The sequence below is a fragment of the Granulicella sibirica genome (assembly GCF_004115155.1).
GTDB classification, from domain to species: domain Bacteria; phylum Acidobacteriota; class Terriglobia; order Terriglobales; family Acidobacteriaceae; genus Edaphobacter; species Edaphobacter sibiricus.
In genome coordinates, this window is the sequence record NZ_RDSM01000005.1 from 1 (window position 1) to 57671 (window position 57671).

Sequence of the window (57671 nt, forward strand, 5' to 3'; positions counted from 1 at the left end):
GCTGCGACTCAGCCACTTAATGCAACAGAGCCAACTCAACTGCATAAGAAGGAAGATCCGAGTGACACGCACGATGTGCCAGGATACCTGAAGAAGTTGAAATGAGATTTGCGACGGCGTTACCTGCAGTTTTTGCAAATCCAGCCTCAATGGCACCTCTTTTCATGCACGCCCAAAGCTTCCGCTTCTCATCGTGAAGAATTACGTCATCGTTCGCGCTGTTGGCGATGCCATGGGTATTCCAAGTCTTCTGGATGCAATTTGACCTCGAAAGCCGTGATGCCCACCCCACCCTGCACTTTGTGCAAGCCTGACGAAGAAATTTATGCTCCAATGGTCCTCTTCCAGTGCGGAGCAGGTAGGAGGGGAGATGAGCGACAAGGCAACAGCACAAGCGGAGTTCGAATATGTCGTAGTGGGCTCGGGAGCGGGTGGCGGAACGGTCGCCGCTCGGCTAGCAGAGGCCGGACACAGCGTCTGCCTGCTTGAAGCTGGCGGCGATCCTCGAACTCTCCAGGGCAGCAATCCAAATACTCCTGGGGTCAACTCTCTGCCTGAAGACTATGACGTCCCAGTCTTCCACGGTCTTTCCACCGAAAACAATGCCTTGAGTTGGGACTTCTTCGTCAGGCACTACGCAGATCTCGATCAGCAGCAGAAAGACGACAAGTTCGTCGCGCGGCAGGATGGTGTCTTCTATCCTCGGGCCGGCACCTTGGGCGGGTGTACCGCTCACAACGCGCAGATCGTCGTTTACCCAAGCAACGAAGATTGGGATGCGATCGCGGAAGTGACCGGGGACGCCTCCTGGAGTTCCGACAAGATGCGTGGCTTTTTCGAGAAGCTGGAAGACTGCCATCACCGTCCGCTCGATCGCGCTCTGGACCACACCACCGGGTTGAATCCTTCGCGCCATGGGTTCAAGGGCTGGTTACAGACAGAGAAAGCAATTCCGGCAGAGGCGCTCGGTGATAGCGAGTTGATCCACACCCTCGCGGCCTCCGCTTTTCGGGCCTTCAGCGAGACAGGACACCCGCTTGAAGAAGTCGCCGAGTTGATCGAGAGCCAGTTGGATCCGAACGATTGGCGTGTGGTCACCAGGAACGCGGCCGGCATCCGCTACACCCCGCTCATGACGCGGAACCATCAGCGTTCCGGCACGCGGGAACGTGTACTTGACGTCGCCACACAGCATCCGTTGCACATCGAGATGGACGCGCTGGCCACCGAAGTGCTCTTCGAGGAGGGAACAACCCGGGCGGTAGGGGTTCGCTATCTAAAAGGGACACGGCTCTATCGTGCGTTCAATCCTCCGGCCACCGCCAAAGGCGAGATTCGCGAGGTAATGGCGACCCGCGAGGTCATCCTTGCCGGGGGCGCGTTCAATACACCACAACTCTTGATGCTCTCTGGTATTGGACCGAGCGCGCATCTGCAGGAGATGAGCATTCCGGTTCGCGTCTCTCTCGAAGGCGTTGGTAGAAATCTGCAGGATCGTTACGAAGTCGGCGTCGTGAACCGCATGAGCAAGCAGTGGGCGGTCCTGAACGGCGCCAAGTTTGCAAGAGGCGATTCTCAGTTCAACGAGTGGGAGCAAAACCGTGAGGGCGTCTACACCACGAATGGTGCCGTGCTTGGAGTCGTCAGAAAGTCGGAGGACCAGCAACCTGTCCCGGACCTGCTGTGCTTTGCCCTCCTCGGATTCTTCAAGGGGTATGTTCCCGGGTACTCTGCCTGGTTCGCACAGAAACTGAACTATCTCACTTGGGCCGTGCTGAAGGGCCATACCGTGAACCGCGCAGGAGAAGTGAAGTTACGATCACGAGATCCCTTGGACATGCCGCAGGTCAACTTTCACTACTTCCAGGAGGGCACGGATCACCTCGGGAAGGACCTGGACGCGGTCGTCGATGGAATCAAGTTCGTACGAACCATGACGCGCTCCCTCATCGAATGCGGATTGATCGCCGAGGAAGAAATCCCCGGCCCCGCCGTACAGACCGACGACCAGCTCCGGGAGTTTGTTCGCAACAACGCCTGGGGACACCACGCCTCGTGTACCTGCATGATTGGACCGCCGGAAAACAAAGGTGTGCTGACCAGCGACTTCCGCGTCCATGGCGTCGAGAACCTGCGCGTCGTCGACGCCTCGATCTTCCCCCGCATTCCTGGGCTTTTTATCCTGAGCGCCGTCTACATGATCGGCGAGAAGGCCGCGGATGTCATTCTGAGCCAGCTTCGTTAACGCGAGCGAGGAGTTCGCATGCACGAAATATCGATCGCTATCAGCATCGTCGACCAGGTAGTCGAAGAATCCGAGAGCTTGGGCGGCCTCCTGGTTACGGCTGTCCACCTTAGCCTCGGCCTGCTTGCCGGGGTCGACGAACAGGCACTGCAGTTCTGCTTCAAGGCTGCGTGTGAGGGAACTCTGCTGGAAGGATCGACTCTCATCATTCAACTCATCCCGGTCACGATCTTCTGCCCGACATGCGGCATGGAACGCATGGCGGACTCTGTTCAGCAACCTGTCTGCACGGTATGCCGATCTGCAACCAGGATCATCAAAGGACATGAATTGGAAGTCGCGGCTTTGGAGGTCGCAGCATGAGCTCATCTCCCCGTTTGATCGAAGTCAGGGCCAGAGTACTCAAGCAGAACGACCTGCTTGCACAAAGTCTCCGCGAGCAGTTTCTGGAATTCGGAGTGTACGTCGTAAGCTTCGTCTCGAGTCCCGGCTCTGGCAAGACGAAGTTCCTCGAGGAGTTGATGAAGTTACTCGGCACAAATCTCCGCGTAGCCGCGCTCGTAGGAGACCTTGCTACCGACAATGACGCAGATAGACTCAGACGTGCTACTCCGCAGGTCAAGCAGATCACGACCGGCACGGTCTGCCATCTCGATGCCTCCATGATTGAGCGAGCGATCGCATCCTGGGACCTCGCCGAGATCGACCTCTTATGCATCGAGAACGTCGGCAACCTCGTCTGTCCTTCGAGTTACGATCTCGGGGAGAATCTTCGCTTCGTCCTGCTCTCTACAACCGAAGGCGAAGACAAACCGCTGAAGTATCCGACGATCTTCAACACCGCGGATCTCGCGATCATCACGAAGCTGGATATGGCGGAAGCAGCAGATTTCGACTGTGTTGCCGCCTGTGCAAACATCAACGCCGTAAGGCCGGGGATGCGGATCGTTCAGGTCTCTGCGAAGACCGGGTTCGGCATGGAGGCAGTCGCTTCCCAGCTCCGCGAGTATGTTCTCGCTAACAGGAAGGCAGCACCCTTAGGCTCCGCTGCAGCGGACTGACTCCACCAGTAGACTCTGGGAAAACTCGTATTTTCATCTTGCTAGAGCGTTCTGTGAGAAAAGCCTTCGCCGGGACCGCATTGAAGGTTCTGGCGAGTTGAAAGTACCTTTGACTCGCATCAACCCGCCCCGCGGCCGCGAAGATGCAGGCTGCCTGTAGATAGAGCCGGCCACACACCGCAGGGGAGTCCAACGCTTTCTCGATCCATTGCTCAGCCTCGGGAAGGCACCCGCTGCGATAGAGCGACCACGCCAGGTTACCCCGCGTCTGATAGTTGCTGCGAAGCGCCTCATCCATGCCGGCCCATCGCACAGCCTCCTCGGCTTGGCCCGGCATCTCGCAGCAGAGGTCGACGAGAGCATGCAGGTAATGCACTCCACCATCTTCGATCGACACCCTATAGCCGGCGTGCGCCATGAGCTTCCAGCCGTGCGCGCTACTAAGATCGGCCCTCAAGGAATACAGGTCGCCCATCGCATGAGCCCACTCGGGACGAGTCTGCGATTCGTGGAGCCGTGCGTACGCCCCGGCAGCCTCATCGAATGCTCCTCGCGCTCCATCGACCTCTGCAATCCGTTCTTCGACAAGCCAGTAGCCCGAATAAGCCTTCGAGGCGCGACGATAGTGAGATTCCGCCGCCGTGTACCGACCTCGCTGAAAGTCCAGGACACCGCGCTGCACCTCAACCCAGGCATAGGCATGCATCTCTTTCGCGGTAAGTTCATCCTGCGCTAAGAGATAAAGCCGGTCTGCTTCGTCGACATCACCAAGCAGGCCCTCGAGATATGCCAACCGGGCGAGCGCATCCCAGGTCACGTCCTGCTCAAGCGCGCGCACAATGTGTTCCCGCGCATACGAGTAATCTCCCGCCTGCACATCGAGATCAGCTTGGATCAAGCAGGCTTGTGGACACCGGCTGTGGCTCGGGTCAGCCTCAAGAAGATCCCGCGCATCCTGAAATCGGTGAAGCTTCAAAGCAATGCATGCCTGCACCAGCCACAAATCGGAGGGCGTCAGAGATAACTCGTCAAATCTCCCGATCTCCCTTGAGAGCCCTTGAAGCTTCCGAAGGTCACCCGTAAGCGAGAGTAATTGGAACCTGCGGGAAAACAGTCTGGCTTGCAAATCGACCGCGGAATGAGGAGTCGAACCTGCCTCAACCTGCACACGCAGCTCGATTAAGTCCGATTCAAGCCGCTGCACATGCGCCTGGTAGTCCGTCAACCCATCCCGCATCGGCATCACCAGGGTGCTGCGATATACGGAAAGTCCGGCAGGAACGCCTTGTCATTCTGCAAAGGATTCGGTGGCGTCTTTGGCTGAATAGGCACCGCATCCCAAAGCGCCTGGTTGTTCATGATATCGACGTGGTACCGGATACCCTTGAAGCTCGCGGTCATGTCAAGAAACAGCGACAGAAAGCGCGTCGCGACTTGGTCCTCCGGCCTTCTTCCGAAGGGCCATGTCCCGGTCGTGTCCATATCGATCGAGCAGACATTCGGGATGAAGATCTCGACCGGCCGACGGAGTGGAATGTTGAGCTTCTTCGGATTCCACGAATCATCGGGCATATTCAGCTCCTGGAAGAGAAGCTTCTGCACACGTGGAAACGCCTCAACAACTAAGTCATACGTCTTATAAACCGATACGGGTGAGTTATCGTGATCGAAGGCGGTCGCAACCCCAAGCGCGCTGATCGATGGCCCGAAGCCCCAGCCGAGATGGCCGAGTCTCTTGACGAAGTGCGGAGCGAGCCAAAAATTATTTGCTCCCATCTGACGGCTGTTCTCGCGCTCACTGAGAGCTGCGTCCGCAAAGGCTTGGCCATCCGTGTCAACCAGCTTGTACGCCTTAAGCTCTTCATCCAGCTTCGCCTGCTCCACAAAGGACCATGGATGCTCGAGCAGAAGAGGATGATCTGGAATATCTTCCACCTTGCCAGCAGCCTTCCGAACCCAGCTCTCACCCCACACGTTCACGATGCGGTGAACCTCCGGCGTCGCCGTGAGGTAGGTGAGGGGCACTTCCAGAATAATCGCGTTGATATTCTTCCCGGCCTGGGCATCCTTGCCTGAATAGACAAACTGGTAGTTGCCTTCCGCATCTTTCTTGAAGCGATCGCCGCTCCAAGTCAACGGGGTGACTGGCAGGTCTTTCTTGAACCCGTGACCCCAATCAGGAAAAGCTGGGTCAGAGTTGAAAAGATCATTCCCCTCAAGCTCAAGCAGGGTCTTGGGAATCTTCAGTTCGCGGGCGTCCGTCATCGTATGCGGAACGTGGTAAAACTGCGGCGCATAGTTGATGGACCGGAAGAATCCCGGCAGGTCGTTGAAGAAGGCATCGTCGCGCCCGCCGATATAGACCTTGATCGTCTGCCCCCCTGGCGCGGTCAATTCCGTCACTTGGTTGGTATCGATCGTCTGCGAAAAGCTTCCGCCAGGAAAGTTGATGAACCGTATTGAAGCCTTCTGATTCACATCGACGGACACACGAACTTCGAACGGATGCAAAATACTCTCGTACTTATCCTTCACTCCGTCGACGTAGGTGAGCAGCCCTTCCAGGCTGTGATCCTCTTTCGGCGTGCGCTGAATTCTAGTATCCGGGGCCATCCGCATGCGGTAGAGCATGTCAGCGTCCAGTTCACCTGCCTTGGGCACAGCCGCGAAGGTAAGCGCCATTACGACGCTCTCTCCATGGGTATGGTCCGCTGAAGGAAAGCCAAAGATGTCATAAAGATCAGCAGCGCTGACGTCGACATCGGAGAAGATCGTATTCACTGCATTCGGATCATTGTGGTCTGCCAAGGCTTCCTCCTCAACGGCGCTTCACGGACAGAGATACCACTCAGTCATCGATCCTCAACCGTGATTCAGGCAATCTCTGGCGACCGCTGCGAGCGGTTCAGAATCGTGCGTGAAAGTTAGCACCTGCCCTGAAGCTCGTCAACCTGTATGGTCTATAAAAACTCGCCCTTCCAGGCGAGCCTGAGAGCCGTCGCGATCGAAGTTACGCTGAAATCCGCTTGACAAACGTTCGGGCGGCTGTTGTATTTTCCGAACGGCTGAAGTCGTCTTTGACAGTGACGCCTACGAATCTACTGGGCCCTTCTCCCCACGTCTTGTGAAGATGCAATCTTCCGTGTTCGAGGTATCTCATGAACCCCGCGCCTAACGAGCCTGGACTGGCTTCCCGTGTCGCTCGTGTATCGCTTGTTCTCCTCGCCATCGCATTCATTGCGGTTGTGCTCCTCGTGATAGCTATCCTGGTCTTCCCTCTTTCGCAGTCCGGGAAGGTCAAGGATGAGGCAATGCTTGCGGGCCGATTGGCAGAGAGCTTCCCTGCCGCCGACGAAGACTACTTCCATGACATGGATGGCGGCATCCCACTCAGCGCGGACGAAGCAAAGGGCCGTAATAACTGGATCGTCTGGACTGCGGGCAACGATCGATTCTGGGATCTTCTCTCGGTCAAGAGCGTAGGTACGCTCGACTTTATCAAAACCCTCTCCTCTCGACCGGGTCTTCCTGCGAGCCGCGACAATCGCTGGGAATACCTCGGGCTCGTCAACGAGCCATGCTACGAGAAAGCCACGCAACCAGACCCGGTTTACGGTCTCTGGCTCGATAAGCGCAAACCCGAGTGTGGTCCCGATCCCTTCGCGAACGAAGTCAAGTATCCCGGCGTCAAGATCGGCGCCCGAGTCTCGCAGACCGGCTCCTTTTACGGTTACGGCACAGGCGTGATCGGTCTTCGGCTTTTCCCCAATCCCGACTTCGACGCCGCCGCCAAAGCGAAGTGGGACCCTGTCCGCTATTACACCGATCCTGCCTACTACAACGACCGCAACCTCGTGAAGCCATACAGGGTCGGCATGTCGTGCGGCTTTTGCCACGTCGGCCCCAACCCCCTCAAGCCACCGGTCGATCCCAACAACCCCAAGTTTGAAAATCTCAGTTCCATGGTCGGCGCGCAATACTTCTGGATCGACCGTATCTTCGGCTGGGAACACGATCAGTCGAGCTTCGCCTTTCAACTCTTCCACACCTCACGCCCCGGATCCCTCGATACCTCCCTCGTATCGACCGACAACATAGTCAATCCGCGAACCATGAACGCGGTATACGGTCTTCCTGCACGTCTCGCGATGGCCTCGAAATGGGGTCAGGAAAAATTAGCCGACGGCAATTTGAACAACAAGCAGTTCAACGACTTTGTCCCGGCAGGTAGTCCGCTGGCGCAGTACTACCAGGCCCCTGACCATGTGGAGGCGGCGCACATCCTCAAGGATGGATCAGACTCCGTCGGCGCTCTCGGCGCCCTCAACCGTGTCTTTATCAATATCGGCCTGTTCAGCGAGGAGTGGCTGCAACACTTCAATGCGCTCGTCGGCGGCAAGAAAGTAACACCCATCGAGATTGCCGTTGCGGAGAAAAACTCGAGTTATTGGAAGGCCACGGAAAATCAGACTCCATATCTCGCACAGTTCATCCTGAAAGCAACCGGCGCTCATCATCTTGCCGACGCTCCCAATGGCTCGTCCTATCTCACCAAAGACCAGGAGCAGCTCAAAAGAGGGAAGATCGTCTTCGCCGAACGCTGCGCTCGCTGCCACTCGAGCAAGCTCCCAGATCTCGCTTTCGGAGAAGGTCTCGCGAACTGCGCAGGCAAAGACTATCTCAACTGCTTCGATCGATACTGGAAGCTCACCGAGACCGACGACTTCAAAGCGAAGATGCGTGACATCGTCCTTAAGGACGACTTCCTGAAAGATAACTACCTCTCGACCGATGCGCGCATTCCGGTGACGCTCCTGCAGACCAACGCATGCAGTCCACTCGCGACCAACGCGCTCGAAGGCAACATCTGGGATAACTTCTCCTCGCGCTCCTACAAGGACCTTCCCTCGGTCGGCGAGATCACCGTCCGCGACCCATACACCGGCAAGCCGAGCCAATATGCAATGCCGGCAGGCGGCCGCGGATACACGCGCGTCCCAAGTCTCATCAGCGTCTGGTCAACCGCTCCTCTCCTGCAGAACAACTCGCTTGGACACTTCGAAGCCAGTCCATCGATCGACGCAAGGGTGCGCAGCTTCAACGACGCCATCGAGCAGCTTCTATGGCCCGAGAAGCGCGCAAAGGACGCCGATCAGAAACAGAACCTCCCGGATGGAGTTGCACTGCTCGATGGACCAGGTCCGACGTTGGTGGATAGAACCACACAACGCAGCTATCTGAGAGTCGCAAGCGGCTATCTCCCCGCGCCGCTCTCAAGTCCCACCGCCGCAACCATCGAACATGCGCTCATTCCCTGGCTCTTCGGCAAAGACGGCATCCAGATCGGTCCCATCCCAGCTGGAACGCCTGTCAATCTGCTCGCCACGGTTGACCTGATGAGCGACAGCACCAACCGCCTCGAGCGCATCGAGCACAACACGAAAGTCGTCGCGCTTCTTCTTAAGTTGAAATGGGATCTCCAAAGGCTTCCGGCGAACCCAACCGACGAGGAGGTGCGAAAGATCTTCGCAAATGTGGAACCCGACCTCGTCCACTTCGACAAGTGCCCCGACTTCGTCGTCAACCGCGGTCATTACTTCGGTACCGACCTTCTTCCCGGTGAACCAGGCTTGAGCGATCAGGATAAGATGGCGCTGATCGAGTTCCTCAAAACGTTCTAAAGTGACATCGCGATATGGGTCGAGTACCGGCAGACCTCCGACACCAATCATCGCGGGTGGGATATCGGTGGCCTACTCTGCTCGGAGCGCAACCATGGGGTCGATACGCATGGCTCGACCCGCTGGGAACAGACACGCCGACAGTGCGACAACGAGCAGGAGACTCAACACCGAGAGAAACGTAAACGGATCCGTGGGCGTCACATCGAAGAGCAGGCTGCTCATCATCCGGGTCAGCCCGAAAGCGCCCACGAGGCCGACGACGGCGCCTGCAAGAGCCAATCTCATCCCCTGTTGGAAGACCAGCGAAAGAATGCTTGCGCGACGTGCACCGAGCGCCATACGGATAGCAATGTCGCCGGTGCCTTGCGTGACCAGAAATGACATCACACCGTAAATGCCAATGACGGCGAGAATCATGGCAAAGCCTGCAAAGCCGGACAGCATGGTCATGGCAAAGCGCTGGCGCGCCATGGAGTCCTGGACTCGCTGTTCCATTGTTACGACGTCGTACACCGGTACATCCGGATCGATGGCGTTAACTAGATGAATGATGGCGGCGGTCGTGGCGCCAGGATCCGATGTGGTCCGTGCGACGACGTACAAGGATCCATTCCTGACCTGTGCGTGCGGGTAATAGACAACCATGCGTGAATCGGTGTCGAGTCCATACTCTTTTACAACGCCAACAACGCCGACAACCGTTATCCACAGAGAATCCTCACTTCGACGGATCCGCTTGCCGATTGCATCGCCATGCGTCCAGAAGCGATCAGCCATCTTTTGATCGATAATCGCGACTGGTGGCATCTTGTCCGTGTCGGTTTCAGCAAACATGCGCCCGCGGATCAGCGGAATCTGCATTGTGCTGAAATAGGGTGGCGTAGACGATCGCTGATCAACCTGCAACTCGGGCTCATTGGCAGGCGGAACATAGCCCTCGATGTGCATACCGCCCCACCCGACGGTTGATGTAAGCGGGAGCGCTGAGACTGCACCTGTCGCTGTGACCCCTGGAAGGCGGCTGACACGCTTTGCCAACTGTTGATAGAACTGAACGCGCGTGATGGGATCTTTGAATTTCGGCCCATAGGCACCGACGTTCATCGAAACCACATGTTGCGGGTTGAATCCAGGTGGCACGTTTGCAAGACGCACGAAGCTGCGCACCAGCAAGCCTGCCCCGACCAAGAGCGGCAGCGAGATGGCGAGTTCAGCAATGACCAGGGTTCCACGCACTTTGTCATGCCGGATACTCAATCCCCCACTGAGCGATCCCTTGCCGCCGGCCTTGAGATTTGCCGTCAGATCGACACGCGAGGCTCGCAGAGCTGGCACAAGACCAAAGAGGACTCCGGTAAGAAGTGAAATGACAAGCGTGAAGCCTAGCACTCGGAAATCCATGCCGAGTTCCTCGAGCCGCGGAATGTTGCCCGGATGCATCTTGCGTGCGATGAAGATGCTCAGTGCAGAGATGGCGAGTCCAGCGACGCCACCCATCAGGCTCAGCAAAATGCTCTCAGTCAAGAGCTGGCGCACCATCCGCACACGCCCTGCTCCGAGCGCCGCGCGGATGGCGATCTCACGCTGCCGCACTGCTGCCCGTGACAACAACAGATTTGCCACGTTGGTGCATGCGATCAGCAGCACCAGTGCGACTGCGCCGAAAAGAATCAGCACTGCGGCGCGTACGTTGCCAACAACCTGCTCTATGAGAGGAACGACACTGATCGTAAAAGAGCGATCGCGATGTTTCTCCTGGCGAAGCCGTCCGGCGATCACGTCGATGTCGGACTGCGCCTGTTGCATCGTGACGCCGGGCTTGACCCTCGCCAGGATGTTGTAGTTCTCCGAGCCGTAGTTGCTGGGATTCTTCCCATCATCATCCAGCGGCATAAAGAACTCAGGCTTTTCGATGCCGGAGATGGTCGGAAGGGCCTCGTGATTCAAACGAAAACCTGACGAGAGAACACCAACGACCGTATGCGGTTCCCCGTCAAGTGTGATTGCGCGCCCCACAATGCTGGGGTCGCCTGCGAACTCACGCTGCCAGAAGCCATACGTAAGCACCACGGTTGCCGGTTTGCCGGGCTGGTCTTCCTCCGGAAGGAAGATGCGGCCGAGCATTGGTTTTGCACCCAGCATCGGTAACAAGCTCGACATTGCCTGGATACCGTCGACCTTCATCGCCTTGGTGCGCTCCGTGAGCGTAAAGTTGCCTCCGATAGCGAGAGCCGTGTCCTGGAAGACGTGATTCTGAGTAGCGATGTCGTGATACTGTCCGGGCGAAGGCCAATCTTGCGGAATACCAATGCCCGGCGAGCGGAGCCACAGGATCGCAATTCGATCCGGAGCGGGATAGGGCAACGGCTTGAGCAACAGCGTGCTGGTGACACTGAAGATTGCCGTGTTGGCGCCGATGCCGATGGCCAGGGAAAGCACAATCAACGCCGTGAAGCCGGGCGTCCTTGCAAAGGATCGCATCGCATAGCGAAGATCTTGTAGGATCTCTTCGAAGAACTTCGTGCCGCGCGAATCGCGAGATTGCTGCTTGATCTGCTCATGTCCGCCCAACGCCACACGTGCTCGTCGCACCGCCTCATTGGAATGAAAGCCTGCGCGGCGATACTTCTCCGCTTCGCGCTCAAGGTGGTAGCGCAGCTCGTCATCGACTTCGGTATCCATCTGCTTGCCGCGGAACAGCGCACGGAGACGGTACAGCAGATCACTGAGCATCAGGATTCTCCTTATGCCATGTCCAGAACATGGCCTACCGCGGACGTCAGTTTGCGCCAGGCGTTGATTTCAATACCCAATTGTTTCCGGCCATGCGGAGTCAGCGCGTAGTACTTCGCACGACGGTTGTTTTCACTCATCGCCCACTGCGCCTTGATCCAGGCACGACGCTGCAGTCGATGCAAAGCCGGATAAAGCGAGCCCTGCTGCACCTGCAGCGCCTCCCTGGAGATCTGCTGTAGCCGCTCGGAAATCGCCCAGCCGTGCATCGACTCCAACGCCAACGCCTTCAAAATCAACAAGTCCAACGTCCCCTGTGGAAGTTCGATCCGTTCTTCAGCCATAAATGATTTACCCCTGTCACTTCGACACGAGAAGACTACGCCTTTATGTTGTCGAAGTGCAAGGGGGAGACTAATGAGCAACTTCCGTGCGACACCTTGCACTCCTACGCATCAAGAATGTATGGGTAGAAGCCGGAAATATCGATAGCCTTGGACTGTTCCGGGGACGCGTACTCCGGAACTGCGGGCAAGCGCTGAAGCGTCGTAGTTAAAGACATCGGTATGCCTGGCTCCGTCGACTCAAGCTGGCCACACGATGGCTTCCTATCCTCGCGTGCTCCATCCCTGGCCCTTGGACCGCTTCGCCGTCACTTATCCAAGATAGGAGTCGCATGCGCTAAGGAGCGCTTGTGCGGATCTGCGCGGGGGGCGATCAATATGATCGTCCCTTCCGCGACCTCATTGAAAGAAATGTCATGGCTTGGCTCGTTAGAACTGTCAGATTCTAAGGATGGCACGGGGTTTTTATGAGAGCGCGCAATTTGAGGGATCGAAGTATTGAGCGATGTGCGGGTCCGTGTCGGCGAAGGGCCGCGTTGGTTTGCCTATCACGTTCCCAGGCTCAGCAATGCATTACGGCACCTACGAGAGAGTTCACTCCGCATTTTCAACTCGAGCAATTGTGGCAAGTAATTTGGCATATTGGGCAAGTCCGTGGATACCATCCAGTTCAGTAACGAAATCATTACGCACTGCCAAAGGAATGGCGCCGTAGCTCGTATTGGTCGATCCAGCCGAGACGCGGTGGCTTTTGAGTTGCGACGGTCGTTTCTCCAATAAAGGGCACGCAAACCCCTGCGGTTCAGGACCACTAACGCAATCGCTCTAATGCTATTCCTGCTCCTCCCGATGGTCGGGACCTGCGGAGTTCAAGATTTCGGGCGTCATGGCAAACAGACCATACAGGGAAGCTGGCGCCTCTGCTTCAGCACTAATTGGGCAGGTCAGTTTTTGCACTGATATCCACGTAACGCTCCCATAGAGAGACCATGCAGCCATCCGTTTGGTCGGATCCGATTCCCACTCTGCCTTTCCGATGCCGAAGGAGAGACTGAAAGAGACTTTCTTCAACAGAGCCGTATCCAAACAACATCCTATTTGATGGAGTATGTTGCGTTATCGAGATCACTGTCCCTCAGGTAGCGTCATCTCTCAGCGCGCAGAAGCCTGTCCTTGAGCACGTTTGCGTCAATAATTGGTGAAGAGCACGCGGTAGCGGTACAAAGAAAGGCTGCCGCATGTGCCAGCTTGGGATACTGCACGTCAGCCCTCGGCAATGGACCCTCGGCAGGATCCCACCATTCGAGGCGCTTATAGATGGGGCCGGCTGACAACGCAGTCTGAAAGAGGGCCTTCGCTGCGCCATCGTCTTTGCGACCCACCACCGTGACATGTACCGGAGGCTGGGTGTACTCCCTCTCCGCCAGGAGAGCCGGAGCAGAGAGCCAGGCGATCGCCACCTCACGCGTGGCCAGGTACTTCATGGCACGGGCTGCGGTTTTCGTGTCGTCCTGATTGCCACAGTAGTGAGAGAGCAGCGTTGCGAATCTGGCGACCTGAGAGTTCTCATCGCGCTCGGGTTGTGGATGGTAGCCGTGGCCGGTCTTTGATTTGGAGGTGACGAAGCCAGCGCCTGAGGCAGCGGCGAAGCTTGTTGAGAGGAACTGCCTCGCCTCCTCGGCGCGGTTGAGCCATTCGGGAGTGCCAGTAACCTCATAGAGCGCGAGAAAGGCCTGTCCCATCCCCAGCGTGTCACCCAGGAAGGGCCCGGCGGCATCGTGCTCGCTATGGGCAAAGCCACCGTGTGCGATTGCGCGGTGCGACAGCACCCATCGTGCCGCCTGTGTGGCTTCGCGGAGCGTAGCTTCGTCGTCTGTCACAGCGTAGAGCGAGCATAGTGCTCGGATCATCCAGCCGTTCTCACGCGCATAGAGGTTTGTGTCAACTCTTGGCACACCAATCGCTCTCCGTTTTCTGTCGTTCGAGGCAAAATAAGCAGCGCTGTGCTCCCCTTCGATTACGTCCGCGTCCTGGCTGACGTAGAAGGCGCCTTCGGGGCTCGTCAGGAAGGACCTGACATAGCGATGGACATTTTCAGCTGCGGCAAGCCAGGCGGGATCATGCCACTGCCCATAGGCCTGTGCGTAGGTGCGCATGGTCTGCGCCTGGATATACGTAAGCTTCTCAAAGTGCGGCTCGTTCCATTTGCCCCCGGTCGAATACTGGTAGGCGCCGCCCCATACGGGGTCGAGCAGTTTTTGCGCTTCGTACAGCGTGTCGCCGACACGTTGCTGCTGCACCTTGTCACCGTGGGCCGCGAGGACTTCCGCGTACTCGACCGAGTCCGCATCGAGATACTTATGCCCGAAGGCCCAGCCTTTTCCCTGCTGGTCGTACTGCTTCTCGAACTCTTTCTGCACATCGCGCAGCAAGGCGGCGGAGAGGACCGGGGTCGCGGAGTACGTGATGACTTTTTCCGCTTCGACGGATGGCCCGGGGGATGGATCTTTGATGACGGCGCGCAGGATGGAGGCCATCTGCACGGGCGGCAGATAGCCCTGGCGCTTGACGATCTCGCCACCCTTCGCGTTGAAGATGACGGTTGCAGGCCAGCCATAGTCTTCGTAGCGGTTTGAGATATCCGGACGGGAGTCCTGATCGACCTTTACGGCGATGTAGCTCTTCGTCATCAGGCGGCGGACGGCTGGATCGCGGTAGGTCTCCTGGTCCATCACATGGCACCAGTGGCACCACACTGCCTCAAGATCGAGCAGGACGAACTTGTGTTCGCGTGCGGCCTGGGCGAAGATCTCGTCCGACCAGGGATGCCAGACGATAGGCGCCCCCGCGGGCTGAGCCCAGGCTCCGGCTGCGACGAGAAGCGAGAGGCACACGAGAACGGATCGTACGGTTGAGCGACGCACTATTGCACACCGATAGCATCGGCCGGGCGATGGCAGAACCAGCCTAACTCGGCCGCGTGCGCGAAGTACTCGCGAATCTTTTCGACCTGTTCTTCGGGGGAATGTGCGCTTCCCGCAAAGGCGATCTCCAGCGACTCCCCTAGGGGCTTGCGTTCCTGGAGGGCGCGAAGAAGCAGATAAGCCCCGGGGTCGATGCGGCGGTAGTAGACCGAGTTATCGAAGCGATGAACCGCAAGATGGATTGGGGTGCGGCGCATGGCCGGGAGCTTCGGCTGGGTCTTCTTCGTCAGCTCGGAGGCGGCGTTACTCGACATCTCCGACGCGGGGGTCTGCTCTCTGACGGCGAGAACGAGTTCATCGACGGGATAGCGCAGGGTGAGTAACTGCAGGTGCGGCTGAAGCGAGAGCGTCGAATCGACGTCAAGGCCGGAGAAATCTTCAAGCGTCAGAGGAGTGACCTCGGCGCGGTCGTAGGCTTCCACGTAGGCCCACTCGAGTCTCGCCACGTCGACGACGAGGTCGTGCCTGTTCTTTGGTTCGAACTCCGGATGGTCGACAAGCCAGACCGGGAGACGCGATCCGAGGTTTCGCAGCGTGAAGGACACGGAGGGGTTTTCTCTCAAGTAGGCAAGGACCAGAGCATCGAAGCCCTTCGAGCCGATAAGCGCGGCGAGGGCGGGAAAGTCCTCTGAGACTGCGCTGATTACCCGGAACCAATACTGACGGTTATAGATCTCCAGCCGCTGGAAGGAGGATAACTCCGGGTTTGGCCGGATGTAACTCGCGGCAACCTCGCTCATCGACCGACCGTCTTCGCGCATCTGCTGCATATCGAAGTTCGCATCGAGCGAGCGACGTACATCATCGGACATTTGTCGCTGTAGCTCAAGCAGGGTCATGCGCGGGTCTCTTCACGGGAGCTTTGCGGAATGGGCAAAGGGGTTGTCGCGGCGTTCAGGTAGCGATTTGCCTTGAGAGCTTCCGCGTGGACCTCGTCAAAGGAGGGGATGTTATCGTCCCACTCGAGCAGCGTGGCGGTAACTCCAACGCGCTGGATCGCGTGCTCGTACATCGCCCAGACGGGATCGAGAACGGGGTGATCGTGGGTGTCGAGAGTGTACTTCTCGAACTTTGAATGGCCTGCAATATGGATCTGGGCTACACGATCTGCCGCGACTGCATTCACGTAGTCCATTGGATTGAAGTGGTGATTCTGCGAGGAGACGTAAATGTTGTTGACGTCGAGCAGGATACCGCAGTCGGCCGCGTGGACCACCTCGTTGAGGAACTCCCACTCGGTCATTTGGGACTCGTGGAACTCGGCGTAGCTGCTTACGTTTTCGACTGCGATGGGAATCTCGAGGAAATCCTGCACCTCTCGAATTCTCGACGCCGTGATGCGCACAGCCTCGAAGGTGTACGGCAGCGGAAGGAGATCGTGCGTGTAGCGTCCGTCCACGCTTCCCCAGCAGAGATGATCGGAGAGCCACGGCGTTTTGGTTCGTCTGGTCAACTCTTTGAGGCGCTTCAGGTGCTCGCGATCGAGAGCCTGGGAGGAGCCAAAGTACATGGAGACGCCGTGCTGCACGACGCGGTACTGATCGAGGATCTGGTCGAGGACCTGAAGTGGCCTTCCACCATCGACCATGTAGTTTTCAGAGATAATCTCGAACCAGTCCACCACTGGCTTTTCCGCAAAAATGTGTTGATAGTGCGGAACACGCAGCCCAATCCCTACGCCGTAGTCCGTGAATCCATTGAAGCGATTGGCCGGCATGAAAAGCGCTCCCCATTGCTAACGTTCGTTCTGTAAACGATGGATGAAGTGGAGGTCTGAGATCGCCTCAGACCTCCATCACAGACTAAGCCTTGCTGGGCTTAGACCCGTCGGTGGCGCAGGCGCCCTTGCCCTTGCAGCTATTCTTGCCGGCATGCTTGGCATCGCCGCCGCCCTGTCCCTTACAGTCGTTCTTTCCCTTGCAGGAGTGTTTGGTCGCGTCAGGCGTCTGGGCGAGCAACACACCCGCGCTAGCGGCCGGCGTTCCGTTGGTTGGCTGCGCATTCAGGCGGACAGCGGTGCCACCGAGTAAGCCAGAGACTGCGGCGGCCAAGACAAGCGACTTTGTGGAGTTCGTCATGAGAGGAACCTTTCTATGGTTGGCCGAGCGGAGTCCGCTGGACGTTGACGGATGACTGCTGAGGATCTGTACGAGGAACGCGACCGCGATGCCGGCGGATTGGAGACCTTCGAAACCCGCACTCCCCGTTGGAGTGCCACGGCCCGGAATGGTTACGAAGATAATTTCCGTTCAGCGCGCATAGTCCCTGGGCTTCTCGCACGGCGAAGTTTACCTTAGCGATACATCCATTGGTATGACGGAAGTCATCGCTTTTCGAATATTTGCGAGTGGCGCGGACGGATCGAAACTAACGCCTTCCGATCCTTTTCTCACTCCAAGCTGTTTCCAAAGCTCTGTAAGATCGACACTTACCGGCGTTGTGCTCCATTTGGCGTACATCTTCTCGAGTACATGCGTTCCCGTGGCGCGATCTCCGGTCGTCAGGATTCGCTCAAGAGGCCAGTTCTGATCGATCGATCCTCCGCCTGAGACGAGCGCGCGCAGTGCGTCCTGCAGGCCTTTGCGATTTTTGGTTTCCTTGCGAATCTCGATATCAGCCATGAGGCAGAAGAGGCTTCCGCCCCAGTACGTTCGTCCCCAGGTGTGGGTGACGTCCAGGCCACGATCACCCGAGGCCGGCTCACCGTGGGGCATGCCGCTCATCATATCCGCCCAGATTCCTTCAGCGGGAAGCTGTCCTGCCTGCACGCGCGCGATCGGCTCGACGTAGCTGGCAAGACCTTCCTCGAGCCATTCCTGATCGGCCGGTAATGAAGGCAATGCAGTGTGGATGAATTCGTGCGTGATGACCCAGTCGGAGGCGAGTTCTTCGGGGGTTGTCGTCTGCCCGATCCGGACGCGTACGTAAGCCGGGAAGCCAGACCGGTCGCCCCACGTCGTGCCCTGTAGGACACCGTGCGCCCCGGCAACCGGGATGATCAACAGCCTTACACGCGGAACCGGAAAGCGGCCGTAGTAACGAGCTACGGCGATCGCTGCGAGGCGGATGCGCTGCGCGATCTGGTTCCGCGAAACATTGAGGGCGCCTCCCGCGAAGTCGACCTGAAGCTTAGTGCCCGGAAATAAAACAGATTGCGTGAAGGCAACCGCGTCAACCCGTCGCCCAATATCACGTTGGCATAGCGCCTGCTGTCCGGGAGCCACAACAAGAAGCAGAAAGCAGAGCGCATGTGCCCTCCGCGTGATTCCGCTCATCGTAGACTCCTTGTCGATTGGCATAGACACGTTGCCTCAGATTATTAACGCACACCGATGTAACGGCTGAAACTGGATGCACCCGAATGATCGCCAGCGCGCATGGGAGTGAGTGCTCGACTGGAAACGAGGCTTCATAACGATGCTGATGCCATGGTACTCGCGCTTTCCACGGCAGCTTCCTGGCTGCAATCGCCCTTCCTGCTGGTGGTAAGACTGTATTGGGGCTGGCAGTTCGCGCAGACCGGGTGGGGCAAGCTGCACAACCTGCAGAAGACTATGGACTTCTTCGACAGTCCGGACATCCGTTTCCCTCGACGAACGCGCATTTTGTCACGGGCCTTGAACTGGTTGGCGGCACCCTTCTGATTGGGTTCGCGATTGATCGGCTTCCTGCTCGTAGGGAATATGCGGCTCGCATACTGGACGGCCGATCACGAGGCGCTGACGTCGATCTTCTCCGACCCGGACAAATTCTCGCCCGGTTAGAGAAGCGGAGATGGCGTGCCGAATGGACACTGTCGTCTTCGCGACGCTCACCGCTCTCTTCGCGCCCAGAAAAAAAGCCTTCGAGGCGGAAGCCCAAGCAACAGAAATAACACGCCGACTCCGGCATCGATCCAGTGCGCCGCCGGTGCCTGCGCCAGCGCCCCCGACGATATTAGAAGCAATCCCACCGCGAGCGTTGCAAGCCGGATGATGTGGTCCGAGGAATTCGATTTCCCCTTCGATATACCGCTCTCCTCCGCCGAGATCGGCGTGTCGATCATGCGGAAGAAAGCGACCGAACGCTCCTGCTCTTCGGCCGAAACCTTCAAAAGCACACTTCCCAGATACATCCCGAGACAGGTCATACCGATGTTTGTAAAGATCGAGATTCCTTCTAACTGGAAGTCCAGCGTCTGGGTCGACGCACCGCCCGTCTTCGCCGCGAAGATCGCCTTCGCCGTAAGTGTCGCCACTCCGGAGATCATCCCAAACGCAAAGCCCCCAATCACTCCCTTAGAGGTAAGGCCGCGAAAGACCAGTGTGCAAAGCAGAGGAAGAAGCGTAGGCGCGAGCAGGACCCCGAATGCCGTTACCATGATGTGAAATAGCGAGTCTCGGCCGCTCCTTCCGATCCAGATGCTTATCCCTATGATGATCGTCCCCAACAGAAGCGTCATCGCGCGCCCGGCAGCCACCAGCCCGCGCTCGCTTGAAGCAGGCCGAAAGATCCTCTGGTAGACGTCTTTGGTCAGAACGCCCGCAATCGCGTTCAGATCCGCACTGACGGTCGCCATCGTCGCCGAGAAGAGCGCCGCTACAATGATCCCGATCATCCCTGCGGGAAGCAGCGTGAAGATCAGATGTACATACACGTCCTGAGGCTTCTGTGACGTCGCGAACTCCGGCGTCAAGCGCCGCGCCATGAAGGCTGGCAGAAGCATGATCGGCGTGCCAGCAAAGTTTAGCGCAGCCGCAAGATACGCCGCTTTCTTACCAGACCGCTCATCCGGTACCGAGTAGTACTTCTGCGCAAATGACCAATTCCCGTTATAGCTGATGATGACGATGAGGCAGTAGCTTAGCATGTAAGTCCAGCGATACGGCCCGTTTGTTGCGTGCATCAGGTTCGCCGGAATGCTGGTGAGCGCCACATGGACGCCGCCGAGGCGCCATACCGCAAGCGGCAGAAGCAGAAGTATCGCCAGTGCCTTCATGATGAACTGCAGATAGTCCGTCACCACGAGCGCAAGCAGACCGCCAAGCAGCGTGTAAACGATCACGATGACGCCGCACACCAAAATCGATATCTTGATCTCGATTCCCATGCCGGCCGAGAGGAAGACCGCCGTTGTGAAGATCTTCAGCGCATCGTCAAACACTTTTGCCGGAATCGCCGACCAGGCGAACAACTGGCGCACCGGCAAGCTGCAGCGAGCCTCCAGAAACTCCACCGGAGTAATGATCCGGGCACGCCGCCAGCGTTTCGCAAACAGCATGCCACCAAGCAGGCATGCGGGTACGCTCGTCCACGAGAGCAGAATCGCGGGCAAGCCATAGCGGTACGCCATCTCCGAGTACACGATGAACGTGAACGCGCTGAAGCCCGACATGTAGAGCGAGATTCCCGCCAACCACCACGAGATCTGATGTCCGCCCGCGAAAAAATCGCTCGCCGTCTTTTGCTGCCTGCGAAAGTAGAGCCCGATCAGGAGGACCAGGGCAAAGTAGCCAAGGATGACCACATAGTCCGACATCAGAAGGTGCGTCGAGTTCATAGCCGTCCGCTTTCGGCGATGGGGAACACCTCATCCACCACACGCCGAACCCTCCACACCTGCTCGCGGTAGATCTCCTCCCAGCGCGCTGTCTCCTCCGGCGTATACGAGTGAAACCCCTGACCGCACTTCACACCGGTCAGCCCGTCCCGCATCATCGTCGCCATTGGCTCCGGCACCTCGGCGGTATTCGAAAGCGTCGGCAATACGCCGCTCATTGCTTTGCCATACAGGGCAGGGCCGCCGGTCAGATCTATCCAGCGAAACGGCCCGCATACACTTGCCCACAGTCCGAAGGTGTTGCTGAATGCCTTATCGATCGTCTCCGCATCGCCAACGCCGAGCGCAAGCAGATTGCATGCCTCGCGATACATGGCATAGCCCATGCGGTTGGCGATAAACCCCGGCAGGTCCTGCTGCACCACGCATGGATCCTTGCCAAGGCGCTTCGCCAGCACCGTCGCCGTCTCCATCGTGAAATCGTCGGTGAGATCTCCGCGAATCAGCTCCAGAAAGCGCGTCGCATGTGCGGGCTCCGCCCAGTGCATGCCAAGGAAACGCTCCGGATGTCGGTGGCCCTTCTGTAGCAGGGAGATCGGCAGCGCGGATGTGTTGCTTGCGATCGGCACACTCGCGCCCAGCACAGACTCCAGATCCGCAAACAACGAGTTCTTTGCCTCAAGCGATTCTGTAATGCTTTCAAGCACGAACCCGCACCCTGCAAGCTCGCCGATCGAGCCGGCCTCGGTGTAGCGCGCCGACCACTCCTCACGCAGCGCAGGATCGTAGCCCGCACGCTCGATCAGTTCCTCGATCGCTTTCGCGATGGTGACGCGCGCCTCGACGTATTCCTGCTCCAGAAGCGTATACGACACCACCCCCAGACCACTGGCCAGAAGACAGCCCGCAACGTTGCGCCCCATGAAGCCAAGGCCCACGATCCCAACCACCTGCACATTCATGAAGGTTTCCCGCTCCCTCGAAAGCTGCTTGTGCTACTGAAACCGCCAATGCACCGCTATCAGCACGCCCAGCGTTACCACCACCGGCGGCTTATCAGGCTCGCTGATAGGCTGCCGACTCCTTGCCCTTCGGATAGCCCCACGAGTAGGAGATTGCCGACGTGCAGGCCTTCAGCGTCTCCGCAAGACGCGGCAGGTTGTCGGCGCGAATCTGGTGAATCGTCCCTGCTATGCTGATCGCTGCAACAGGATTCCCCGCATCGTCGTAGATCGGCGCACCAAGGCAACGCCAGCCGATCTCATCCTCTTCATCGTCGATCGAGTAAGAGCGCTGTCGAATCTTCGCGAAGTCTTCCTGCAGCTTGCGCAGCGTCGAGATGGTGTTCTCGTTGTGCCGCGGAAACTTGCGCAGCCGGTAGATCGTCTTCAGGTCTGTCCCGCTCATATAAGCGCCGAGCGCCTTGCCGATCCCGGTGCAGTGAATCTCCATTCGCTTGCCGCGCCATGTAGCCAGACCGTTCGATCCAGGGGGGTTGTACTTCGCAACGAGCACCGCCTCGTACTGGTCGAGCACCCCAAGGTGCACAGTCAACCCCGTTTGCTCCATCAACTGCATCATGAACGGTGCAGCCTGCTCCCGGATCGGCAGACCACTCAATGACGTGTTGGCAAGCCCGAACAACTTCAGCCCGAACATGTATCGCCCCGTCTGCGTGCTGCGATGCAGATAGCCCGCCCGCTCCAGCGTTAGCAGGAGGCAGTGAATCGAGCTCTTCGGGATGTTGGAGCTCTCGACGAGCTGTGAGAGCGAAAGCCCATTCTTCGAACTAGCCAGCGATTCCATCAGGTTCAAGGCGCGTTCCACTGCGGGTACGGATGGAGTCCGGCTAGCGTTCATAGTGGAGTTCTCCTATCGTGTCAGAGGTCGATGGATGGCTCACGATAGCATGCGCAAGTGGCCGTCCCGACCTAAGAATACCGCGCCCGTCCAATAGGCTGGACGACTTCGGCAAGAGTAAAGTTCCCTTGATGACGAGATGAATCCCGGTTGGAGCTACACTCGGCGACTCGAACGTAGCCCGACTTCCGATCGTCTCCGGGTCGAAGATCGTGATATCCGCAATTGCGCCCGGAGTAAGCAGGCCACGGTCACGAAGCCCTAAACGAGCTGCCGGAGCCGCCGTAATTTTGCGCACTGCTTCGCTCAGGGAAAGCCACTTTCGCGTTCTCACAAACTCGCCTAGGAACGTCGGAAACGCCCCTGCAAGCCGGGGATGCGGCCTCTGCGCCACGTAAAAGCCGTCTGTAATGATGGACGCCAGCGGATGAGTCAGGAGCATCTTCAGGTTCGCCTCGCTCTGGTTGAACGCGACGATGTTTACCCGCCCCCGCTCTTCCAAAAGAATATCCAGCACCGTCGCCGCAGGGGCCGTTCCGCGGGCCTCGGAGATCTCGGCGATGGGTTTGCCAATTAGCTCCTTGTTCTCGGCGCTATGCAGCGAAGAGACGAAGATGTCTTCCCAGCCCTGCGCCGTCTCCTCGTTCAGCGCCCTCTCCAAATCCCCGCGCGATGACGCGATCACGCCCAGCATCCCCGCGAGGCCGCCGACAAGGGCGCTCTGCGGCAGAAGCTGCGTCATCACCGTACTTCCAGCCAGATACGGATAGCAGTCGAACCCGATATCGATCCCGGCAACCCGCGCTTCTTCGATCTTCTCCAGAGCTACGCACTGCTTGTACCAGTTCTCCCGTCCAACAGCCTGCAAATGTGAGATCTGCACCCGGCATCCCGTCCTGCGTGCCAGTTCGAGCTGTTCGTCCACCGACTCCAGAAGCTCCCAGGAATAGCTTCGCATGTGGCTCGTGTACAGTTTGTCGTGCTTCGCGACCACCCGGCAAAGAGCCTCCAGCTCTGCAAACGGGGCCTGGGAACCCGGCGCGTACATCAATCCGGTCGAGAAGCCGATCGCCCCTTCCGTGAGCGCCTCATCCAGCGCGCCTGCAAGCCCATCCAGATCCCTCAACTCCGTCGTATTCGCGTCTTTCCCCAACCCCGCCGTCCGCAAGGCTCCATGCCCGATCAGGGACTCCACATGCACAAGACGCGAAGCCGCCCTTACCGCGTCGAGATATCCACGCGCGCTTGGCCAGCACGCCTCACCATTCAGAATCCCCTCATTTTGCTCCCCTAGCAGGTCCGCATGGTGCCCACACGGATAGGGCGAGAACCCGCAGTTCCCAACCACCTCCGTCGTGATTCCCTGGTCACTCTTCTCGCGCCGGTTCTCCAATACCTTCAAATCCGAATGGCTATGCAGATCGATGAATCCGGGCGACAACACAGCCCCATCCAGTTCAATGACACTCGCATCCGCCGGGGCGTCCACCTCCCCAACCGCCTTGATCTTCCCTTCACTCACCAGCACGCTCCCCGCATAGGGAGTAGCCCTCGAACCATCAACAATCAGTGCATTCCGCAGAAGAAGCATCGTGCCGAGTCTAGCAACAAAGCTCCCCGCCTTAGAACCCGCTGTCCAATGAGCTAGACAAGCCCGATGTGCAACTGAGCACAACGCGCTAAGGTGCAGGAAAGGAGTCTCGTCATGGTTGATTGTCACACCCACCTATGGAAGGCCGAGGATTGGAGCGAAGAGATGGAGCGCGAGGCCAGCATCGCCCGCGGCGCACCCGCCCAGATAGATATCAGCGAAGAAGACCACTGGGCTGCGATGGAGCCTGTCGATCGAGCGATCGTCTTCGGCTTCCACTCCAGCCATCTCGGCCTCGTCGTGCCCAACGACCGGGTGAAGGACTACGTTGCGCAGCATCCTGAGAAGCTGATCGGCTTCGCATGTCTCGACCCGCTTGAACCTGACTACCTCGACGAGATGAAGAAGGTCTTCCTTCGCGATGGTTTTCGCGGCCTTAAATTGGCGCCCATCTACCAGAACTTCCATCCGATGGACGAGCGTATGCTGCCTGTCTACACCTTCTGCGAGAAGCAAGCTATCCCTGTGCTTATCCATCAGGGCACCACCTTTCCGCGTCGAGCTCCGCTCAAGTACGCGCTGCCCATCCAGGTGGAAGACGTGGCGCTCGCCTATCCTGATCTCAAGATCGTCGTCGCGCACATGGGCCACCCCTGGGTCGAGGACGCGGTCGTTCTCATTCGCAAGCAGCCCAATGTCTACGCGGACATCTCGGCGCTCTACTACCGCCCGTGGCAGTACTACAACGCGCTTATGCTGGCGCAGGAATATGGCTGCGGTCATAAGCTCCTTATGGGTTCGGACTACCCCTTCACCACCCCTGCCGAGACCATCGCCTCCCTGCGCAACGTGAACCATATCATCGGCAACTCCGGCTTGCCACGCATCACCGAGAAGCTGACCGAGGGCATTATCGAACGCGACACCATCAAGCTGCTTGCGCTGGATTGATCGGCGTCCATCCCGCTGAACAGACACAACAAAGCTGCAAGGAAATCACCTCAACTCCGATAAAGTGCACGCATGAGTGATTCACTAAGCCGCCGCAGGCTCCTCCAGCTTCTTCCCACCGCAGCCGCGGCCTCTGCTCTGCCGATCGCCGCACAGACGGCTCCGGTCCAGAAGATGACCCAGGTTCCGCGCGCGCCCAGACCCTCGAAAGAGGTTCGCGCAATCTGGATCCATCCCGAGCAGCACACCTCGCCCGACGAGAAGACCGGAAAGGCGCAGATCAAGGCTACCGTCGAGCGCTACGCCCGCGCCAACTTCACGTTGCTTCTTCCCTGGACCGTGAGTGGCTACCTTGCAGCGCTGGATCACCCGCAGTATCGCAAGCTCCATCCCACCGCAGAGTGGGACTACCTCGGTTACCTCATCGAAGAAGCAAGCAAGGAAGGACTCGACGTCGATCTCTGGTACAGTTTCACCGATTACCGCGATCCCGCATCTCCTGAGTTCGACCCTGCCATGGGCGGCAGCAAAGACTGGATGGCCAAGCGCCTTGACGAGGTCGTTCCCAACCAGACTCTGATGAAGCTCGACGCGCAACGCCCCGACAACGTGTGTCCGCAGCACTACCAGGCACGAGCGTGGATGCAAGCCCAGCTTGAGCGTACGTTCGCCCGCTACCCAAAGCTTAATGGCTTCCACATCGAGGAGCCCGGATACGGCACGAAGGGGTACTGTGTCTGCCCTCTCTGCCGCTCGGTCTTTGAGCAGCTTCACGGCCGCAAACTCACCGAAGTGCTCGATACCCAGATCGCTGAAGACTTCCGAACCCTCGGCAACAGCGCCTTCGTCGAAGAGGTTCGCGATCAGATGGCGCAAAGGCATGCGAAGATGACGCTCTCCGCCAACGGCGGCTTCGACTGGCGTCACGATCGCATCCGTGGCCGCGACTGGGGCCGCTGGGCAAACTCCGGATGGCTCCGCTACTTCATCCCCCAGGTCTACCAATCCGACATCAACATCTTCCGAGAGCAGCTTGCTCTGACTATCTCGGACATCGGACTCTCTTGTCCCGTCTACGCCGGTATGGCGCTCGACTCGACCTCCGGCAAAAGCACCATCCAAAATATCGTGCAGCAAATCAACGCGGCACGCGATCTCGGCGCACCCGGCGTCTCGCTTTTTCACGGCGCGGCGTTCACCGACGATGACCTCAAAGTTCTAAGAGATGTCCCATTCAAGAAGCCGGTCTAGCAGCTCCTATCGCACGGCCAGCACGTCGTTCAGCGTTGGCCGTGCATTTCCTTCCTTGAAGCTGCGCGTCACCGTCCAGACGCTCGCCTGGAAGTGCCTCCAGAACTCCTGCTCCGCCCTCCACCTAGCCTGTGCCGTGGCCAGCCGATACGGCTTGTACTGCTTGCCCCACTCGCGTGTGGACAGCTCCTCCAGCTCCCCGGAAATATCTATCAGATCACCAACTCGGCTATGGTTTCGCGAGCTTGTCTCCCGCTTCAGCAAGTAGCTAATGTCGGAGGATGTCGGCTTCGCGGGCAGCGCATGGAAGTTCGCCGCGATCTCCGTAGCGTATAGAAACTTCATCCCCGCGAAGTCCAGCATCTTCGCCGCCAGCAGAAGACTCTCCACCTCATCGGAGTTCCCCGCCGTGATTAGATTTTCCTCAGCCGACTCCGCAGCCAGACGAGCGTCGCGAAGCTCCTTCGCGTGTACCAAGATCCGCCGCATCACCAACGGTTGAAATGGGTCATCGAACATCCGAAAGCTCGTCTCCGATCCAAGCGCATCCCGCAACAGAGCCTGCGCCTTCTCGATTTCAGCAAGCGCATCCGCAGCCTTCGCAGCCGCCGTCGGAGCATAGCGCACCCGTGCATATTCGGCGAAGAAGTGCGTCCGATCCACTGGCTCCGCCTGCCATGCCGCCACCGCTCCGTACGCCACCGCAGGGAGAGCCTCGCGATGCAGCGCAAGCGCCGAGTCCGACCACTCCGTGTTCATCATTCCCATCGCACCCGCCTTACGGCCGACAGCCAGAAAGCCATCGATGTTGATGAAGCTGCTCTCGAAGTCAGGCACAATGCTATCCCAGTCAGAGATCCCTGTCGCCACTAGGATCGGTACATGATTCGTTGCAAAGAGATCCAGCAGCTTGCTGTAGTCGGCCCTCGCGTCATAGAACCATGGCACTGCGATCGCGCCCTTCGGCAGCCCCGCCGCAAGCATCGGGTATTTGTTGAAGATGTACGCTCCTTCGTCAATATCCGCCCAGAACAATGGCCTCTTCCCCAACGACGCCGTCAACTTGGCGAGGGTCTGCAGATGCTGCAGCCACAACACGTCCGGAGCAACACCGCCTGCGGCCTTGCTTCCCGCCCGCTCCAACTCGAATGGCTCGTCGAACCCGAGATGCAGCCACCTGCTTGGAAACAAAGCCGCATACTGTCGCAGCCAGTCCTCAAGGATCTTTTGCACTCGCGCATCCGCCGGATTTGCCTCACCACCATGCTCCAGCGCGGCAAGATCGCTATAACGTTCCAGCCGAAATAGGTCGTGCAGATGGCCATACAGCTCTACGCAGGGCACTACATCGATGTACCTCTCCCGCGCGTAGGCCACGATCGTGCGGATGTCATCCTTGGTCCAGTTCGAGTCCTTATGCAGCAGAGGATAGCCGTCGAGATCGAGGTCCGTCTCCACATAGAAGAAGTACTGGTTGGCCTTGAACGCAGCCAGCACGTCGATCTGCTTCTCGACCTCGGCAACGGTCAACACCGCACCATGACTCATGTCCATCATGAATCCGCGATACGGCATCGAAGGCACATCTACCAGGTCCGCTAAGGGGAGCGAACTCCCCTCCACCATCTGCCGCAGAGTCTGCACCGCATAGAACAAACCCGCGGAGGTCTTTGCATTCAGAGTCACTCCATCGGCCCGCACGGAGATGCTGTAAACCTCGCGCGAGTCCTTCAGCGCGGCATCATCGGTCCCGGGTAGATCTTCGCCGGCTCTCTCAATACTCAGGGCAATTGGCTTCACACCATGCTCCGGGCACCGCGACAGTATCATCGCTCGCAGTTCATCCAACACAATCGCGTCCGCGCCAGAAGGAGGCGCAGCCAGCTCACACAGCGGCAAAACTCCCGTGCCATAACGTACCTGTTGCACACGCGGCAGCAACGCAGCATGCTGCGCACAGGCAACCCCCGCAAACCCCGCAAACAGCCCACCCCGCAGCATCCATCGCTTCAGCATCGTGTCAGCAGGATACCCGCGCTAAGCCGTATACCCAACGCAAACTCCATTCTTTTGCACTGAAAGCGCAACTGCGTCCATGCCATTGGACGATCCACCCCCAATCTCAAATTCCTCTCTTGGCAATATGTTGCAAACGGATGAAAGTGAATCATCGCACCCGGGAATTAACTGCTTTTCGCATGGTTCGTCTCCGAGCAGGCAGCCATGTATCCGCAGACGCGCGGGCAGGCGATCCAGAGTTCCCTCTCTAACGCTTTAAGTAATTGTGACTACTTTTCGACACGAGGACACCTTTATGAAACGACTCTCTCTCGCATACCTTCTTCTCCTCAGCTTGTGTTTCGTCCCCGGAACTCTTCTGGCGCAGTCGGTCACGGGTGCCCTGGTGGGCCTTGTCACCGATCCAAGCGGCGCGGCGGTAGGCAATGCGAAAGTGAGCGTGCGGAACGTGGGAACCAACCAGATGGTGGAGGGCTTCACGACCAAGGACGGTACCTACAGCGTGCCGAACCTTCAACCGGCAGACTACGACGTCACGATAGCGGCTCCTGGCTTTGCCACGGCCGATATCGCGCATGTGCATCTTCTGGTGTCCGCGTCTATTCGTAACGATGTAAAACTTACGCTGGGTTCGGCGGAGAGCAAGGTAGAAGTCTCCGCTTCGCCGACGTCGATCACAACCGATGATTCTACGATCGGCGATGTGCTGGAAGGAACGGCTGTCGCGCGTCTGCCTCTGAACGGCCGCACCATCGACCGTGCTCTCGTCTTTGTTGCCGGCAACACGAACGATAACGCCGATAATCCGCAGATCTCCGGCGGTTTGCACTGGAACGGTGCGATGTATAACGTCGACGGCGTTCCGGTGAACGATATCTCGAATGGCGCCGCGGCCTACTCCTATGACTCCAACCTGACCACACTGCCATCGACCGAGATCGTCCAGGAGATCAAGGTAACGAGCAGCGTTGCGAAGGCCGAGTTCGAGGGCGGATCGGCTATCTCGATGACCACCAAATCCGGCTCCAACAAGTTCCACGGCGAGGCCTATTACTTCAACCGCAATCGCTTCGGCGCCGCGCGTGATTACTTTGCTTACGCGGGTACTGTGGTAAAGCCGGGCCTGAACCGCAACGAGTTTGGCGGCTTTGTCAGCGGCCCGATCTGGAAGGACAAGACCTTCTTCTTGTTCGCAGTGGATACGCTGATTCAGCGCAATGGCAAACCGAACTTCTTCACGGTTCCGACGGATGCGGAGCGCACCGGTGACTTCTCCGGCACGACCAAGCAGCTCTGGAACTCATCCACGGGCACGATCATCCCGGGCAATAAGATCACGGTGATTGACTCGCGTGCCGCAGCCATCCTTGCCTATATTCCACATGCCAATGTCGCGTCGAGCGGAGCATCTGCCTCCGGCGGCCCAACCAACAATCTCCTCCAGACCGTGAATAACAAATATGACGACTTCAAATACACCGGCAAGCTGGATCACAATCTGAATCGGCTGAACGCGCTGACAGCAGAAGGCTACTACGCCTACGGCAATCCGTACTTCTCACGCAACGGGACGCCGGCACAGTATGGCAACTATCAGAATGCCGGTTACATCACGGTCGAAGGCATGCTCCGCGATGTGTCTGTCTTCTCGCCACGCATGCTGAACGAGATTCACTACTCTTATTTCTCGCACCGCAACATTCGCCTAGGTCAGAATGCATCGTTCGATCCCACCTCGTTGTTCCCTGGCCTCTACGGTCCGTTCCGGATCGGCGGTCTGTCCACCGTTAATATGACGAACTACACCGCCGTTGGCGACACGGGCGGCGCTGGCCACAATCCCGAGACCACGCAGTCGATCGCCGATAACTTCACGCTGGTGCGCGGCAGGCACACCATGAAGTTCGGTGCCTCCGTCAACTTCAACAACGTCATCATCAAGTCCGGTACCACATCCAGCTCGCTGGGGACCTTTGGCTTCACGGGCAAGTACACCTCCAGCGCTCCGGGAACGGCTACCAGTAGCCCCACATACAATGCGACGGGCGACGCGTTTGCTGATTTCCTGCTGGGTGATCCAGCCTCGACGGTACGCGCCACCCCGCAGATCGCCATCAATCAGACCTATAAGAACTACGAGTTCTACGGACAGGACGACTGGGCGGTCACGCAACGCCTGACCTTGAACTTAGGCCTGCGTTATGAGGTGCAGACGACACCGAACGAGAAGAACGGCGACTTCAGCAACTTTGACTTCGACACCGGCAAGCTGGTCATCCGTAGCTCAGGCGGCGTCATCTCGAAGGACGCCAATGCAACCGTGCTGGCGCTCTATCCCGGGACCTACACCACCTCCGAAGCAAACGGCTGGGGCAGCAGCGTCACCTTGACGGACAAGACCAATTATGGTCCGCGCGTCGGATTTGCCTACCGTCTCACCGCGGATGCAAAGAGCGTGTTGCGGGGTGGTTATGGCATCTACTACGGCTTGATCCCTCCGGGTATCGGACCGATCCGAATCTCGCAGCTCAACTTCCCGTTTCTGCTCACGCAAAGCTACACGAGCACGTCAGCCTACGCCCCCACGCTGACACTAGCCAACCCGTTCCCGGGTACCGGCACGGTGGCCGCCAATCCCACCATCTACGCGTCGCAGCGTGACGGAAAGAATGCCCGCATCCAGCAGTGGAACCTGACGGTGGAACAGGCGCTGCCCGCAGCAGCTGGTTTCCGCGTCTCCTACGTTGGCAATAAAACCACGCATGCCCCGTATTACGTCTTCGACGAGAACTTCCCCACAGCGCAGCGTCCTCTTACTTCGCTGCAGGCTGGGCGTCGCTTCCAGCCGTGGGCAAGTATACTCACCAACATCACGGAAGGTTATGCCTTCACCAACCAGATGCAGGTGGAACTAACCAAGCGCACCGGCAACGGACTCTATCTCCAGACCAGCTATACCTGGAACAGCGGATTGGACGATGTGCCAATCAGCGGTACCACTCAGAATCCTTACAACCCAGGTGGCGACAAAGGGAACTCGGATGGTACTCACAAAAACAACTTTTTCTTGCAGGCAACCTACGATCTGCCCTTCCACCGCCATGGCTTTGGAGAGCGCGTCGTCAACGGATGGTCCCTTGCCAGCCTGACGCAGCTTCGCTCGGGCACACCATTCTCGCCCAGCTTCACCATTCCCAGCACCACAACCAACGCGAGCGGAGGAGTTCCAGTTGGAACCTCGACCGTCGGCTGGTATGCCACGCGCCCGAACAAGGTTACCGGCGCGAACCCATACGATTTGCACAGCCAGCATGGAAGGTACTTTGACGCGGCCGCCTTTACCGCACCGGATAACTTCACCTTTGGCAATGCCGGTCGCAACAGCCTGATTGGTCCCCCTGAGGTCGGCTTCGATCTGAGCCTGGAGAAGAAAACAGCAGTCTCTGAGGGGGTGCAGTTCCTGCTCCGCCTGGATGCCTTCAACGCGCTCAATCATCCGAACTTTGGAACCCCTTCAGCAAACATCTCCAACACAAGCACGGCTGGGTTGATTACCTCGACCAATAGCAACCAGCCCAACCGCTCGCTGCAGCTCGGCGGCAAGCTGGTCTTCTAACCCTTGCCGGGTGTCGTCCAGTCTTTTGGACGGCATCCACGGCAAGGCTGCTGTTGCTCATCGGTTCGTCACTCCCGTTGCGTAGAGTGAGATCTCCGCCACTGATACTCTCCACTCAAGCCGTGGAAGAAGGTTGTTGAAGAAGGCCCATGACTCTTTATCCGAAGTCGCAAGCGATCCTATCCGAGAACTCCCGCTTTATCCCTGGTGGTGTCGTCTCCACCAACCGCGCCGTCGATCCACCCATCGTCTTCCGTAGGGCTGAAGGCGCATGGATGTGGGACGTAGACGGCAACCGTTACCTCGACTATCACGCCGCCTTCGGTCCATATGTTCTCGGCCATAACGACCGCCATGTCAACGCCGCCGTCCTTCGCGTCATCGAAGAAGGCCGCAGCCTCTTCGGCTCCGGCACCACGGAGCTTGAAGGCGAGCTCGGCCGCCTCATCTGCGACGTCGTTCCCTTCCTCGACAGCATCCAGGTTTTGAACACCGGCAGCGAGGCCACCTACCAGGCCCTTCGCCTCGCCCGCGCCGCCACCGGCCGCGATCACATCATCAAGCCCCAAGGGGGATACCACGGCTGGCACAATGACGTCGCCTGCAACCTGATGACTCCCCTCTCCACCCTCGGTCCCCGCCGCAACGCAGACGAGTACCCCTTCCTTCCTATTAGCGGCGGCATCCCCGCCGGACATAGCGAGCTCGTACACGCCGTCAACTTCAACGACCTTGAATCTGTCGAAGCTATGTGCCGCAAGTACCCTATCGCGGCCTTCATCACCGAGCCCATTCTCCAGAACGTCGGCCTTATCCACCCGCAGCCCGGCTACCTCGAAGGTCTCCGCGCCCTAGCCGACAAGTACGGCTTCGTCCTCATCTTCGACGAGGTGAAAACCGGCTTCCGCCACGCATTGGGCGGCTTTTCCAGTCTGGCGAAGGTGACACCGGACCTCGTCGTCTACGGCAAGGCCATCGCCAACGGATACCCCCTCGCCGTCATTGCCGGCAAGAAATATCTTATGGACCTTTTCGTCAGCCCCGACGCGTCGAATCGCGTTCTTCTGGCCGGTACTTACAACGGACACCCGGTCCCTACCGCCGCCGCCATCGCCACCATCAAGCGTCTCGCCGAGAACAACGCAGCCATCTACACCCACTTCGAAACCCTGGGCGCACGCATGCAGACCGGTCTTGAAAAGATTTTGAAGGAGACCGGCAACAGGGCCGTTGTGGCCCGCCAGGGTTCGGCATTCTGCACCTACTTCATGGATCATCTCCCGCTTGATTGGCACGACCTCATCTCCAACAACGACCCCGAACAGGACAACCATCTTCGCCGCGATCTCCTGGATCGCAGCATCTACTTCTTCCAACTCCCCATGAAGCAGTGCTCGCTATCCGCAGCCCACACTGAGGCCGACGTCGACTTCACTCTCGAAGGCGTTCAAAGCGTCCTCTCCGCGAAGCTGCAAACTAACGGCAAGCAAGGTAGCTTACACGGGTGAGAGCAATGACCGAACAACTCGTGCTACAAGGCGGCACACTCGCAGATGGAAGCGGTGTGCCGCTTCTCCGTGGTGACGTCCTCCTCGATGGTGACACCATCGCCGCCATCGGCAACTTCCCTATCCCGCCCGACGCACGCATCCTCGACTGCACCAACCACATCGTTGCTCCGGGCTTCATCGACGCTCACAGCCACTCCGACCTGCAGATCCTCGAAGGCCGCCGCGAAAAGCTTCTCCAAGGCGTTACGTCGGAGGTCGTCGGCAACTGCGGCTTCTCTCCTTATCCGCAGGGCGACCACGCCACCGAGCTTCGTGATTTCGCCAATGGCATCTTCTGCGGCAACGAGCACTGGGGATGGGAATCCGCACGGGGCTATCTTGCCCAGAGCAACAGCAAGCAGTCTGTGGCTTCGGTCTTTTCTCTGATCGGCCATGGCAGCCTGCGCATCGCCGTCGCTGGCAACCAGATGAACACCCTTCCCGAAGATAAGATCGTCGCCATGGAGGGCTACCTCAGTCGCGCCTTTGCCGAGGGTGCCATCGGCTTCTCCACCGGACTCATGTACGCACCCGGCTCCTCCGCCGATCAGGCGGAACTCATCCGCCTCTGCCGGGTCGTCGCCGACTTCAACAAGATCTACTGCACCCACATGCGCGACTACGGCTTCCGCCTCCTCGAAGCAATCGACGAGCAGATCGTCCTCGCCGAACGCACCGGCTGCCGCCTCCAGATCTCGCACCTGCAAGCCGTGGGCCGCGCCAACCGCGACCTCAACAACCGCGCCCTCGAACGTATCGAAGAGGCACACGCTCGCGGCGTCGACATCGCCTTTGACTGCTACCCCTACACCGCCGGCAGCACTGTCATGACGCAGCTTCTTCCCCAGTGGGTGCTCGAAGGCGGTACCGAAACCCTCATGCATCGTCTCGGCAACAAGGCCGAACGGGACCGCATGGAAGACGAGATGCTCCACACGATGGCCAATCTCTGGAGCGAACTCATTGTCAGCGCGATCGGCTCCGCGGCCAACGCATCCCTAGTCGGCAAGACTCTCGAAGAGATTGCCTCGCTCCGCCATCAGCGCGCCGCGGACACCGTCTTCGATCTTCTCCTCGAAGAGCGCGGACAGGTGAATATCCTCGAGTACAACCAGAGCGAAGAGAATCTCCGCCGCAACCTCAATCACCCGCTCGCCATCATCATCAGCGACGGCTTCTACGTCAAAGGCCGTCCCCATCCCCGCCTTCACGGGACCTTCCCAGAACTACTAGGCAATCTGTGTCGAGATCGAAAGTGGATGACCACCGAGACCGCCATCCACAAAATCACCGGCTTCCCTGCCTCACGGTTCGGAATCGGGAATCGCGGCTTCCTGCGCAAAGGCTACGCCGCCGACATCACCGTCTACGACCCCGCTACCATCCGCAGCCTCGCTACCTACGAAGACCCTACCCGAGCTCCCGAAGGCATCCTCCACGTCATCAGGGCAGGACAGTCTCTACTGTAGCCGGCTTCTCCAGCAGTGTAATCAGCATCGTGCTCGCCAGCACAAGAACTCCACCCACCGCGGCGGCTACGCTGATCCGCTCATGCAGCCAGATGGCAGCAATCGGCAGTCCGAAGAAAGCAATTAGGTAGTTAGAAAGCGCCGCCTGGATGGCATCAATCGACTTCAACGCCTTCAGAAACAGAATCATCGACAGCGTCGTATGGAACAACATCAGCATCGTCAGCCCGGCCCACGTCGTCAGCGTAAAGTGCGGCAGGTTACGAAAGCTGTATCGCTCCAGCACCGCCACAAACGGCGTCATCAGAATCGTCAGCCCCACATACGTCCAGAACAGCATCTCAATCGGCGAGTGCCAGTCGAGTGCCGCCTTGCCGTACGAGTTATAGAACGAACTCCCCAAAATCGCTGCGAATACCAGCAGATTTCCAAACAACTGGCCTTTGTTCAAACTTACACTGTGCACATCCAGCCCTGAGCAGAGCGCCACACCAAACACCGCGAGCGCAAAGCTCAACCACCGCAGCCCAGTCATCTTCTCCTTCAAGAAGAAGACGGCAAATATAGCCGTGGTCACCGGTAGCACAAGCGTCAGCAGGGCCGCATTGCTCGCAAGCGAAAGTCGCGTCCCCCACGTCATGAACAACTGCCCCGGAATCACCCCAAATACACACAACACGAGGTACACCGCAAACAGATTCGGCCTCTTCTTGCCAATCACCTGCGGATGCACCCCGCCATTCGCCTTCCGCTCCGCCCGCACAAACGGATACAGCACCGCCAGCGAGATCGCCGTCGGAAACCACACTGTAAACAGCGGCCCGGCTTGATCCTGCACCAACTTGATACACGTAAACTGCAGCGCCCACATCAGGTTGCACGAGAACAGCAGAGACCACGACATCATCTTCGATTGCGTCGTCATACCTTCGGGGTATACCTCTCCGCGAGCTTCCGCATGTCGTAGGTGAACTGCCCCCAGTCCTTCTCCCACTGCTCCGCGCTTGCCTTCGTGTACTTGTAAAATCCCTTCTGATTCGCGATCCCCAGCGCCTTGCGCTTCACCATCCTTTGCATCGTCATCGGAACCTCGGTGCTCGTCGTCAACTCCGGCAGCAAACCTTCCATCACCGCCGCATACGCCGGAATCCCCGTCAGATCCATCCACCGGAACGGTCCCGCCAACAGCGCCCACCACCCAATGTCATTGCGAAACGACTGGTCCACCGTCTCCACATCCGCCACTCCGCTCTCCACCAGGTAGCAGGCCTCGCGTATCATAGCGTACATCAGCCGGTTCGACAGAAACCCACGGATATCGTGCTTCAACACGGCAGGCTCCTTGCCGCAGGCCACACCGAACGCCAGACAAGCCTTCACCGTAGCATTGCTCGTCTTCTCTCCGGGAATGATCTCAAGGTACCGCATGATCTGCGCGGGCTCTCCCCAGTGCATGCCGATGTATCGCCCCGGAGCCACGCGTCCCTCCTGCAAAAGAGAGATCGGCAGGCTCGAAGTATTCGACGCGATAATGGTCTTTTTCGGCATTACCGCATCTAGCTGCGCGAAAATCTCCCGCTTCAGTGCAAGATCTTCCTTCACACACTCGATCACCAACCAGCACGATGCTAGATCGGACATGCTCGCAGCCGCATGCAGCCTGTTCTTCCAACTCTTCGCCATGTCCGCGCCGAGCAGCTTCTGCTTCTCTAACTCCCGCAGCGCCGCGGCTGCGTGCTTTATAGTCGCCGCATGCTTCGACGCATCCACGTCGAAGGCCACCACCTCGTCTCCGTGCGCCAGCAGACACGCAGCAATCCCCTGTCCCATTAGGCCAAGCCCAACAATCCCCACCCGCTTCAGAGCCGTTCCCTTGTTTTTCATGGAGATCTCATTGTTCGGTCCCGCACCCCGCACGTCAAGGCGCAAACCCTTCCCCGTCCAGTTCGTTGGACAAGCCCCAACACATCTCATACGAATTTACCCCGCGGGGCGCTATCGTAACTCATAACCTCAACGCACCGGAGAAGCCCATGGCCGTCCAGCAGATCAAGAACCCCAACAAGAACGCCGACACCGGAGCCTACTCCGACGGCATCATCGTCGACGGATGGCTTTACGTCTCCGGCCAGGGCCCCATCGACATGGCTACCGGACAGGCCGTTGCCGGAACCATCGAAGAAGAGGTCCGCCTCACCCTACGCAACATGGGCGATGTCCTCAAGGCCGGCGGATGCGACTACTCCGACGTCGTCAAGTGCACCGTGCACCTCATCGATATCGAGACCTTCGGCCGTTTCAATGCCGTCTACCAGGAGTTCTTCAAAGGCGTCCTGCCCACCCGCACCACCGTCCAGTCCATGCTGAGCCTCGGCATAAAGGTTGAGATCGATGCCATCGCCCGCATCCCCACCGGAGACCAGCATGCCTGAGTGGCTCATCGGTTTTGCCCGCACCCGCATCACCCCGCCTCTCGGCTGCGAGATGGCAGGCTTTGACGCGCGCAAGGGCGTCGCCGATGCCGTCCACGATGATCTATATGCCCATGCGCTCGTCTTCGATGATGACGGTGCGCAGACCGTGCTCATGAGCCTCGACGTCATCGCCGTCTCCGCGGAGTTTTCGCTGGCCGTGAGGCGGGACATCGAAGAGGCTACGGGCATTCCGGCAAGCAATATCTTTCTCGCCGCAACCCACACCCACTGCGGTCCTGTCACGGTCGACCTCTTCTATCAAGGGCAGCAGCTCGACGTAGCCTATCTCCAGTCGCTTCGTCGCGTTGTTGTGACCGTGGCGATTACAGCCAGCAACAATAAAAGGCCGCGTACCCTGAAGACGGGCATGGTGCCGGTCGCCGGCATCGCCGTCAATCGGCGCACTCCGGATGGACTTCCGGTCGATCCATTCGCAGGGGTCTTCTTCATCGAAGAGCTGGATGGCCAGGCCGCCGCCGTCGCGGTCATCTACGCCTGCCACACAACGGTGCTTGGTCCGGATACACTCAGCTTCACCCAGGACTTCCCTTTTTATACGCTCGCAAAACTGAAGAGTGTGCTGGGCCAAAGCGTCGAAGCCCTCTATTTCAACGGAGCGCAAGGTGATCTGAGTATCGGTCATAAGAGCAACCTCAGCGCCGTGGGCGTGATCGATCCGTTCCGCACTTTTGCCACCGCGCAGCGGCTCGGCGAAAGACTCGCGGATGCTGTGCTCGCTGGCCTGAAGAATCTGGCACTCGAAGCGCCGGGCGTCAAGGTACTGTCGCATAAGGTCGCTCTTCCGCTTAAGCGGTATGAACCGCTGGTCGCGATGACCCAAGCCCGCGAAGAGGCTGGCCGAAGAATTGATCCCCAACGCATGGATGCCGAGATGCTCGCCATTCGTCAGGACTCTCTCTTCGCTCGTATCGAGGAGTATTACGCGAAGCTCTATGAGCAGTCCGACGCTCCCGAACCGAAGACGCTCTCTATCGAATGTGCGGCAATCCTGCTGGGTGAAACGGCCATCATCACCCTGCCCGGCGAGGTGTTCGCCCGCGTCGCCCTCGGCATCCGCGCCGCCTCGCCCTTCGCCAAGACCATCTTCCTCGGCCTCACCAATAACTACATCGGCTACCTCCCTGACCACGAAGCCACCCGCGATTCTGGCTACGAGGTCGTCGCCTCTCGCGTCTCCGCTATCGCCGGAGACATATTGCAACAGGAAACGTTACAACTACTAAACGCTCTCCAGAAAGCAAGTGCCCGATGAAGATCCGCATCGGTGTCATCGGCGCCGGCATCATGGGCCAGCAGTACGTCCGCATTTATCAGGACCACCCCTACGCCGAAGTCACTGCAGTCGCCGCGAAGCACCTTAATCGCGCCAGGGAAGCCGCCGCGCGTTTCAACGTCCCACTTGCCACCGGCGACTGGCACACTATCACCGAGTCCGCCGATATCGACGCCGTCTGCATCGCTCTACCCGATGACGAACACTTCGCCGCGACCCAGAGCGCGCTCCTCAACGGCAAACACGTCCTCCTCGAAAAGCCCATGACCACAAGCCTCCCGGAGGCCGATGCTATCGTGGCTCTTGCTGAGGCCACCAACCTCAAGGTCCAGGTGGCCTTCAACCACCGCTGGCTTGCGCCTTACCATCAGGGCAAGGTCTCCATCGCCAACGGCGACATTGGCGCACCCGTCACCTCCTACGCCCGGAAGGTCGACACCATCTTCGTACCAACCAAGTACATCAACTGGGCCCACCAGACCACACCCGCCTGGTTCCTCAGTTGCCACGACATCGACCTTGTCACCTGGTTCTTCAACGCCGAGCCCATCGAAGCCCACGCCTGGGGCGTCAGGCGCGTCCTCGTCGCGCAGGGCATCGACACCTACGATGTGATCCAGGCGCAGGTCCGCTACGACAGCGGAGCCATCGCAACCTTTGAGTCTGGCTGGATCTATCCCAACACCTTCCCTACCATGGTTGACTCCTTTATCAGCGTCATCGGGGAGCACGGTCACCTCCACTTCGATCGCAAGCGGGAGAGCCTCGAGATGAGCACCCCCACCGCCTTCACGTACCCCAAAACCTTCCTCTCCGCCGACGTCTTCGGCACCCTCCGGGGAGCCTTCCCCTCCTGCCTTGACGACTTCGTCAACGCCATCCGAAAAGACCTTCCACCAGCAGTCAACGTGCACGATGGCCGCAAAGTAACGGCCGTCCTTACCGCCATCCACGAGTCCCTCGCGACCGGGGCTAACGTCCCCGTCCAGCCCTACACCAAGGAATCCCTATGACCGCAACCCCCGAGCGCTATGCCCGCTCCATCGCCGACCTAACCCGCTCGAAGAAGACCCTCGCCGGCGGCGTTAGCAGCAACGTCCGCCTCGGGGACAAGCCCTTCCCGCTCTTCTTCGATCGCGGCCTTGGCTCGCATCTATGGGACGTCGACGGCAACGAGTACATCGACTACGTCCTCGGCCGTGGCCCTCTTCTCTTGGGCCACACCCCAAAGGAAGTTGTCCAAGCCACAGTAGACCAACTCTGGCGCGGCCAGATCTACGCCGCCCAGCACGAGCTTGAGTACGAACTCTCCGAGCGCGTCTCCCGCATCATCCCGTGCGCCGACCTCGTGCGCTTCGGCATCTCGGGGTCTGAAGCAGTGCATGGTGCCCTTCGCCTCGCCCGCGCCGCCACCGGCCGCCAGACCGTCCTCAAGTTCGAAGGCCAGTACCACGGATGGCTCGACAACATTCTCTATAGCCTCTCGCCTGATCCCACCCGCGCCGGCCACGCCCTCCATCCAGCGACTCTCGCCGAGTCCTCCGGCCAATTCAGCGGGGCCGACAGCCACGTCGTAGTCCTTCCCTGGAATAACATCGAAGTCCTCTCGCAGTATCTCGAACAGCACCACAATGAGATCGCCGCCATCATCACCGAGCCGGTCATGTGCAACACCGCCGTCATCCCTCCGCTCCCCGGTTATCTCGAAGCCATGCGTGACCTCTGCACCCAGCACGGCGTCGTTCTCATCTTCGACGAGGTCATCACCGGCTTCCGGCTCTCCCTTGCCGGTGCGCAGGGCCGCTTCAACATCAAGCCCGACCTCACCATCTTCGGCAAGGCCATCGCCAACGGCATGCCCATATCTTGCCTCGCCGGACGCGAGCAGTTCATGGGCCTCATCGCCCAGGGCAAGGTCGGCCACGGAGGCACCTATAATAGCCTCCCGGCCGCCGTCGCCGGGGCCATCGCCACCCTCGACCTTCTGGAGAAAGACGGAGCCGCCGTCTACGACACCCTCGAGACAACCGGCCAATCTCTTATGCAGGGCATCCGTAATCTCACCGCGAAACATGACATCCAGGCCGTCATCCAGGGCTACGGAGCCATCTTCTACCTCGGGTTCCCCGTGCAGGGCGCCAACCTCCCTGTCGGACAGGCCATCACCGATTACCGCAGCTCCCTCGCGATGGACAACGACCTTTATACTATCTTTGTCTCTGCCATGGTCGATCGCGGCGTACGCATCATCCCCCGCGGCAACTGGTTCCTCTCGTCGGCTCACAATCAGGCTGACGTAGAATCGACTCTCAAAGCTATAGAAGAAGTCTTCGCCGAAGTCATCGCTTCGAAGGTGACCGCATGAGACTAGGCATTGCCGCAGCAGGCAACCGTACGTTCATGGCAGCCGAGTCTGCCGGGAGAATCGTAGATCTGTCCGCAGCCACCGGTACCCGCGACCTGGTGGCTATCATCCGCGACTGGTCCCAGTGGAAACCAATCATCGAGGACGTCATCGCAAGCGCTCCCAGCCAGGACATACCCGCTTTGTGGCAGAGCCCAATCCCCAACCCGCCCAAGTTCCTTCTTCTCGCCGGGAACTTCCGCGCCCACGTCGTCGAATCGGGTTTCGAGGCCGCACCTGAAGATAACCTGACGCCGCAGTTCTTCATGAAGCCCTGCACCACCATCATCGGCCCCACAAACGATATTCCCCTCACCTCTGCCAACCACGCCCTCGACTACGAGTCCGAGTTGGCCGTCGTGATCGGCACCCGCATCCGCAACGCAACCCTTGACAACGCAATGGACGCGGTCTGGGGCTACACGATCGTCAACGACGTCTCCGAGCGCAAGCTCAACGCAATGATGCAGGATCGCAAGCTCCGCTCCAACGACAACTTTTACGACTGGCTCGTCGGAAAGTGGTTTGATGGGTCAGCTCCGATGGGACCATACGTCGTTACTGTAGACGAGATAACCGAACCCTTTACCGTACACGCGCACCTCAACGGAGAACCCGTTCAGGAAGCTCCAACCACCGCCATGATTCACTCGGTCGCGGAGGCCATCGTCTACATCAGCAGGGTTCTTACTCTCGAACCCGGTGATGTCCTGTCCATGGGCACACCCGCCGGCGTGGGGGTGGCCCGCAATCGCCTCCTGCAAGCAGGCGATCTCATCGAGTGCGAGGTCACCGGAATAGGCAAGCTAAGCAACCGGGTCATCCAGCGATGAATCGATCTGGAGGCACTTGTCATACTGAAAGAAGCGACTGGGTCCCCATATTGTGCTCATGGTGTTTCAACGCGAGGAGGGCCGCGTACACCTTTGGAGTAACTGTAGCCGCCCTCGCATCAACGGCCCAGACACAAACTCCACATGCGCCTTGGCTCACCTCGGCCGAGTACCAAAGCCACTTCACTCCAAACCCAGGCTCTGCCGCGGACTCCGGCTCCCGTGACGGCTGGGAGAGCTTTCCGCTCGCCGAAGACGCAGGCTACGATCCCACCCTCCAAGTCCACACCACACCGACGGAGAGCGCTTTGGAGCGCGCCGCCTCTCCTACCCAGGATGGGCCTTTCCAACTCGGCTTCATCAAACGCCTCAACATGGTCGCGATTGCGGGCTCGTCTCTCCACCTTAGGGCCCGCACCCCAGACGTCGCGACTCAAGTCCACATCACGATCTATAGAGAGCGCGAAGCCGAACACCACACCGCAGCCCTACCCTCTACCAACTGGCAAACTCTTGCGATCCCTCTCACCTCATCTCCAGAACCCATCACCGCAATAGCCGTCACTGCGAACTTCCCGCAAGGAGTAGCCAGGCGCCAGGAGCGCTTCGAAATCTCTGATGTCGACCTCAAAGCTTCGGGGCTCGCTCATCTCCCGCTCGCGCAGCCCGAGGCTCTCTGGGACGAAGCACGAGCCATCTACTACCTTCGGCGCTCCATCGCGCCAAACGAAGATGTCCACCTGACCTTTGCAAGAGCCGCAGATGCAAAGTGGACTCTTACTGGTCCCGGCAACACCATCGCAGCCAGCGGCACTGGCACCAGCATTGCGGTCAGACCGACTGTCTCAGGCCTCTGGACTATACATCTCACCACCTCAACCACAGACACCACCGCTCTCCTCCTGGTTCACTCTAAGAAAGCCCTTCTCTTCGACCAGCCCCAGACGCTCACTCCGGAACTCCTGGCTGCGGTCCACAGGCGCCGCGATGAACTCCGCAAGCTCGCGCATCCCGAGATGGGCCGCAACATCTCCCAGATGGACCCCGGCTTCCTTCTCCCTGGTCTGGCGTCCTACTTCGTGCTCCTCACCCAGTCGCCGGAGCTTGCCCTCCTCGACGCCATCGACTTCCGCGCGACCGGCGACACTGCCGCCCTCGCGGAGTCCCGTCGGCTCATCGCCGCCATCGCCTCCTGGCCCCTCTGGGTCCACCCCTGGTTCCCCGCCCACGGATACCACAGCTACTACCCCGTCGGTATGATGGCTAAGAACCTCGTGGTCGCCGAACAGTTTCTCGGCGACGTCCTGCCCAAGGAGGAACGCAAGGCCCTCGACCAGGCCCTCTTCAAACAAGCCATCCAGCCGGTCTACGAGGAGTACGTCCACGAAGACCGCCTCCAGTTCAATACCAGCAACTGGATCGGCAACACTGTCAGTGGAGCACTCCTCGCCGCTCTCGCCAACCCCGACCCCAACGCTGCTGGATATGCTCTTGGGCTATACGTGAAGGAGCGCGATCACGTCCGCGCCGCCTACACCCCAGACGGCAGTTACGGCGAAGGAGCCAGTTACCACCGGTTCGATCTCGAAGGCAGTACGTTCGCCGCTGCTGCCATCAAGCGCATCCTCGGAACATCCATCGACGCATCGCTTCTGCCCGCCGACACCTACTTTCGCTCCGCCACCTACGGCACAGCGGGCCTACTCGACTACGGAGACAGTCACGTCGATCTGAAGCCCTCCAATACCTGGGCCTACTTAGCCGCACTGAATCAATCCCCATCGCTCACCGACTTCTATTTTCAAAACCTCGACAGAAACTCGCCCCAGATCCTCCCGCGCGTCCTCTGGGAGTCAGCGATCACCCCTACCAATGCGCCTGGGCCAGCTCCGGTCTCCCGGCTCTTCCCCGACCGCGGCGTCGCCATTCTCCGCGATGACTCTACCGTTCTGTCGATCCGCGCGGGAAAGAACTTTAACCACAATCACAACGATCAAGGCAGCCTCTTCTACACTCACAACGGGACCCTCTGGCTGGGTGAGGCCGGATACAGCGACTACTACAAGGATCCGGCCTACTCAACCTTCGTCGTGCAGGCCATCGGGCACAACACGATCCTCATGGACCACAATCCGGAGAGCCAGCACCTGCCTGGTAACGCCGTCTTCGGCACCGCTCCCTCTATCCCCGTATCCCGCATCACCCCCAGGATCTCCCTCATCCAGATCGACCTCACTTCCGTTTACACCGATCTGAACCGCTATACCCGTACCGTCGTCTTCCAGGCCAACGGCCCCACCGTCGTTATCGACCAGATCGACTCGCCCGCACCTCACAACTACACCCAGGTATGGCATCCCAAACAAGCCCTTGCATCCCTCACCGCGGACAGCTTCCGCCTCACCAACGCCAGCGAGTACCTCACCGCCCAAACCTTTTCCGATACCACGATCACCATCGAGCGCAAGGACGACCCCTACCCACTCGCCAGCTACGAGCAGGCGGAGTACGAGCTCGTCGACCGGCCCTTCCGAATCGAGATCTCCACCGCGGCACCCGTCACCAAGGCCACGACCGTCACCATCCTCTCGCCCATCGCGGTCAAAGCTGTCTGGAACCCCGTTACACAAACCCTGTCTCTTCCTGATGCAACGATCTCACTCGCGCCCACCATCTCCGTGACTACACCGACCCAAACTCTGCCCTGACTGTCATCTCGCCCGAGAACATAGGGCAGAAAATGGAGAACCGCACCTACGTCATTTGTCCTTCCTGCGCACGCTCATATCCTGCGAAGATAGCCAGAATCCGAGTGCATTGCGGCAAAATAGCAGGTGAGACCAGGCGTATAACATGCTCAACAGCCCGGGGTTTTCACCGGTTCTCGCAAGCCGAACGATGTCCGAATCGGCTCATATTTTCTTTCGTTGTCTTGGAGTTGACTGCGCGCAGCTATTACTGCAAGACGCTCTCTCCCAAACGAGCTACTCGCAAAACTTTCTTGCTGCTTTGAACACAACTGAGATATCCCTGTTGGTGTCTACGTTGGAGCCAGGCATGGAGCGCTGCTCCGCTCGAGTCTTCACACATCGCTATCTGCAAGGAGAACCGGATGCACAGCCTATCGAGACACGGGTTAGGCCACAAGTTCATGGCCGCTCTCTTTCTGTTGATTCTTTTCCTCGTGCCAGAGCTTCAGGCACAAGAGATGGTTGTTGGGGTAAACGTCGTCAATCCCCTCCGCGCCAGCCTGGCCGACCAGAACACCCTCCTTGGCCAACTCAAAGCTGCGCAGGTGCACGTGATCCGCTGCGGCATCTCGAATGACGATAAGGGCATTGACTTCGCTAAGCGTGCAGCTGCGGCAGGCATGCACATCCAGCTGATTATCGGTCCCGAGTATGCGCCCGGATCACCTTCGCGAGCCTATGATCCCGCTAAGTTCCCGTCCATGTGGGGCGGGCATCCACTGTCATCTGCCGACCCGGAACTCTCCAAGACGGCTTTTCAGCACCTCTTCGAGAGTCTCGATACAAACGGTATTGCGCTCGCAGGCGTCGAACTGGGCAACGAGATCAATTGGGCTGCTTTCAATCCGGAGTTTCCGCTGCCTGGCGAGGGAAAGATTCTCTCCCTCGATGATCTGACGCACAATCCCGAGGGCAAGCTAATCGCGAAGGGTTTTCTCCGATATATCGAGATACTCACTGCCCTCAAAGAGGTCCGCGACCACTCGCGGGTCAATAAGAACACGCCGATCATCTCCGCAGGCATGGTGGGCGCTGAGGACGGCGCAAAGCTCTACAACGATAAGAAGGAAGATATGGTCAGCCTTTCGGCGACCATCGCGTTTCTCCGCGTCCATGGCCTCGATTCGCTTGTCGATGCGTATGGGATTCATAGCTACCCCTCCAGCACTCAGCCGGGCAACGCGGTGGCCAAGGCGCAGCGTCTCGGTCGGCTCAACAGCGTGGATCTGGCCGAGTGCCGTGCCAAAGGAGCCAAAGATGGCAAGCCCTGCTGGATCACGGAATGGGGATTCCCGAACTCTGACCTGTCCTGCCCGGCGAAGGAAGCCAACCGCACCCTGCTCGTGGAAGAGTTGCGGGGAGACTTTGCCGTAGCCGTCGCGCAGCACCGCCTCGCTGGCATCGACTACTTTTCCTGGGACTCCGATCCATGGTCCAAAACGACGGATGCCGACAGCGTCTACCGCTGCGGTGCGCTGACCGAGAGTGGCCAGCAGGCTGTTGCGCCAGAGGGACGCGAGAAAACTGCGGACCTTGGTTCTTCGATGAAGGTTCGCGTTGGCACACCGCTGGTGGCTCGCGGCCCGGCTCCAAACATCGCCGATGCCGCATTTACCGAGATTCAACTCCCCGACGGCCTCTTTCGCGGATTTACCGCTGCCGGAACCACCTTCGCCATCGACGGCAAACACCCTTATGAAATGGAGGGCAAGGCAGCGACGGTGCTGAAGGCGGGGCCGCCAGGGACTTCCGATTCCTGCGGGCAATGGATCAACCATGTCGAGCTGCAAGGCAAGACGCTCTACGGCTGGGTACACAACGAAACAGCGTGCAACTACGCGAACGGCGGCCAAACCCACATGATGATGACGATCGGCACCTCGACCGACTACGGGCTTACATGGAAGATCCTGGGACCGATCATCCGGGGCACCGACCCGCCGGCCGCGAGAAAGGAGACCGGTGATAGCTGCATCATCGCGATCCGCGCGCCGGACGCCTACGATTACTCTTATTGTCTGCACAACGGCGGCCACTCCTGGGACGGCGGCTACACATTCATCGCGCGCGCGCCGGTCGCCGATCCTGGCCCGGGCAAGTGGAAGAAGTACTACAACGGAAGTTGGAGCGAACCCGGCGTGGACGGCAAGTCAAGTGCCATCAACGGCACCGGTTCCGGCTGGTGGACCACCACTGGAGAAATCATCGGCACCAACTGGGTCAAAGGCGGCATGGGGCTGGTCGCATCTACCGATCGCCTGCACTTCGCGCCTGTGCTGTCGCAGCCTCTCATGCTTCTTGAGCCGGGAGACTGGTCGCGCAAGAACGGCCTGGAACTTGTGTCGTACGCCCAACTGATCGACGCCAGGACCGGTCTCAACCAGCTAGGCGATCATTGGCTGCTCACCTATATGTATCTCAACCCCGGCGAGAACTTCAGCAAGCGCTATCTCGTCTTTCGCCCCGTGGATATCTCCTGGTCGCGCACGCTGGGCGAGCCGCAAGTGGGCGAGATGCTGACTCATTGGTACGACAAATCCCAGCATGATCACTGGGCCACCACGGCGCCCGTGCCGGGGAATTGGGCCGCTTACGCCATGGTGGCTCCACTTGGATACATGATGACCGCGCCACCTGACTCCAAACAGGCCTCCGCGGAACTGGAAGAATGCGTCAGCCAAGGGTCCGGCCACCTGGACCACATCCTCATACAAAAAGGCATATGCGAATCCAAGGGCTACACGCGTCTGCGCAGCGCTGGCTTCGTCTTCTCTGCCGAGCAGCCTAATACGCAGCCACTATATCGCTGCTACTCGGACTCGGAGAAATCCCACTTCGCCGCCAACCAGGAAGACTGCAACGGCATGGGTAAGAACGAAGCACTCCTCGGCTACGACCTCAAGCAATAGCCTCCACACCGAGCCCCAACCGTTCTCGCAGCCAATAGAAAGTGGCATATGTCGGTCTCGCGGCCATCTATTTCGACTGATGGCCCAACCGATCCATGCCAACGAGGGAACGACTTTAGAATGAGGAGATGTTGCTACACTCATGGTTCCTGTTGGCGATAACAGTCAGTACGGCAGAGTACACCGCGAGCGGGGTCAGGATGTCGGCTGATCTGAACCTACCCACCGATCTAGCCGGACCACTGCATTGGAATGGAAAGAGTTACATTCTCAAGCCAGGGAGCAACCACTTCGACTTAGCATCACCGGCAGAGAAAGGATAACCAAGGCGACCTACGCCTTCTTTGCAAAGTCACACGTCCTCATCTAGATGCTTACAAACAAAATAGCAAGCAGGACCCTATATGGGAGGCTACCATGGGCTCTCACGTGAGTCGGCTACGAGAGTTCAGAATGCCCGAAAGTAGCGTCAGAGCGCGCGAAAGTTCATTTATCTTCGGGCACTGCTGAAGGAACGAGACTACGTTGCTCCAAATCGGCGGGAGAACCAGTTTTGTCAAGGCTAGTGGCGGGAGGGCGGGAGAAGACCTAGTATTCTGATGAGTGACTATGACATACCCCACAAATAATCTCAGAATCAAATCGAGCCGCATCGTTCTTCCTCCCATCTTTCTTGAAGAAGAGATGCCAATGACCGATAGCGCTTCGCGCACAGTCTTTGACGCGCGGCTCCAGATTGTCGATGTGCTCAATGGCAAGGACGATCGGCTGGTGGTTGTGGTGGGACCGTGCTCCATACATGATGTCGCCGCGGCACGCGAGTATGCAGGCTTGTTGAAGGGTGCGATTGCGGAGTTGTCGGACGAGCTGCTGATCGTGATGCGAGTCTATTTTGAGAAGCCGCGGACTACGCTGGGGTGGAAGGGGCTGATCAACGATCCTTACTTCGATGAGTCGTTCCGAATAAGTGATGGGTTGAGGATTGCCCGAAAGCTGCTTCTGGACCTCGCGGAAATGAGAGTGCCCGCAGGGACGGAGTACCTGGATATGATCTCACCGCAGTATGTCGCGGATCTGGTTAGCTGGGGAGCGATAGGGGCACGTACGACCGAAAGCCAGGTCCATCGGCAGCTGGCGTCAGGGTTGTCTTGCCCGGTGGGTTTCAAGAATGGGACGTCGGGGAACACGCAGATTGCGATAGAGGCGATCTTGTCGTCAAATCATCCGCATACATTTCTAGGGACTTCGGAGACGGGGCAGGCTTCGATCCTGCTGACCTCGGGAAATCCAGATTGCCACATGATCCTGCGGGGTGGCAGGCAGACGACGAACTTCGATGCGACGTCGGTTGAGGCGACGGCGGTGCAGATGGAGAAGGCGGGTGTGAAACCGCGGCTCATGATTGACGCGAGCCATGCGAACAGCGGGAAAGACTATCGTAAGCAAGGGTTGGTTTGCAGGGATGTTGCGAGACAGATTGCGGGCGGGGACCGGAGGATCATGGGAGTGATGATCGAGAGCAATCTGGTGGCGGGAGCCCAGACGTTGGGGAATGGTAAGCCACTCGTTTATGGACAGAGCATTACAGACGCGTGTATCGATTGGGCGGAAACAGAGGAGTTGTTGAAGGAGTTGGCGGGTGCGGTAGAGAAGAGGCATGCGAGGTAGGTTCGCGCTGCGCACAACGGGCACGGCCCTGTTTTCTGCAGGTCTTCCGTCCCATATCTCCGGACCGACGAACTCTACCGACTCGTCTCTCCTTGGCCAATCGCATACCCGCAGTGAGACAGGCCCAGAGTAGACAAGATTCCATCACGCAGACTGGCGGCGAAGATGATACCGTCAGCGCGGGTCGATTCGACACACATTTATCCCGATGATCGGCACAGCCCATCTGGCGCGGAATACTACCAGTGCATTTGTAAGGAAAATGTAAGGATTCTGTAAGGAACAAAAATGCTCTACTTCTCCTAGTGCCAAGTAGGAGGAGGTCACGTATCTTTTCTTCGGTTTGCTTCAGCCACGGCCACACGCCCTACTCGAAGCGTGAACCCGGCGAATTTGGGATCCAGACTGATTATCTGGAAGTCGAGGGCGAGACAGCCCCATCATATGTCTCCCTGCGGGCGATGGCTGACCCAATCACTAGTCAGCGAGCTAAGCAGCTCCGATGCCTCTCGTATTGGCCGGTATCGTCCCTCGAATCTGGAGATATAGGACGGCCTTGTTAGACACAGCCCCTGAGAGCACCTCCAACGAGTAATAGAACATGAATCCCCGGAGAGTCGCATGCTGCCAGTTGGACCGGCTATTAAAGTATCGATTTATCTCAACCAGGACACTGGATCCAAGCACCGCTTTTTGCGTGACGAGATTCTCTATTTCCTCCAGGAAAGAGGAGTGGGCGCGGGAGGCGCAACGGTACTTCATTCCTACGCCGGATTCGGCTCTCACGGTCGACTGCATAAGATCGACGAGGGCGACGTCGCTGGGTTGCACCTTCCAGTGGTGATCTTCTTTGTAGAAGAAACAGGCAAGGTGAAAGCTCTTCTTCCCGCCCTTCTGGAAATGGTGACTGATGGGCTGATCGAGGCCCATCCTACCGAGATTCTGACGAGCATTGTTGGATCGGAGAGGGTGCTCGCCTAATGCCTTGGATCAAGACCCTAGCCGTTGCCTGCGCTCTCAGTCTCACTGTCGCTTCGTATGACATCCATGCGCAGGATGCCCAAACCCTGCCGTCTGCTACACCTCTGCCTCTATCGCAGGCGGAAGCTATTGCAATCGCGAATCAGCCCCGCATCATGGCCGCCCAACTCAGATCTCGCGCGGCGGCCGCGAGAGTCCATGAAGCACGATCGGCCTATTTTCCGGCCGTGGGCTTCAATGCCACAGGTGTGAGAGTCGCAGATACAGGAACCTCCACGGCAGCGGGCGCTTTGACCACATCTTCCATTTCCGATCACTTCGCATATGGCGGACAGATCACACAGCTTGTCACAGATTTCGGTCGTACCAGCGCTTTAGCTGCGAGTTCAAAGTTGAATTCACAAGCGCAAGAAGATTTCGCGACCCTGACGAAGGCCCAGGTCAGATGCAATGTGCGCGATGCGTACTATCAGGTCCTCGGCGCGGAAGCGGTTCTCCGCGCAGCAAGAGCCGCCCAATCCAACCGGCATCTTGTCGCTAGACAATTGAGCGCTCTCGCGCAAAACGAATTGCGCTCCACGGTGGATGTAAACTTCGCGGAAGTATTGGCCAGTGAGGCCGACCTTGCGGTCGTCCGAGCGCAAAGCGCTATGGCGCAACAGCGTGCACATCTTGCGACCGCCATGGGCGCCACCCAATCAATAAGCGCCCCGCTCATCGATCCTGTCACCCCTGACACTCTTCCTCTTGATCCTGATTCACTCGAGGCATTAGCCCAGAATCAACGCGCCGATCTGAATGCTGCGGAAGCGCAGCAGAAAGCGGCCCAGCAGATCGCGGCGGCGGAAAAACGGTCGGGCTATCCAACCCTCGGACTTGGTGGTGCAGCGGGTCAGATCCCATTCCACGATCACACCCTTCACGATAGCTATGCCGCAGCGGGTTTCAATCTCAGCATTCCAATCTTCAATGGTTGGCTCTTCGCCGCTCGCCGTGCTGAAGCTGAGTCCGAAGCCAATGCACGTGCGAGTGACGTCAAGGAGCTTCATCTTGAGATTACAGAGCAGGTACGGAACAACTGGCAGCGTGCCAACGAAGCTTTCCAGAGCCTCGATGTAACAGCAAGACTCGTGGTTCAGAGCAAAGAGGCATTGCATCTTGCTCAAGCACGCTACGATGCGGGCCTCGGGAGCATCGTCGAGTTGAACGAAGCGCAGGTGAACGAGACCTCTGCGGAAATCGCAGCCGCTGATGCGAACTACACCTACCTCTCCCGTAGGGCGGAACTCGATTTCGCAGCAGGACTCTTGAATTGAAAGGACCACACGGTATGGCAAACAAAGGGCGCGCGTTGGCGATCGGTCTGATGACTGCTTCCTGCGCCAGCATTCTGACATCCTGCAAATCGGCCCCGCTTCCGGTAGCTGAAGCCCCTACGGTGCCTGTGGCAGTGGTCGGGCCTGCAACACTTCAGAACAACGTCATTCTCTCTGCCGAATTTGCACCATTTCAGGACGTCGATGTGATGGCGAAGGTCGCCGGGTACGTGCGGAATATCAAAGTCGATATTGGTTCGCACGTGAGAGCGGGTGATGTTCTTGCCGTCCTTGAAGTGCCTGAAATACAAGATGAAATGCAGAAAGCGAAGGCTGGGGTTGCGGCGGCACAGGCAAACGTCGTCACCGCCCAAGCTGGGATCCAACGGGCGGAAGCCTCGGCAAATATCGCGCATCTCTCCTTCCAACGCATCAGTGACGTAGCAACAAAGAACAAAGGCTTGGTCCCACGCCAGGAGGTGGACGTCGCTCAGTCCAAAGATGCTGAGGCCGTGGCTCAACTCGCCAGCGCCAAGTCGGAACTACAAGCGGCACTGGAATCAAAGTCGGCTGCCGATTCGGAGTATGCCCGTGCAGGGGCCATGATGCAATACGCAACCATCTGCGCACCTTTCAACGGGATTGTGACCAAGCGTTACGCAAACACCGGCTCGATGATCCAGGCCGGCATCTCATCGCAATCACAGGCCATGCCAGTGGTTCGGCTCGCTCAGTATGACGTGCTTCGCCTCACTCTCCCAGTGCCTGTGACAGATGCCGCCGAGGTGAAAGACGGTCAATCGGTGGATGTAAACATCTCGAGTCCACCGCGCGCAATCCAAGGCAAAATTGCACGTTTCGCGGGATCGGTGCAGATGTCGACTCGGACGATGGACACACAAGTTGACGTTCCAAACGCGGACGGGAGCCTCCTCCCGGGCATGTACGCCCAGGTTCATCTCCATCTTGCAGCCCGTTCGAATGTGATGAGCGTCCCGGTCGATGCGGTGGACGGATTGGGGACCAGTGTCGAGCAGGCCTATGTAGTTCGTGATGGGATGGTTCATGTCGTTCAGGTGACCACGGGACTGCAGACCGCGACGCGACTCGAAGTTCTTTCCGGTCTTAAGCCCGGCGACCAAGTCATCGTCGGTCGTCATACCGGTCTTTCCGAAGGTCAGAAAGTTCAGACGCGAGCCGCAACCTACGAGAACGACGCGCCCCACACTTAGTTCCGTTTAGCCGAAAGAGTGAGGAAAGATGTCGGGATTTTCCATACGAAACCCCTATTTAATCGTGGTGCTATGTCTCGTCATGATGATCCTTGGCAGCGTCAGCGCCAGCGACATGCCCGTTGACATGTTTCCCGCCGTCAATTTGCCGGTGGTCGCGGTGGCGACGTTCTATTCCGGTATGCCTCCAGCGCAGATCGAAACTAATATTACCTATCACCTGGAGCGGCAGTTCACGCTGGCCAGTGGCATCGACCATATGGAGTCCCGCTCGCTGCCCGGTGTCAGCCTCATCAAGGTGTACTTTCGTGCTGGAAGCGATCCCGATGCCGATGCCGCGACTATATCCTCGCTGGCATTGAGCGACCTGCGTGATATGCCCCCAGGCACCTACCCGCCGATCATCCTAAAGCAGGATGCTGCGAGCATCCCTGTATCGCTGGTCACACTCGCCGGTTCGGGGCTCGATGAAAGTAAGCTCAAGGATCTTGGACAGAACTTCGTTCGTAACCAGCTTGCCGGTGTGGAAGGGGCATCTGTTCCGCAACCCTTTGGAGGAAGATGGCGGCAGATCATGCTCTATGCCGATCCTTACAAACTGGAAGCAAACCAGCTAAGCCCCATGGACGTAGTTCGCGCGGTGAATGAAGCGAACGTGATTCTTCCGGCAGGGGATGTGGAGATCGGCAGGAATGACTATGACCTCTACACAAACTCCATGCTCGGAGCTGCAGCTGACATCGCGCAGGTTCCATTGAAGATGGTTGGCAGTCACCCGTGAGGGTGGGGGACGTAGCAGTTCCTCAAGACTCCTTCAGCCGTCAATTTAACGTCGTTCGAGTGAATGGCCAGCGAGCCGTCTATCTCCCAATCTTTAAAGCTGGTGCGGACTCGAACACGATCAAGATTGTCGACGGCGTGAGAGCAACCCTTAAGAAGCTCTATGATGTCCCATCGGCTCTCAAAACGGATGTAGTGTTCGATCAGTCGCGTTTTGTTAAAACTGCGATCGAGACGCTGATCCACGAAGGCGGTATCGGCCTGCTCCTGACCTGCCTTATGATCCTGATCTTCCTGAGGAGCACGAGGGCAACGCTTGCGGTCTTCTTTTCCATTCCATTGTCACTTCTGACAACCTTCTTCGTGCTAAAGCTGACAGGCAGCTCGATTAACAGCATGGTGCTAGGTGGTCTAGCCTTGGCGTTGTCCCGGCTCATCGACAACTCCGTCGTCGTGCTGGAGAACATCTTCCGCCACCTCGAAGGTGGCGAGGTGCCGGAGGTGGCAGCAGAGAAGGGCGGACAAGAGGTCGCACTCCCTGTCCTCGCGGGAACTCTCACCACAGTTGTCGTGTTTTTCCCCGTCACGATGCTCTATGGAGTAAGCCGATTCTTGTTTTCAGCTCTGGCGCTCGCTGTCGTCATCTCGCTCTTCGCGTCGTATTTCGTGGCGCTCACGGTGGTGCCGCTCTTTTGCGCGCGATTCATCAAGAGCCATCATGGCGATACTGTTCACGAATCTGCTCAAGGAGAGTACGCGGTCGCGGCTGCCATTTCGAAAAAGCCCGGTTTCGGAGCGCGCTTCAATGCCAGCTTCACCCGGGGGTTCGACGGGATGTTGCGTCGCTACGATGCTCTTGTCCAAGGAGTTCTGGGAGCTCCCAGAAAAGTACTCGCAGTTTCTGGCATTGTATTTGTGCTGAGCCTGTTCCTCTTCCCGTTGCTCGGTCTCTCCTTCTTTCCCCGAACCGATGCTGGTCAGTTCGTTATCAACTTCAAAGCTCCCTCCGGAACGAAGCTGACGGATACCGAGGCGGAAGCGGCCAAGATCGAAGGCATCGTACGCGGCATTGTGTCTAAGCACGATATGGGACTAACGCTGACAAACATTGGCGTGGATCCCGGCTTTTCAGCTCTCTTTACACCGAACTCTGCCATGCACACCGGCTTTACCCAGGTGGCGCTTAGTGAGGATCACGATGTCAGCAGCTATACCTATATTGACGAAGTGAAGAAAGCCTTGGCCGAGCAGATGCCTGAGCTACAAACCTTCTTCTCCAGCGGTAGCCTTGTCGACGGCGTTCTCAACATGGGCGCGCCCGCTCCGATTGATATTCGCGTCGCCGGGAACGATATGATCGCCGACTACAACACTGCACAGTCAATCGCAGGGAAAGTTCGTCAGATCACCGGCGTAGCCGACGTTTATATCCCGCAGGATATCGACTACCCATCTCTTCGGATCGCAATTGACCGGACCCGAGCGGACGAACTGGGCCTCACAGAAAAGGAAATCGTCTCGAACGTCATCACCGCGCTAACCTCAAACCAGATGATCGCCCCAAGCATCTGGATTGATCCCAAGAGCGGTAATAACTACTTCCTCACGGTGCAGTACAAGGAAGGGCAGGTGAAATCTCTCGAAGACCTGAAGGCTATCCCCCTACATGGCATCAATATCACAGCGCCTACTCGCCTCGATATGGTCGCTGATATTCAGCAGTTCGAAGCACCGACCGAGATGGACCACACGCAGATTCGCCGTCTCGTAGACATCTATGTTCGTCCGCAGAAAGAAAGCCTAAATCGGATCACTGATCAGATCAACAAGATTGTCGCCGACGCAAATCCTCCCCATGGCATTGATGTGACGCTTACAGGGAGCGTCAACTCGATGAACGCTTCCTTTAGAAGCTTCGCCATCGGCCTCACATTGTCGGTACTTCTACTCTTCCTGATTCTAGTGGCGCAGTTCCGGTCATTCATTGATCCGTTCATCATCTCTTGGCACTTCCTCCAGGAATCACCGGTGTCATCGTCACTCTCTTGCTCTGGGGTACGACGCTGAACGTGATGTCTCTCATGGGTGTTGTGATGCTCGCCGGCATCGTTCTTTCCAACAGTATTTTGATCGTCGAATTCGCTCACCACCTGATGAAGGACGGGATGGCAGTGCGTGAGGCGATCAGTACGTCGTGCCGCGTTCGTCTTCGGCCCATCCTCATGACGTCTCTAGCGACCTTGATCGGTCTGTTGCCAATGGCGCTTAAGCTCGGTGAGGGTAGCGAAGCGTATGCTCCCTTGGCGCAGGCGCTCATTGGTGGTCTCACGGTTTCCGTCATCTTGACGGTCTTCTTGGTCCCCGCGGGATTCTTCCTTGTGTACCAGAATAAACCTTTGAAGGGGCCCGAACATGCATAGCACGTCCAGGAGAAAACGATACGACCGATGGCTTGTGTCATATGTCTGCCAAGAAAGCATAGGAGAACGCAACTGCCACTCAAGAAGGTTGCCGCAAAATGTCATCGCTCCAGAACCGACGGGCAGGGGCCCATGCAGTTAGCTGACCCAGGCGTAGCATTCGTGCTGAACGAGAAGTCCGTCATAGAAGCGCTGTGCTACGCTGCCATATCTTTGTAGGGACTACCGCAGCACTCTCGCTACCATCTCGAGATATGGATTCAGAGTCGCGCTGAGAAGCAGGATCACCGGCTCAATCAAGTTCTAGCAATTGCGCCTCTTAGGATCGAGAGGCTCAAACAAGAGGACCTCAAATCGCCCGCTATCCCGGCGATCGGAAACGCGCCCGAGAAAGCATCCCGCACCGGCAGAATCTCTCTAGGACCTGCCTTCTTGAGGCTAAAGCCTATTCGGTGTTATCCGAAAGGTGTACGCTATGTCGTTCGGCTTCTGACTGGGAAGCGTCAATACCAGAGCTTCACTGTTGCGTTCCATAACAAGAGGAGTGGAGCTGCCAAGCATCACAGCTCTTATAATCTCGGCAGGTAGGAGTTTGGAGTTCCGGGCCAGTGACTTGATTCGTAGTTTGCCGTCATTGGGCCAGCCCAGCGCGATAGCGTAGAGATCTCCATCCTTTGTAGTGAAACGTATATCTTCGGCAGTGTAGGGGCGGCCCTTGCCTTCATTGAAGTTTCCCGTAGAGACAATGTCGGGCGGGCCCTCGCCATAGACCTTGAAGGGTCGCGTCCCGAATATGGCCTCACCATTGGTGGGCATCCACGCAGCAAGGTCGTCGAGGACTTTGCGCTCGTCCGAATCGATGGTGCCATCACCCTTGAGCGGAATATTCAGGCACAGATTCCCGTTCTTGCTAACGATGTCCGCGAGCATGTGGATGACGGTCTTTGCGCTCTTGTAGGTGTGGTTTTCGAAGACATGGCGGTTGTAGTGCCAGTCGCCGATGCAGGTGTCGGTTTGCCACGGAATGGGCAGGATGTCGTTGGAGCGCCCGCGTTCGAGGTCCAGGGCAGCTGCACCGCGGTGCTGCGGAACAAACTCTTTGCCGAAAACTACGGCCTCCAGGTTCCCGCCGTGGCGCGCACGGTTGGAGTTGTAGAAGTGAGCCGTGATATCGAGCCCTGCCTGACCGAGAGGAAGTTCCGTGTCGTCGAAATAGATCATGTCGGGCTCGTAGGTATCGAGAAGATCTCTGCAACGGAGAAACCAGGTGTTCACGAACTCTGGGTCGTCGCAGGGCGGGTTCTCATCCCAAATGCGGTCGTTCTTATCGTGCCAAGCCTTGGCTTCGGCAATGGATGTGACCCCGTCAGGTATGACGAGATTGGGACTCGGCCCAACATAAAGGTCCTGAGGGTTGAGACCGTTGGAAAGCCGGTCGCTATTTGTGAAGCCATCGTAACGGACTCCAGCCATCGGTCCCTCGGCATCGTACCCGTAGGCAGTCTGAAGCCAATGCCAGGCATGGGCAGAATGATTCGAAACGCCAAAGCGGATCCCGCGTCGCTTACATATCGCTGACCAGGTGCCGACGATATCCTTCATGGGGCCGATTTTCGCCGAGTTCCAGCTATGGTATCTCGAGGGCCAATTGTCAAAGTTGTCATGATGATTGGCAAGCGACATGAAGTACTTCGCTCCGGCAGCTTGGTAGAG

The 57671-nt window shown here is 58.3% G+C and carries 39 protein-coding genes and 1 pseudogene (1 of these 40 running past the window's edge); 23 read left to right on the forward strand and 17 right to left on the reverse strand.

Annotated features, from left to right (window positions below):
- Positions 1 to 370: 370 nt before the first annotated feature.
- Genes GRAN_RS22680 through hypB form a run of 3 tightly spaced genes read left to right on the forward strand, consistent with a single transcriptional unit; the run spans position 371 to position 3306 of the window.
- Positions 371 to 2245, forward strand: coding sequence for a GMC family oxidoreductase (locus tag GRAN_RS22680; RefSeq protein WP_128915359.1), 1875 nt, complete (start codon positions 371 to 373; stop codon positions 2243 to 2245).
- A gap of 18 nt (positions 2246 to 2263) precedes the next feature.
- The gene (locus tag GRAN_RS22685) at positions 2264 to 2608 is read left to right on the forward strand and encodes a hydrogenase maturation nickel metallochaperone HypA/HybF (RefSeq protein WP_128915360.1); all 345 of its coding nucleotides are present in this window, start codon (positions 2264 to 2266) and stop codon (positions 2606 to 2608) included.
- Positions 2605 to 3306, forward strand: a complete 702-nt coding sequence (gene hypB / locus GRAN_RS22690; RefSeq protein WP_128915361.1) for a hydrogenase nickel incorporation protein HypB — start codon at positions 2605 to 2607, stop codon at positions 3304 to 3306. Before GRAN_RS22685 ends, hypB begins: the two co-directional genes overlap by 4 nt.
- Here hypB and GRAN_RS22695 read toward each other — a convergent pair.
- Both GRAN_RS22695 and GRAN_RS22700 read right to left on the reverse strand, forming a co-directional pair.
- Positions 3263 to 4204 (reverse strand): tetratricopeptide repeat protein, encoded by a 942-nt coding sequence (locus GRAN_RS22695; RefSeq protein WP_128915362.1) that lies wholly within the window; start codon positions 4202 to 4204, stop codon positions 3263 to 3265. The genes hypB and GRAN_RS22695 overlap by 44 nt on opposite strands.
- A gap of 344 nt (positions 4205 to 4548) precedes the next feature.
- Positions 4549 to 6114, reverse strand: a complete 1566-nt coding sequence (locus GRAN_RS22700; protein WP_128915363.1) for a DUF4331 family protein — start codon at positions 6112 to 6114, stop codon at positions 4549 to 4551.
- Positions 6115 to 6464: 350 nt separating this feature from the next.
- On the opposite strand from GRAN_RS22700, the gene GRAN_RS22705 reads away from it, so the two are divergent.
- The gene (locus GRAN_RS22705) at positions 6465 to 8987 is read left to right on the forward strand and encodes a hypothetical protein (protein ID WP_241655108.1); all 2523 of its coding nucleotides are present in this window, start codon (positions 6465 to 6467) and stop codon (positions 8985 to 8987) included.
- A 72-nt stretch (positions 8988 to 9059) separates the two neighbouring features.
- Here the strand turns inward: GRAN_RS22705 and GRAN_RS22710 are convergent, their stop codons facing one another.
- The 7 genes from GRAN_RS22710 to GRAN_RS22740 form a co-directional block, all read right to left on the reverse strand.
- Positions 9060 to 11723 carry an ABC transporter permease gene (locus GRAN_RS22710; RefSeq protein WP_206662833.1) on the reverse strand — a complete coding sequence of 888 codons (2664 nt, stop codon included), beginning with the start codon at positions 11721 to 11723 and terminating at the stop codon, positions 9060 to 9062.
- 11 nt (positions 11724 to 11734) lie between these two features.
- Entirely contained in the window at positions 11735 to 12067 is a 333-nt protein-coding gene (locus GRAN_RS22715) for a PadR family transcriptional regulator (RefSeq protein WP_128915364.1), read from the reverse strand.
- A 1145-nt stretch (positions 12068 to 13212) separates the two neighbouring features.
- A complete protein-coding gene (locus tag GRAN_RS22720) occupies positions 13213 to 14961 on the reverse strand; it encodes a thioredoxin domain-containing protein (protein WP_161571120.1) in 1749 nt (582 codons plus the stop codon).
- Positions 14962 to 14990: 29 nt separating this feature from the next.
- Positions 14991 to 15863, reverse strand: coding sequence for an HvfC/BufC N-terminal domain-containing protein (locus GRAN_RS22725; protein WP_241655109.1), 873 nt, complete (start codon positions 15861 to 15863; stop codon positions 14991 to 14993).
- A gap of 23 nt (positions 15864 to 15886) precedes the next feature.
- Positions 15887 to 16768, reverse strand: coding sequence for an MNIO family bufferin maturase (bufB, locus tag GRAN_RS22730; protein ID WP_128915367.1), 882 nt, complete (start codon positions 16766 to 16768; stop codon positions 15887 to 15889).
- 85 nt (positions 16769 to 16853) lie between these two features.
- Positions 16854 to 17129, reverse strand: coding sequence for a hypothetical protein (locus tag GRAN_RS22735; protein ID WP_128915368.1), 276 nt, complete (start codon positions 17127 to 17129; stop codon positions 16854 to 16856).
- Positions 17130 to 17339: 210 nt separating this feature from the next.
- Positions 17340 to 18326: a hypothetical protein gene (locus tag GRAN_RS22740; protein ID WP_128915369.1), complete on the reverse strand. Its 987-nt coding sequence runs from the start codon at positions 18324 to 18326 to the stop codon at positions 17340 to 17342.
- Between the two features lie 153 nt (positions 18327 to 18479).
- On the opposite strand from GRAN_RS22740, the gene GRAN_RS22745 reads away from it, so the two are divergent.
- The gene (locus tag GRAN_RS22745; RefSeq protein WP_128915370.1) at positions 18480 to 18695 is read left to right on the forward strand and encodes a DoxX family membrane protein; all 216 of its coding nucleotides are present in this window, start codon (positions 18480 to 18482) and stop codon (positions 18693 to 18695) included.
- Between the two features lie 167 nt (positions 18696 to 18862).
- Here the strand turns inward: GRAN_RS22745 and GRAN_RS22750 are convergent, their stop codons facing one another.
- The 4 genes from GRAN_RS22750 to GRAN_RS22765 all read right to left on the reverse strand — a co-directional run bounded on the left by GRAN_RS22750 (position 18863) and on the right by GRAN_RS22765 (position 24041).
- Positions 18863 to 20590 carry a sodium:solute symporter family transporter gene (locus GRAN_RS22750; protein WP_128915371.1) on the reverse strand — a complete coding sequence of 576 codons (1728 nt, stop codon included), beginning with the start codon at positions 20588 to 20590 and terminating at the stop codon, positions 18863 to 18865.
- Entirely contained in the window at positions 20587 to 21552 is a 966-nt protein-coding gene (locus GRAN_RS22755) for a 3-hydroxyacyl-CoA dehydrogenase family protein (protein WP_128915372.1), read from the reverse strand. The genes GRAN_RS22750 and GRAN_RS22755 overlap by 4 nt, the downstream gene beginning before the upstream one ends.
- Positions 21553 to 21646: 94 nt before the next feature.
- Positions 21647 to 22450 carry an IclR family transcriptional regulator gene (locus GRAN_RS22760; RefSeq protein WP_128915373.1) on the reverse strand — a complete coding sequence of 268 codons (804 nt, stop codon included), beginning with the start codon at positions 22448 to 22450 and terminating at the stop codon, positions 21647 to 21649.
- A complete protein-coding gene (locus tag GRAN_RS22765; protein ID WP_128915374.1) occupies positions 22440 to 24041 on the reverse strand; it encodes an N-acyl-D-amino-acid deacylase family protein in 1602 nt (533 codons plus the stop codon). The genes GRAN_RS22760 and GRAN_RS22765 overlap by 11 nt, the downstream gene beginning before the upstream one ends.
- A gap of 114 nt (positions 24042 to 24155) precedes the next feature.
- Here GRAN_RS22765 and GRAN_RS22770 point away from each other — a divergent pair, with 114 nt between their 5' ends.
- Positions 24156 to 24992: an amidohydrolase family protein gene (locus tag GRAN_RS22770; RefSeq protein WP_128915375.1), complete on the forward strand. Its 837-nt coding sequence runs from the start codon at positions 24156 to 24158 to the stop codon at positions 24990 to 24992.
- A 72-nt stretch (positions 24993 to 25064) separates the two neighbouring features.
- Complete coding sequence (locus GRAN_RS22775) at positions 25065 to 26243, forward strand: family 10 glycosylhydrolase (protein WP_128915376.1); 1179 nt, start codon at positions 25065 to 25067, stop codon at positions 26241 to 26243.
- A 6-nt stretch (positions 26244 to 26249) separates the two neighbouring features.
- Here the strand turns inward: GRAN_RS22775 and GRAN_RS22780 are convergent, their stop codons facing one another.
- Positions 26250 to 28259, reverse strand: coding sequence for a family 20 glycosylhydrolase (locus GRAN_RS22780; RefSeq protein WP_128915377.1), 2010 nt, complete (start codon positions 28257 to 28259; stop codon positions 26250 to 26252).
- A 298-nt stretch (positions 28260 to 28557) separates the two neighbouring features.
- On the opposite strand from GRAN_RS22780, the gene GRAN_RS22785 reads away from it, so the two are divergent.
- The 3 genes from GRAN_RS22785 (at position 28558) to GRAN_RS22795 (ending at position 34897) form a co-directional block, all read left to right on the forward strand.
- A complete protein-coding gene (locus tag GRAN_RS22785; protein ID WP_128915378.1) occupies positions 28558 to 31878 on the forward strand; it encodes a TonB-dependent receptor in 3321 nt (1106 codons plus the stop codon).
- Positions 31879 to 32027: 149 nt separating this feature from the next.
- A complete protein-coding gene (locus tag GRAN_RS22790; protein ID WP_128915379.1) occupies positions 32028 to 33386 on the forward strand; it encodes an aspartate aminotransferase family protein in 1359 nt (452 codons plus the stop codon).
- A 5-nt stretch (positions 33387 to 33391) separates the two neighbouring features.
- The gene (locus GRAN_RS22795) at positions 33392 to 34897 is read left to right on the forward strand and encodes an N-acyl-D-amino-acid deacylase family protein (RefSeq protein WP_128915380.1); all 1506 of its coding nucleotides are present in this window, start codon (positions 33392 to 33394) and stop codon (positions 34895 to 34897) included.
- Here the strand turns inward: GRAN_RS22795 and GRAN_RS22800 are convergent.
- The gene (locus GRAN_RS22800; RefSeq protein WP_206662834.1) at positions 34872 to 35822 is read right to left on the reverse strand and encodes a DMT family transporter; all 951 of its coding nucleotides are present in this window, start codon (positions 35820 to 35822) and stop codon (positions 34872 to 34874) included. The two genes, GRAN_RS22795 and GRAN_RS22800, sit on opposite strands and share 26 nt — an antisense overlap.
- Complete coding sequence (locus GRAN_RS22805) at positions 35819 to 36781, reverse strand: 3-hydroxyacyl-CoA dehydrogenase family protein (protein ID WP_161571121.1); 963 nt, start codon at positions 36779 to 36781, stop codon at positions 35819 to 35821. Before GRAN_RS22805 ends, GRAN_RS22800 begins: the two co-directional genes overlap by 4 nt.
- 149 nt (positions 36782 to 36930) lie before the next feature.
- On the opposite strand from GRAN_RS22805, the gene GRAN_RS22810 reads away from it, so the two are divergent.
- The 13 genes and pseudogenes from GRAN_RS22810 to GRAN_RS22865 all read left to right on the forward strand — a co-directional run bounded on the left by GRAN_RS22810 (position 36931) and on the right by GRAN_RS22865 (position 55958).
- On the forward strand, positions 36931 to 37329 hold the full coding sequence (locus tag GRAN_RS22810; protein WP_128915382.1) for a RidA family protein: 399 nt from the start codon (positions 36931 to 36933) through the stop codon (positions 37327 to 37329).
- Positions 37322 to 38644, forward strand: coding sequence for a neutral/alkaline non-lysosomal ceramidase N-terminal domain-containing protein (locus tag GRAN_RS22815; protein WP_161571122.1), 1323 nt, complete (start codon positions 37322 to 37324; stop codon positions 38642 to 38644). The genes GRAN_RS22810 and GRAN_RS22815 overlap by 8 nt, the downstream gene beginning before the upstream one ends.
- Positions 38641 to 39678: a Gfo/Idh/MocA family protein gene (locus GRAN_RS22820; protein ID WP_128915384.1), complete on the forward strand. Its 1038-nt coding sequence runs from the start codon at positions 38641 to 38643 to the stop codon at positions 39676 to 39678. Before GRAN_RS22815 ends, GRAN_RS22820 begins: the two co-directional genes overlap by 4 nt.
- Entirely contained in the window at positions 39675 to 41030 is a 1356-nt protein-coding gene (locus GRAN_RS22825; protein ID WP_128915385.1) for an aspartate aminotransferase family protein, read from the forward strand. The genes GRAN_RS22820 and GRAN_RS22825 overlap by 4 nt, the downstream gene beginning before the upstream one ends.
- Positions 41027 to 41902 carry a fumarylacetoacetate hydrolase family protein gene (locus GRAN_RS22830; protein ID WP_128915386.1) on the forward strand — a complete coding sequence of 292 codons (876 nt, stop codon included), beginning with the start codon at positions 41027 to 41029 and terminating at the stop codon, positions 41900 to 41902. The genes GRAN_RS22825 and GRAN_RS22830 overlap by 4 nt, the downstream gene beginning before the upstream one ends.
- A 50-nt stretch (positions 41903 to 41952) precedes the next feature.
- The gene (locus GRAN_RS22835; protein ID WP_128915387.1) at positions 41953 to 44610 is read left to right on the forward strand and encodes a heparinase II/III domain-containing protein; all 2658 of its coding nucleotides are present in this window, start codon (positions 41953 to 41955) and stop codon (positions 44608 to 44610) included.
- Positions 44611 to 45014: 404 nt separating this feature from the next.
- On the forward strand, positions 45015 to 47561 hold the full coding sequence (locus GRAN_RS22840) for a glycoside hydrolase family protein (protein ID WP_128915388.1): 2547 nt from the start codon (positions 45015 to 45017) through the stop codon (positions 47559 to 47561).
- Positions 47562 to 48170: 609 nt separating this feature from the next.
- The gene (locus GRAN_RS22845; RefSeq protein ID WP_128915389.1) at positions 48171 to 49229 is read left to right on the forward strand and encodes a 3-deoxy-7-phosphoheptulonate synthase; all 1059 of its coding nucleotides are present in this window, start codon (positions 48171 to 48173) and stop codon (positions 49227 to 49229) included.
- A 621-nt stretch (positions 49230 to 49850) separates the two neighbouring features.
- The gene (locus GRAN_RS22850; RefSeq protein WP_128915390.1) at positions 49851 to 50210 is read left to right on the forward strand and encodes a DUF190 domain-containing protein; all 360 of its coding nucleotides are present in this window, start codon (positions 49851 to 49853) and stop codon (positions 50208 to 50210) included.
- Positions 50210 to 51526 (forward strand): TolC family protein, encoded by a 1317-nt coding sequence (locus tag GRAN_RS22855; protein ID WP_128915391.1) that lies wholly within the window; start codon positions 50210 to 50212, stop codon positions 51524 to 51526. Before GRAN_RS22850 ends, GRAN_RS22855 begins: the two co-directional genes overlap by 1 nt.
- A 14-nt stretch (positions 51527 to 51540) precedes the next feature.
- Positions 51541 to 52758, forward strand: a complete 1218-nt coding sequence (locus GRAN_RS22860; protein WP_128915392.1) for an efflux RND transporter periplasmic adaptor subunit — start codon at positions 51541 to 51543, stop codon at positions 52756 to 52758.
- A 28-nt stretch (positions 52759 to 52786) separates the two neighbouring features.
- Positions 52787 to 53539, forward strand: a complete 753-nt coding sequence (locus GRAN_RS26855; RefSeq protein ID WP_338323467.1) for an efflux RND transporter permease subunit — start codon at positions 52787 to 52789, stop codon at positions 53537 to 53539.
- A 2-nt stretch (positions 53540 to 53541) separates the two neighbouring features.
- A pseudogene (locus tag GRAN_RS22865) lies at positions 53542 to 55958 on the forward strand (efflux RND transporter permease subunit).
- Positions 55959 to 56396: 438 nt separating this feature from the next.
- Here GRAN_RS22865 and GRAN_RS22870 read toward each other — a convergent pair.
- Positions 56397 to 57671, reverse strand: the 3' portion of a protein-coding gene (locus tag GRAN_RS22870; RefSeq protein WP_128915393.1) for an alpha-L-fucosidase. It continues 408 nt past the right edge of the window; 1275 of the gene's 1683 nt are visible here — the last part of the coding sequence; its start codon lies beyond the right edge, outside the window — the gene reads right to left on this strand; the stop codon is at positions 56397 to 56399.

Excerpts from the sequence above, each read along its gene's own strand:
- GRAN_RS22830 (WP_128915386.1), top strand. The coding sequence starts at position 41,027 with ATGAGACTAGGCATTGCCGCAGCAGGCAACCGTACGTTCATGGCAGCC.
- GRAN_RS22770 (WP_128915375.1), top strand. The coding sequence starts at position 24,156 with ATGGTTGATTGTCACACCCACCTATGGAAGGCCGAGGATTGGAGCGAA.
- GRAN_RS22755 (WP_128915372.1), bottom strand. The coding sequence starts at position 21,552 with ATGAATGTGCAGGTGGTTGGGATCGTGGGCCTTGGCTTCATGGGGCGC.
- GRAN_RS22740 (WP_128915369.1), bottom strand. The coding sequence starts at position 18,326 with ATGAGCGGAATCACGCGGAGGGCACATGCGCTCTGCTTTCTGCTTCTT.
- GRAN_RS22820 (WP_128915384.1), top strand. The coding sequence starts at position 38,641 with ATGAAGATCCGCATCGGTGTCATCGGCGCCGGCATCATGGGCCAGCAG.
- GRAN_RS22790 (WP_128915379.1), top strand. The coding sequence starts at position 32,028 with ATGACTCTTTATCCGAAGTCGCAAGCGATCCTATCCGAGAACTCCCGC.
- GRAN_RS22750 (WP_128915371.1), bottom strand. The coding sequence starts at position 20,590 with ATGAACTCGACGCACCTTCTGATGTCGGACTATGTGGTCATCCTTGGC.
- GRAN_RS22805 (WP_161571121.1), bottom strand. The coding sequence starts at position 36,781 with ATGAAAAACAAGGGAACGGCTCTGAAGCGGGTGGGGATTGTTGGGCTT.
- GRAN_RS22800 (WP_206662834.1), bottom strand. The coding sequence starts at position 35,822 with ATGACGACGCAATCGAAGATGATGTCGTGGTCTCTGCTGTTCTCGTGC.
- GRAN_RS22710 (WP_206662833.1), bottom strand. The coding sequence starts at position 11,723 with ATGCTCAGTGATCTGCTGTACCGTCTCCGTGCGCTGTTCCGCGGCAAG.
- GRAN_RS22705 (WP_241655108.1), top strand. The coding sequence starts at position 6,465 with ATGAACCCCGCGCCTAACGAGCCTGGACTGGCTTCCCGTGTCGCTCGT.
- GRAN_RS22815 (WP_161571122.1), top strand. The coding sequence starts at position 37,322 with ATGCCTGAGTGGCTCATCGGTTTTGCCCGCACCCGCATCACCCCGCCT.
- hypB (WP_128915361.1), top strand. The coding sequence starts at position 2,605 with ATGAGCTCATCTCCCCGTTTGATCGAAGTCAGGGCCAGAGTACTCAAG.
- bufB (WP_128915367.1), bottom strand. The coding sequence starts at position 16,768 with ATGCCGGCCAATCGCTTCAATGGATTCACGGACTACGGCGTAGGGATT.
- GRAN_RS26855 (WP_338323467.1), top strand. The coding sequence starts at position 52,787 with ATGTCGGGATTTTCCATACGAAACCCCTATTTAATCGTGGTGCTATGT.
- GRAN_RS22715 (WP_128915364.1), bottom strand. The coding sequence starts at position 12,067 with ATGGCTGAAGAACGGATCGAACTTCCACAGGGGACGTTGGACTTGTTG.
- GRAN_RS22775 (WP_128915376.1), top strand. The coding sequence starts at position 25,065 with ATGAGTGATTCACTAAGCCGCCGCAGGCTCCTCCAGCTTCTTCCCACC.
- GRAN_RS22765 (WP_128915374.1), bottom strand. The coding sequence starts at position 24,041 with ATGCTTCTTCTGCGGAATGCACTGATTGTTGATGGTTCGAGGGCTACT.
- GRAN_RS22855 (WP_128915391.1), top strand. The coding sequence starts at position 50,210 with ATGCCTTGGATCAAGACCCTAGCCGTTGCCTGCGCTCTCAGTCTCACT.
- GRAN_RS22680 (WP_128915359.1), top strand. The coding sequence starts at position 371 with ATGAGCGACAAGGCAACAGCACAAGCGGAGTTCGAATATGTCGTAGTG.
- GRAN_RS22685 (WP_128915360.1), top strand. The coding sequence starts at position 2,264 with ATGCACGAAATATCGATCGCTATCAGCATCGTCGACCAGGTAGTCGAA.
- GRAN_RS22840 (WP_128915388.1), top strand. The coding sequence starts at position 45,015 with ATGCACAGCCTATCGAGACACGGGTTAGGCCACAAGTTCATGGCCGCT.
- GRAN_RS22745 (WP_128915370.1), top strand. The coding sequence starts at position 18,480 with ATGGTACTCGCGCTTTCCACGGCAGCTTCCTGGCTGCAATCGCCCTTC.
- GRAN_RS22735 (WP_128915368.1), bottom strand. The coding sequence starts at position 17,129 with ATGACGAACTCCACAAAGTCGCTTGTCTTGGCCGCCGCAGTCTCTGGC.
- GRAN_RS22725 (WP_241655109.1), bottom strand. The coding sequence starts at position 15,863 with ATGTCCGATGATGTACGTCGCTCGCTCGATGCGAACTTCGATATGCAG.
- GRAN_RS22810 (WP_128915382.1), top strand. The coding sequence starts at position 36,931 with ATGGCCGTCCAGCAGATCAAGAACCCCAACAAGAACGCCGACACCGGA.
- GRAN_RS22850 (WP_128915390.1), top strand. The coding sequence starts at position 49,851 with ATGCTGCCAGTTGGACCGGCTATTAAAGTATCGATTTATCTCAACCAG.
- GRAN_RS22785 (WP_128915378.1), top strand. The coding sequence starts at position 28,558 with ATGAAACGACTCTCTCTCGCATACCTTCTTCTCCTCAGCTTGTGTTTC.
- GRAN_RS22760 (WP_128915373.1), bottom strand. The coding sequence starts at position 22,450 with ATGAACGCTAGCCGGACTCCATCCGTACCCGCAGTGGAACGCGCCTTG.
- GRAN_RS22860 (WP_128915392.1), top strand. The coding sequence starts at position 51,541 with ATGGCAAACAAAGGGCGCGCGTTGGCGATCGGTCTGATGACTGCTTCC.
- GRAN_RS22845 (WP_128915389.1), top strand. The coding sequence starts at position 48,171 with ATGACATACCCCACAAATAATCTCAGAATCAAATCGAGCCGCATCGTT.
- GRAN_RS22825 (WP_128915385.1), top strand. The coding sequence starts at position 39,675 with ATGACCGCAACCCCCGAGCGCTATGCCCGCTCCATCGCCGACCTAACC.
- GRAN_RS22780 (WP_128915377.1), bottom strand. The coding sequence starts at position 28,259 with ATGCTGAAGCGATGGATGCTGCGGGGTGGGCTGTTTGCGGGGTTTGCG.
- GRAN_RS22795 (WP_128915380.1), top strand. The coding sequence starts at position 33,392 with ATGACCGAACAACTCGTGCTACAAGGCGGCACACTCGCAGATGGAAGC.